Raw genomic sequence first — 57,671 nt, 5'->3', positions numbered from 1 at the left:
GGCAAACGCCGCGTACAAACGCTCAATATGGTTAATGCCGACAAAGCAGACGAGTATCAATTAGGCGACAAGGGTAAAGAAAAAACACCACCCGAGGACGGTACCGAGGAGGACGACGAGGGCAACGACGGAAACGACGGCAACCCCGCACCCGTTGCGGCACCGAAAAAGGGTGAGAATGACGGAGAGGAGAAGTAATTATGCCATATAAGCCAAACGAAAGAGAGTACAGAGCGGCAACACCATTTACTACTCTTGACGAGAACGACAGCAAAGAACTTATTTTGCGCGGTACCCCTATTGTATTTGATACGCCTACCGTTATTTGCGAGATTGACGGCGTACAGTACAAAGAGGTTATCGCTCGCGGTGCTCTTGATAACTGCGATATGTCGGATTTTATCTTTAACCGCAACCACGGGCAGAACGACGCTACCGTATACGCCCGTACTCGTAACAAATCCCTCGATTATTCCATTACGGATAGAGGGCTCGATATTGCGGCACACCTCGACAGCGAGGACGAGCGGCACCGCAATTTACACCGTGATGTTATGAAACGCCGCGTTGATAAAATGAGTTTTTCGTTTATTGTGAGGGAGTGCTCTTACGACAGAGAAACACATACAAGGACGATAACTAAAATAAAAAAGCTGTTTGATGTTTCGGCGGTGGATTTTCCCGCATACAACGAAACAAGCATTACAGCGGCAAGAAGTTTTTTCTCGGAGGAGCACGAGAAAGAGTTTAGGGCATTGGAGGAACGCGCACGCCGTCGTAAACTAATAGCTTTGACCTACTGTTAAACCCTAAAAAACTATCAAAACAAAGGAGTTATCACTATGAATTTTATTAAGCGTATGAAAGAAATTAACGACCGCAAGGCAGAGCTCCGCGATATGCTCCAGGGCAGCGGCGAGGTAGACCTCGACGCAATCGAAAAGGAACTGCGCAACCTCGATACCGAGTATAAGAACTTGGAAAAGAGAGCCGCAACTATTGAGGGTATCAATATCGGCACTATTCCCGCCGTTGAAATTCCCAACCCCGTAACCGCCCGCGCTGCGGACACTTTCGACCAGGACAAGGAGTACCGCTCCGCTTGGCTCAAGACTTTGCAGGGCAAGGCTCTTACTGAAAACGAGCAGAGAGCCTACAGCACCGCCGCAGGCTCCGCACTGCCTGCTATTCCCGAGAGCACCGCTAACGAAATTATCAAGAAAATGTACGAGGTTGCGCCTATTTTGCAGCGTTGTAAGATTTTCCACGTACCTGGCAACTTTAAGTTTGCCGTAGAGGGTGCCAACAATGACGCAGCTATCCACCAGGAGAACAAAGCTATTACCGTTGCTGCCGACAGCCTCGGCTCCGTAAGCCTCACGGGTTACGAAATTGTCAAGCTCGTTAAGGCGAGCCGCGCTACTGTCAATATGACTATTGCAGCTTTCGAGTCCTATATCGTGGAAATTATCGCCGAGGCTATCGCCCGCAAGATTGAAAACTTTATTTTCGTCGGTACGGGCAGCAATCAGCCTGGCGGCGTAGCCCAGGGCGGCAAGGGCACCAACGGCGCATATACTGCGGGTACGGATATGGTGGAAACCTCCGCCGTTACCGAGGCAAACATTACTGCCGTTTACGGTATGTTGGCAAGTGGTTACGAGCGTAACGCTGTTTGGGCTATGAGCAAGGCTACTTTCTTTGCTGATTTTTACGCCCTTATGAACAAGAGCAAAAACAACCTCATTGAATTTGCCAACGGCAGATACTACATTATGGGTTGTGAGGTTTACTTTACGGGCTCTCTCGCCGCAGGCGTTTCCTACCTCGGCGACTTCTCGTATATCGTGGGTAACTATTCCCAGGATATTGCGGTAGTTAAGTCCGAGCACAGCGGACTCGCTACCAACAGCGTAGACTACCTCGGCTCTTGTGTCTTTGACAGTAAGGCTATTGCGGGCTTGGGTGCTTTCGTTAAGCTCGTTAAGAAAGCTGCCTAATTAACGGAGGGCTAACCTATGGCGAATATCTCAAAGCAATTTGTTTATGATGTTCGCCGATACCTACGCATAAGCCATACTCATTTTGACGCTGAAATTACCGACCTAATAGGGGCGGCGCAAGCTGACCTCTTGTTAGGCGGTATTAAAGCGGCAAAGGTTGAGGACGAGAGCGACGCACTTATAAAGCGGGCTATCGTCTGTTATGTAAAAGCCGAGTTTGGACTCGATAACGCAGACGCTGAAAAGTACCGCGATAGCTACGAAATGCTCAAGCGGCATTTACAGCTATCTAACGAATATATCGAGGAGGCGTAGTTATGTATTGGCGAGAAATCGGCTTTTTGTGCGTGGAAACAGAAAAACTCGACAAGCTCCGCAAGCCGTATAAGGACTACGAGAAACGCGAGGTTTTTTGTAATTCTAAAGGCGTAAAGAGAAACGAGTTTTACCAGGCACAAGCCCAGGGCTACCGCCCAGAGCTTTGCGTAGAGATTAAAGAGCTTGACTATAACGGAGAGGGACACTTTGAGTATAACGGCAAGATGTACCGCGTTATCCGTACATATCCCGTAAAAAATGAGTGCCTCGAGCTGATATGTCAAGCTCTCGTAGTCGAAACCACTTAAAGAGAGAGGAGGTAACGCCCGTATGAAAGTAAATACCGAGGCATTTATAACAGCTCTCACGGAGCGAGTTAATACTATTCTGCCGACAACCTACGAGGAGGCACCCATAAAAAACGCGCCTCCGCTTTTTGCGGTAGTCAGCGGCATTAACATTATTGACCTCGAGAGCGGCGACCTCGCCTCTTTTTATATTGATGTTTGGGCGGACGAAAAAGCCGCCGACGCAACAATAAAACTCGAGAGGGCGTGCGACAGCCTCCGCAATGGGCTTTATAACGCCATTATAGCCGCGCCTGGTTTGTACGGGCATATCGGCTTTGACAACCAAAACACCGTAGCCGACAGCGAGTTTGATATAGCGCACCGTCGTTTGGCTCTGTCGGCAAGACTATTCTACTATTAGGAGGTAACGCAATGGTTACTAATCTCACTAAAAAGCAAATCGAGAATATCCAGATTGACGAGTCGGTAATTTTCCTCGACTATGGCGAAACTACCGAGCGTTTCCTGGCTCCTACTCGTGGCGGCGGCGAGTTTGCCGCTACCGTAACCGTACGCGACATTGAATTTGACGGCAGACACGGAAAGACGGCGGGTACCCAGGTTATCGAGGAGCAGGGAGCCTCTATTAAGGTTACTACTCTTTGTATGAGCCAGGAAAACCTCGCGCTCGCAATTCCTAACTGCACAATCTCGAGCAAGGACGACAAGGTAATTAAAAATCCGAAAACGGGCGTAATTCCGCTTGAGGCATACCTCAAGAATATTACTATGTTTGCAAAGCTTATCAGCGGCAAATATAAGAAAATTAGCATTTATAACCCTATGCACGAAACGGGCTTTACCGCAAAGGCGGTACAGAAAGCCGAGGGCGAGCTCGCCTTTGAGTTTTTGGCTCATTACGCGCATACTAACCTCGACGGCGACTTGTGGAAAGTGGAGGAAATCGAGCAGCCGCCCGTTATGCCTACTGTCGACGCAGCAGCGGCAGCAGTAAACAAAACCGCAGAGGAATAATAACCGAATTTAAGGAGGAGCCACACAATGCTTACTATTAAGACTATTCCTACATTGCTTAAAATCGTAGGCAAACTCGATATTAAGCCCGCTGTAGAAATGCTCAAAGGGCTTGATATTTTCGAGGACGCAAAAGACGCAAAGGACGCTATGAAACAGTTTTCCCGCGAAAAGGTAGGTATTTTAGCCTGCGAAATCTTATGTGAACTCACACCGCAGCTCGGCAAGATTGCCGACGACCTACCGCCCCTCGTGGCGGCTTACTACGATATTTCCCTCGAGGAGGCGTACAAGAAAGACGCGGCCGAGGTAATTAACGACCTTATCAACGACGAGGGTATCGTAAGTTTTTTCAAGCGTGCTCTACGAAAGAAAGTAGAGCAAGGAGCTTAACGCTACTGCATAAATACTACGATTGGCAGCTTATCGAGAGTCTACCTTTACGGGCTCTCGGTGAGCTGCTTTCTTTCGCTCGCAAAGAGGAGGAACGCCTGCAAAAGGCAGAAATCGAAAAGCGGCTTTTCCCTTTGTGGCTCGTAAATTATGCGGTATCAAAAATAAAACCAGGGCTCGAGGTTATGGACTACGCCGAATTTGTAGCAAGCGTGCTTTCGGACGAGCCCGCCCCGCAGCCTAAAGCAGAACAGAAAAGAACACCCGAGGACATTATGGCGGAATTTATGCCAATGGTTGAAACTGATAAAAGAAATATGAGAGGAGGCTAACCTATGGCAAATATCTTTACGCTTTTCGGCGAGGTGCTTATAGACAACAAAAAAGCGGACGAAAGTATCGACAAAACAACCGAAAAGGCGGAAAAGAGCGGCTCAAAGGTAGGCTCCACTTTCGCTGCTATCGGTAAGGGAGCGGCTGCAATGGGTACTGCTGTTGTAGCGGGTGCTACCGCTGTTGGTACTGCCGCCTACGGTATGGCAATGAAAACCGCCGAGCAAGCCGATTATATCGACAAGCTATCCGAAAGAACGGGAATTAACCGCGAGGAGCTCCAACGGTGGAAACACGCCGCCGACCAAAGCGGCGTAAGCGTTGACTCATTCAAAAACGGTATTAAAAAAATGTCTGATGTTGTGGACGACGCAAACAACGGCTCAAAGACAGCAGCGACAGCTATAGAGCGTTTAGGGCTATCCCTGGACGACCTTAACGCAATGTCAACCGAGGAGAAATTTAACACCATTACCGCAGCTCTTGCGGATATGGAGGACGGCGCAGAGCGTAACGCCCTGGGTAATGACCTTCTCGGAAAGAGCTATACCGAAATGCTGCCGCTACTGAACGCAGGCTCCGAGGGTATGGCGGCACTAAAGCAAGAGGCGGACGACCTCGGTATAGTTATGTCGGAGGACACAGTAAAAGCGGGCGTGGTCCTCGGAGATACGATAGCGAATATTAAGGACGCTTTCGGCGGGCTTATGAACAGAATAGGCGCGTCAGCTATTCCGCTTATACAGCAAGTCGCCGATATGATTATAGAGAGTTTACCGAAAATTCAAGCCTTATTTGATAGGCTGATACCCGTTATTACAAGTATTTTCGAGCAGCTTTTACCGCCTTTGTTTACGCTGATTGAAACGCTATTTCCCGTCCTTATGGATTTAGTAACGGCTTTACTGCCTCCTATTGAGTCGATTATTACGGCAATTCTGCCCGTTATAATTAGCCTATTTCAGCAGCTCCTACCGTTCCTTATCCAAATTATAGAGCAAGTGCTCCCTATTGTGGTTGACCTTATCAACGGGCTTATGCCGCTTGTAATGCAGATTATAGAAACGGTACTGCCTGTCACCATTCAGCTTTTGCAAGCGTTGCTACCTCCGATAATTCAAATTATCGAGGCTATACTCCCCGTGATAATTCAGCTATTACAGATGTTGCTACCGCCTATTTTGCAGATAGTAAATACCATTTTGCCCGTAATTATAAACCTCATAAATTTAATTATGCCGCTTGTGGTACAGATTATCGAGGCTATACTCCCCGTGATTATTCAGTTAATCGAAATGCTGTTGCCTCCGATACTGCAAATCATAGACCAGGTATTACCGATACTCTTAACTTTAATCGAAACTCTCGTACCTATAGCGGTACAGATTATCGAGGCTATTTTGCCCGTAGTTATCTCGCTGCTTGACGCGCTCTTGCCCGTTATTCAGCCGATACTCGATATTTTAATGATACTGTTAGAGCCTCTCCTGGACTTGCTCAACCTCATTTTACCGCCGTTGTGCGACTTTATTAAAATGCTGTTTGACAAGCTCTTACCGCCCTTACAAAAGGCTTTCTCGGGCGTGGCGGAAATTGTCGGCGGCGTATTCAAAAACGCCTTTGACGGTATTAAAAAGGTTTTCGAGAATGTCAAGGGAATTTTTAACGGTATTATCGACTTTGTTAAAAATGTCTTTACGGGTAATTGGCGCGGAGCCTGGGACGCGGTAGTAAAGATATTCTCGAATATTTTTGAGGGTATCAAAAACGCCTTTAAGGTACCTATAAATTGGATAATCGACGGTATCAATGTATTTATCCGAGGGCTTAACAAGCTAAAAATACCCGATTGGGTGCCAGGTGTCGGCGGTAAAGGGCTGAATATAAAAGAGCTTTCCCGCCTACGTATCGGTATGGAATATGTACCGTATGACGAGTACCCCGCATTGCTCCATAAGGGCGAGCGCGTCTTGACCGCAAGCGAGAACAAGGAATACTCTACCGCTGTTTCGGCAACGGCAGCAGGCGACGACAAAGAAGGACGGCTCGTTATTAAAATCGAGCTCGGCGAAAAGGCTATTTACATTGAAAACCTCAAAGGTGACAGCGAGCAAGATGTAGAGAGCTTTGTTGACCTCTTGTTAGAACTTATCGCCGAGAAAATCCAAAGAAAGGGAGCTGTATTTGCATAATGGAAAAACTACCTTTTTTGATGTTCAAAGACCACAGCTCCCTCGAGTTTGGGTTGCTCATTAACTCGAAAGGCTCCTACAAGGGAGCCTCTCGAGATGTAACCTATACGAGTGTACCAGGGCGCAGCGGCGACCTTATTACCGACAATGGACGGTATAAGAATATCGACATAAAATACAAGCTCACACTGCTAAACACTACGCAGCGGGCATTTACAGAGCTTACGCACCAAATTAAAGGTTGGCTCCTATCGGAGCAAGGTTATTTTCGCTTGTGGGACTCCTACGACGACAAATACTACCGCCTGGGCTCCTACTCCGACGAGGTAGACATAGAGCAAGAGCTCCGCGACCTCGGAGAGGTAGACCTCGCCTTTAACTGCAAGCCCTTTAAGTATTCTTTCGAGGGACAAAAACCCGTTGTATTTACAGCGGCGGGCTCTCTGTATAATGCAGAGTTTTACCCGTCCTCTCCGTATATCAAAATCACGGGGAGCGGTACGGTTACTTTAACCGTAAATAACGACTCCTTTACCTTTACGGATATTGACGGCTATATCGAGGTTGACTCCGATATTATGAACGCCTACAAGGGCACCGAGCCGCAAAACAACAAAATGACGGGCAGCGGCTTTCCTACGCTGCTACCTGGCAACAATGCTATATCCTGGGTGGGTGATGTTGAAAAGCTCGAAATAGTCCCGAGGTGGTGCTGCTTATGATACCTATTTTGTACGCAAAAAACGAAAGCGACTTTTCGCATAACGGTATCGGCTTTTTAAGAGATACCACCAAAGCAACCGTAACCGAGGAGCGCAACGGCGGCTATGAGCTTTCGCTGCAATATCCTATTACGGGACAATGGTACGACCAAATTACGGAGGGCTGCATAATCAAGGCAAAGGCTAACGAGATAAACGAGCCGCAGCTATTCCGTGTATATAAGTCGAGTAAACCCCTTAAAGGCGTTGTAACCTATTCGGCGGAGCATATCAGCTACGACCTTAACGGCATACCGACGCTTGGTTTTTCCGTTAAGAACACAACGCCGCAGGCGGCTATTACCCGCGCTATCCAGGACGCAGGCTTGCCTTGCTCCTTTACGGCGTTAAGCGACATATCCACACTTAACAGCACGACCATATTAACTCCTTGCTCTGTCCGTGCTCTCCTCGCAGGGCAGACGGGTTCTGTACTTGATGTTTGGGGCGGAGAGTATGAGTTTGATAATTTTGTTATTAAGCTACATAAGCACCGAGGAGTCGACAACGGCGTAACTATCGAATATGGTAAAAACCTAAAAGACCTAAAGCAAGAGGCAAATATAGCCGATTGCTATACGCACCTTATGCCCTATGCGGTTTATACCGAGCAGGGAGAGGGCGAGAACGCCGAGAGTACCGAGGTATATGTATATCTCTCCGAAAAGGTAATAGCTCTAAATAACGCCGAAAATATAGGACACAGCAAAGCCTATATTATGAATTTTACAGACCGTTTCGAGGACGGCGAGGAAATTACCGAGGACGCTTTACGGGCAAAGGCTACCGCATACGCTGCGGCGGTAGACCTCGGCGTACCAAAGGTAAATATAACCGTTTCTTTTATTCAGCTTTGGCAGACGGAGGAATATAAAAACATTGCTCCGCTTGAGCGGGTAAAGATGTGCGACACGGTAACAGTTAAGTTTTCACTCCTCGGTGTTACTGCCACGGCAAAGGTTATAAAGACCACCTACGACGCACTCGAGGAAAAGTACGAAAGTATCGAGCTTGGGGACGCTAAAAGCTCTTTTGCCGATACCGTGAACAAGCAGCAGGCGGCTATAGAGGAAATTAAAACCTCTGTAAAGAAAGGACAAGCCCAGGCAACGCAGCAGCTCAAAAAGGCTATAGCAAACGCTACGAGCCTTATTACGGGACACTCGGGCGGCTATGTAGTCCTTAACCCCGCCGAAAAGCCGCAAGAGATACTCATACTTGACGCGCCTACTATCGAGGAGGCGTTGCGAGTGTGGAGGTGGAATAGCGGCGGCTTGGGCTATTCCTCGACGGGATATAACGGCACCTACTCTCTCGCTATGACTATGAATGGGGCTATCGTGGCGGACTTTATAAGCGCAGGCGTGTTAAATGGTGCCTTATTAAAAGCAGACTCGGTACAAGCCTCGGCAATTTCGGTAGAGTATAGAAACTCCGTAGACACCGCAATAGAGAACGAGTCTAAAAGCATACGCCAGGCTTTCAAAGTTGCCGACGAGGAGGTAATAAGCTCTATAGAGAAAACTTTAGAGAGCTACTCAACCACAACCGAAACAAAAAGCCTTATAAGTCAATCGGCAAGCGAGATTAAACACAGTGTAAGCACAACGCTAAAGAGTTATGCAACCATTACGCAATTAAACACGCAAATTACGCAGACCTCCGACGAAATAATGACGGAGGTAAACAAAAAGGTTAATAACTCTGAAACCAAAACAAAAAGCCTTATAAGTCAATCGGCAAGCGAGATTAAAAGCAGCGTAAACACAACGCTAAAAAGTTATGCAACCACTACGCAATTGAACACGCAAATTACGCAGACCTCCTACGAAATAATGACGGAGGTAAATAAAAAGGTTAATAACTCTGATTTTGGTACAAAAATCACACAAAATTACTCCTCTGTCCGCATTGCCTGGAATAGCATATCAAAATATATAGAATTTTCGGGCGGTGCAATTAACATATATAAGTCAACCGCGCAAGGCTCCGACAACCTCTTAATGAAAATGGATTACTCGGGAGCCTGGTACTACTACTCGGGAACGACAATAGGCAAAATTGGTACAAATAGTTGGAACGGGGACGAGGATTTTAGAGGGCTCGTCTTTGACCTTGAGAATGACGCAGACTATATGTGCTGGGCTCGCAAGGCAAATGCCTCCGACACCGAGTATACGGTGCAGTTAATATATTATGCCAATAATTCAAAAGATAGTCAGGGCTTACATTTTTGCTGTAAAACATATTGCGGCGGCAATCTATATATTAACAACAATGTACGCACAGTATCATATACAGACGGCAGCGGCGGGCTTTATTCCACCACACACGAGGTATCTATGCGCGGCAAAGGTTGTACTTTTACTTGTGGCAGCGATTTTAAGTTTGGTAATAGTACAAATTTGTTAGTAGATTGCTATAACAATATTGACTTGCATAACTACTCTATATTAAACCAATCGGACGCAAGGTATAAAACAAATATAGAGTCAACAGAGGTAGAGGCTATACCGCTACTTTCAAAAATTGACTTAAAAAAATTCGATTGGATAGAGAGCGGCGAGCATTGCGATATAGGTATGATAGCGCAGCAGTTACAAGAGGTACTCCCTGCTCTTGTTAATGAAAACAAGGAAACAGGGCGGCTCTCTATCAAAAGCGACAAATTTATACCTTATCTAATCAAGGCAATACAAGAGCTCACCGAATATGTTACGGGAGATATTTCGGTAATGCCTGCCGACTCGGGAGCGTGGATAGATAGCTATACCGACGACGAAAAGACGGAGTTTATAGCTGCAAACGCATATAAAGATAATGCCGAAATAGCCGAAAAGCCCGAAATTTTAATACCGATAAGCAAGGAGGAAAAAGCAAATGGATAACAAAATACCGTTAAGCGTGATTATGGAAAATGCACGTGGCAAACTTATTCAAGCATATAATCAAGTGCTCGACGAAACAAAGCTACCCGCCTACTTAATGGAAGGTATGCTTTTAGAGTTGCTTTCGGAAACTCGTAACCGTAAAAATCTCGAGCTTATTTCCGATATTAACGCTATGCAAAATAAAGAAAATGCAGAGGAGGCTTAGTTATGGAAATTAGGCAAAAACTTTCTCTTGATTTTGGCAGAGATACGCACCCTATTACCGTTTTTGCAAAGCAGAACGACACAAAAACTCGTTTTCTCGAAATTACCCCGCTTAACTGCGGGCAGGCTTACGCCCTCGAGGACGGTATTACGCCTCGCTTGCAGCTTACCAAAGCTGACGGACATACGGTGCTTAACGACGTTACTATCGAGGACGGCGTTATTATCGCCGAACTTACACAGCAGGCACTCGCAGCCGCAGGCGTGGCGGTTGCCGAAATCGGACTTTACAGGGGAGAGGCTCTCTTGAGCTCCCAAATTTTCTATATTGATGTGGAGCGGGCGGCTTTTGATAAAGACGCACCCGAAAGCTCCGACGAGTTTAACGCTCTTGTGGACGCTCTCGGCAAGGTTGACAGCTCCGTAGAGGCGGCAGGCAACGCAGCAGCCGCCGCCAACACCGCCGCAAGCAACGCGGACAAGGCTACCGCAAAAGCGGGTACCGCGACCACTAACGCAAATAATGCAGCGTCAGCGGCAAACGCTGCCGCGCAAAAGGCGGGAAATGTGAATATTTCCGCCGTACAGACGGAAACGGGCGCAACCGTTACCGTAACTGATAAAGAGGGCGTAGAAACCTCCGTACATATTGACACGCTTACAGCGGTTAATACCTGGGAGGATATTAAAAACGCCGTCCGCCTCGGACTCGGAAAAAAGCTCTTTCCTGTTGGCTATGAGTTTACTACAGAGGACTCCGTTACGGGAGTGGTTATTACCTGGGTTGTGAGAGGGCATAACCACCACGCAGCAGTAAACGACAAGCTCAAATACACAATGACGCTCGAGGCTAAATATATGTACAGCTCTGCGAGCGGCACTTATAAGAGTTTTGTTTTTGACGCAATAGAGGCTCTCTACTATGCCGCCGAGGAACTCCCCGCAGGCACTTATAATTTTACCTTGCCTGCAGGCTATGACACCGCATACGGAGGCGGTAAAACGCTTTCGTTTACTATTACTCAACCCGTACCCGCAGGCGGCGTAATTATGTTCCCCTGGGGCTACAACAAACAGAGCACAGATACAAAAATTAGCACCTACGCAAGCAATACCGCTACGGCGACTATTGAGAGCGTAGCTGTTACGGAGTCGGCGGACGGTACAAGCCTCGGCACCGCTGACGGAAAGACCGAAAATGTCAACCACGCGCACCGTATGCGCTACGGCTCGAGTAACTACGCACAGAGCGCGGCTCGTCAATGGCTCAACAGCGACGCGGCAGTGGGCGCGGTTTGGGCTCCGTCGAATATTTTTGACCGCCCGCCCTCTTGGGCTACAAGCTATAGCGGTTTTATGCGAGGCTTGCCTGCCGACTTTTTGGCGGCGGTACAGCCTGCAATCGTTCCTTGCTACACGAACTCTATTGCCGAGGTAAACAGCCTTGACGGCACCGAGTTTACTATTAACCAGGTTTACGAGCTGCAAGATAAATTTTTCTTGCTCTCTCGTCCAGAGATTTACGGTAGCTGGGATAGCGCGACCTATAAGGACGGCGAGCTGTTGGAGTATTACGACGGCTTGACCTATACCGAGCGTATCAAATACGACGCGGCAGGCTCGGCGCGTAACTGTTGGCTCCGTTCCCCTAACCCTGGGTACGCGAACAACGAGCGCCTTGTGAATACCTCGGGAGCGTTGAGCAACAACGGTGCGAGCGGTGCTTACGGAGTCGCCCCCGCTTGTATAATCGCATAATCTAAAATCCGCCTCGGTAGAGGCGGTAAAAAGGAGGTTTTAATATGAGTGTTAGAAAAGGCGACAGAGGCGAGGGCAAATTGCAAGTGCTTAACAAAGCTCGAGAGCTTAAAAGGTACTCGCTCGCAGCCCTCAAAAACGAGAAACACCTTCCAAAGAGCACCCGTTGGCTTTATGCCTCGCCACCGACACGGGAGCAATTATACGCAAAATGGGTAAAAAGAAACAAGGCAAGCAACGCCGCAAGCTCAAAAAGATATACGCTAAAGAGCAAAGCGGCGACTATGCACCAGGGACGGCGCACGAGTCCCTCGTTTCTTGGCTTGCAAACGCTGCCCGTGGAGATACCTACCACGTGCGGCGCAAAATGATAAAGTTTTATAAAGAATTGGAGGGCTCTTGCCGTGAACAACAATTTTTACAAACGCCTCGCACAAGTTGAGGCAACGACAGCAGCTACCAAAGCAGAACTCGAGGAAACCTTAAAGGCGGCATACGCCAGGGCTTGCGAGGAGCAGAACGAGGAGGAGGCTGCAGCACTCGCCCGCAAAATCCGAAACAAGCTGCTTGATAATAGCGACTCGCAAATGACGCTTGACCGCCTCGGGCTCGATACCTCTACTGCTACAAAGTTTATTCACTCTCTCACAAATATCTTTACGGGAGCGTGGGCTACATACCGCCAGGCGTTGAGGGACTTACCCGAGCAAGGGGGTTTTCCTTTTAATATCGAATTTCCGACACCGCCCGACGCAGAGGAGGGCTCCGAAAATGAGTCTATTTGATGTTGTAGAGCAGTTATGTGAGGTTACGCGCCTGCAAGCCGATATTATCCGCAAGCAAGCCGAGGTTATCGAGCAGGCTAAAATAGCTAACTCCGTAGCCTCGGAGTTAGCGGCTATGCGCAATACGGTAGTGGCAGAGCTAAACCTCATTAACAAGGAGGGATATTAACAATGTGGGACATTTTTATTAAATGGCTTATCCCGTTTCTATGTGGCGGGGCTGTTTCAGCCCTGGGCGTAGTTATCGGGCGTATTAAACTCGGCAAAAAGAAACAAGACGCGCTCGCCCTGGGCTTGCAATGCTTGCTCCGAGCCGAGATTATAAGCCAATACGAAAAATGGTACGAGCGGGGCTATTGCCCGATTTACGCAAAAGAGGCGTTAAAGCGGGCTTATGATAGTTACCATACTTTAGGCGGTAATGATGTAGCGACGGGACTTTATGAGGAAACAACGGAACTCCCCGAACACCCGCCAAAGCAAAACTAAAGAAAGGAGGCGCACCCTATGAAAAAGGTACCTACAGAAACCATTATCAGAGCCGTTATGCTTTTTGTTACTTTGGTTAATACCATTTTGACAATGAGCGGTAAAAACCCTCTGCCCTTTGCAGAGGAGGAGCTGTATACCTGGCTTACTGCTGCCGCTACCGTAGCGGCTACTTTGTGGGCTTGGTGGAAAAACAACAGCTTTACCGCCGAGGCTATCCAGGCGGACGCGTATTTAGCCGAGCTCAAGGCAAATAGCACCACCAACACTGAAACAGAAACGGAGGAATAAGTATGCAGTTAAAAGAGAGTTACTTAACAAACAACCCGTGCTATAAGGCGGGTAAAACTATCACTGTAAAGGGGCTTATGCTCCACAGCGTCGGCTGTCCGCAGCCGTCCGCGTCCGTTTTCGTCAATAATTGGAATAAGAGTACATACGACAGAGCGTGTGTACACGCCTTTATCGACGGAAACACGGGCGTTATTTATCAATGCTTGCCGTGGAGCCGCAGAGGTTGGCACGGCGACGGAGCCTCAAATAATACGCATATCGGCGTAGAGATGTGCGAGCCTGCGTGTATCAATTATACGAGCGGTTCAAATTTCACTTGCTCCGACACAGCAACCGCAAAGGCGGCAGTTAAGCGCACATACGACGCAGCGGTAGAGCTTTTCGCTTTCCTCTGCAAGGAGTACAACCTTAACCCGCTTGCAGACGGTGTAATTATCAGCCACCGAGAGGGACACGCTCGTGGTATTGCCTCTGACCACGACGACCCCGAGCACTTGTGGAACGGCTTAAAAATGGGCTACACTATGGACGGCTTTAGAAAGGCTGTTGCAGCGGCTATGAACGCCACCGAGGAAAAGCCCGCCGAAACCGCAAAGACTCTTTACAGAGTGCAAACGGGAGCTTTCAGCAAGAAAGCTAACGCTACTGCCCTTGCGGACAAGCTCAAGAAAGCGGGTTTTGATACCTATATCGTACAGAGCAGCAACCTTTACAAGGTGCAAGTAGGAGCCTACAGCGTTAAGGCTAACGCCGACGCTATGGCGGCGAAACTGAAAGCGGCGGGCTATGATAACTTTATCACTACCGCAAGCGGCAACGCTGCTACAAACAACACAGCAGCACCGAAAAAGTCCGTTGACGAAATCGCCCGCGAGGTTATCGCGGGTAAATGGGGCAACGGCGCAACTCGAAAAGAGAAACTCGCAGCAGCAGGCTACGACTATTCAGCCGTACAAAAGAGAGTAAACGAGTTGCTTAAATAGTCCTCCTTAAATTCATATACAGAAAGGACGGCGGGAATTGCGGGCAACCGCGCCCGCCGCCCTTTCGCATTTAGAGAGGAGTTTTACAATGTCAAAGAGTAATGTAACCTTTATAAACACAAGTCCCGAGGTTAAAAAAACGCTTGTAGACCTATCGAAAACAGCGTTACGAGCCTCCGCTAAAGTGATAAGAAAAAAACTGCGCGACGAACTGCCGACACGCTCAAAAAGGTTAAAAAACCACATAGGCTCGTGGGCTATGATAAATTACAAAACGGGACAACCAACTTTACAAATAGGCTTTTACTCGTGGCAAAAAGTCAGAAAAAAGGGTAAGTTACCCTCCCACGCCTCGCCGCATTGGGTAGAATTTGGAACGACAAGCCACCAAATACAACCGAGAAATGCAAAAGTGCTTACTAACGGTGATGTTATATACGGACACAAAGTACAACACCCAGGCACAAAAGCGACTCATTTGTTAAGAAATACGGTAGAAAACAACATAGCAGAAATACGAGCAGCGCAAGAGGAATACCTCGCGGAAATCTCAAAAACAATAGAACAAGCAAAACAAAAGTGCTATATAGGAGAGGACACAGAGGAGGACGACTAAAAACAAAGGCAGGGGCTTTAATTAGCCTCTGCCTTTTTTGTCGTTTATGCTGCATATATTATAATATGTAAATTGCAACCGTAGTTCTTATCTCCGCCACCCGTGATATTGTTTATAGTAACACTCATAGGGTTATTTGTATATTTATTTTTCATTTCAGCGGCAAGCTCGGCGTTAAGGTGCCCGAGTTGCTGACCGCGTTTATTAAAAACGCCGATAGCGTCGGGATAGTCTGCCGTAGGTACGGGCTTAAAAATAATATCCTCTCCCGCTTTGCTGTTTTTTATGATTTCTTGACGGCTTGAGCCGTCGTCATTACTGAAGGTAACACCTACAACCTTTGTATTAAAATCTCTAATAACGGATAGCTTGGAGGAACCGACCGCGCCCGCTCCGCTTTTGTTACGGTTACAAAGCCAAACAATAAAATAGACAATGCCTACGGGATAAAAGATAACAAGTAATACTTTTTGCCAGGTTTTTAATTTTTTCATAACGATAACTCCTATAATAAAAAAAGTGCGTGCAACTCGCCGCTGCACGCACAAAAAACGCAAGCTCCGAATTGCTACCACACTAATTCTATGTTTTATGCTATGAGACGCAAAAACGAGCCCGCATTTTTACCGAAGTAAAAATGCGCACTTATACTTATTAAATTAGTGTGATGCCTACATTATAGCATATCGGCGCAGAAAAATAAATATTTTCTGCGAAAAAGTGCAAAATATTTATAAAAAGCTATTGACAAATGCGTATTAAAGGCGTATAATAGTAAATGTAAAGAGGAGGTGAGATAAACGAAACGAGCAGACTTAATAAAAATACTCGAGAGAAACGGTTGGTACTTAAAAAGGAACGGAGGCGGACACGATATATACACCAACGGAACGGAAACCGAAACAATCCCGAGGCACCGAGAAATCAAAGAGAATTTAGCAAAGGCAATAATCAAAAGGCGGGGGCTGAAATAAGCCCCGCCCCCTTGCCTCACTGCTTTTATATATAATATAGATTATTTGGAGGTTACTATATGAAAAATTCATATCCTATTATTTTGACACCCGAGAAAAAAGGCTTTACTGTATTTATTCCCGACTTTGATATTAACACCCAGGGCGACGACTTGACCGAGGCTATAGAAATGGCGCGCGACGCTATCGGCTTAATGGGTATTGATATGGAGGACGACGGAAAGATTATCCCTGCTGCAAGCTCCGCGCAAAACATTAAACACGCTGACGGCGAAATTATTTCGCTTGTAGATGTAGACTTTGCAGAATACCGCCGTAGAAACGAAATGAAAGTTGTTAAGAAAAATTGCACTCTCCCGAGTTGGCTTTGCTACGAGGCAGAAAAAGCAAATATCAACTTTTCGCAGGCGTTGCAGGCGGCGCTTAAAAGAGAGCTTAATATAGCAGACCGATAAACCTATAAACCATTGTAGCCCGCTCCAAACAAGGAACGGGCTATTTTTTTATCATATAAAACGGAGTGATTTTATTATGGCATACAAACATTTAACCTTTAACGACAGGTTAAAAATAGAGGCTTGGCAAAAGGTAGGTGTAAAGCCTGCTGTTATGGCGGCAGAGCTCGGCGTACATTTAAGCACTATTTACAGAGAACTCAAGCGCGGACAGTACGAGCACCTTAATTCCGATTATACCACCGAGCAGAGATACAGCCCCGATATTGCCGAGGAGAAAAACCAGGCTAACCTCCGCGCTAAAGGTGCGCCGCTTAAAATCGGCTCCGACCACGAGTACGCAAATTACATAGAATACAAAATAAGAGTAGAGAAATACTCGCCTCGTGCCGTCCTGGGTGAAATCAAACGCAAGGGCGTAGAGTTTAGCGTAACTATATCGGCTCCGACTCTGTACCGCTATATCGAGCAAGGCGTTTTTCTCACCATTACAAACGATAACTTACCCGTAAAAAGAAATAAGAGCGAGCGGAAATATAAGAAAGTGAGAGCGGCCCGAGCACCGAAAGGCGATAGCATAGAGAAACGCCCCGCAGAGATTGCGGAGCGTACCACTTTCGGACATTGGGAAATGGATTGCGTAGAGGGCAAAAAAGGAACGAAAAAAACTATGCTCGTATTAACCGAGCGTTATACCCGCTACGAGATTATACGCATTATGAAAGACCATACCGCCGCGAGCGTTGTAAAAGCTCTTAACGGAATTGAGCGGGCATATGGTGCTAATTTCTCTAAAGTCTTTCAAACAATCACAATAGACAACGGCTCCGAGTTTTCCGATTATAAGGGACTCGAGCAGAGCTGCCGCCGCAGCGGCAAACGCACAAAGGCTTATTACTGCCACCCGTACAGCTCATACGAGCGTGGCTCAAATGAAAATCAAAATAAAATGATACGCCGCCACTACCCGAAAGGCGTTAGCTTTGAGGGCGTAACCTCAGCCGATATGCGTAAACTTGAAAAATGGATAAACAACTACCCGAGAGGGATATTTGACTATTATACCTCTGCCGACCTTTACGAGGCTTGTATAAATAGTCTTATTTCGGCGTGATTTTGACTAAATTAAAATTTTTTGCACTTTTTCGCATTTACCTCTTGACTTTACAAAATTTTTATAAATTATGTTTTAGCGAAGTGTCGGTCGACCAAACTTTTATAATTAATTGGCAAAGCAATTTGCTAAATCATAATTTACCCCAACTTTTGATAAAGAACCGCTAAACTCAAATTTACCTAAAATTTTGCAAAAGAAAAATCCATCTAAATCAGATGGATTTTGTTATGTTGGCATCTCCCTATCTTTCCGGGCCGTCACCAGCCAAGTATTTTCGGCACCACTGAGCTTAACTTCTGTGTTCGGTATGGGAACAGGTGGACCCTCAGCGTCATCAACACCAACTGTTTAATTGTGTCCTCACAAGAGAACATATAGTATTATACAGCATTAAATTGTATTTGTCAACACTTTTTTGAATTTTTTTAAATTATTGCAAATAAAGCAAAAAAATAACAATGTGCAATACATTTTTTGTTTGTTTTTCACTTTTAAAAATTAAAACAAAGTCATATTTTTTGAGGAAATATTGACTTAAAACGAAAAAAGTCGTACAATTAAGAGGAATGGAATGATGATTATGAATAAAGCAAAAGAAATTTTATTTTCGCTTTCGTCCCTCTCAATTTTCAGAGGAATTTTAAACAGAAGCGTACCAAAGGCATATTACAAATTATTAAATTCTATGGACAAAAAGCCCGAGGAGTTTTTAAACGCATACGGCGAGTTTTTCTCTCTTATCAGTGAAAGAGGCTGCAGCAATCGCCTTGCCTATGCATTTACCGAGGCTGCATTGTTTGATGAAAACTGCTTTACAAGAGCTGCGGCTGCCGGTAAGTACAACACACTTCCCGACAATCTTTTAAAAGCCGTAAAGCGTGACTGTCAGGCTATTTTAAATGCCGCTTCACTTACTTCTCAAGAGCTTATTCAGTGCTATTGCGCATCAAATGATTTGGCAACCGTTGCCGATATGGGCTATGTTGCCGAGCATCTTCCAAAATGGGAGTGCGGCGAGTGTGCAGAGAGCTTTAAGATGTTTGACGGTTCGCTTGAAAAGGTAGCTAAGTATTATAAAGAAAACGGCTGCGGTATTTTTGCCCGTTATAAGGCGTTTATTTGGCGTGACGGCGATATTCAGCCTGTTTTGCACCCCGATAAAATCGATATGGATTCATTTACAGGCTATGAAAGACAGCGTGACATCGTTGTCGGCAATACAAAATCCTTTATTGAGGGTAAGGCTTGCAATAACTGCCTGCTTTACGGCGATATGGGTACAGGTAAAAGTTCTACCGTTAAAGCCATTGCAAATGAATTCCGCAAAGACGGCTTGAGAATTGTTGAAATTCCAAAGGAAAGACTTATCGACTTCCCGATTCTGGTTGATAAGATTGCAACTCTGCCTATGAAGTTTATCATATTTATTGATGACCTTTCTTTCCAAAAGCAGGATCAGAGTTACACAACATTGAAAGCGGTGCTTGAGGGCGGTATTGCGGCTCGTCCTGACAATGCGCTTATTTATGCGACATCTAACCGTCGTCATCTTGTTAAGGAGAGCTTTGCCGACCGTACGGATGATGATATCAACACCCGTGATAATATGCAGGAAACACTCTCGCTTTCAGACCGTTTCGGTTTGTCGGTATGTTATTCTGCTCCGTCAAAGAAAGAATTCCTTGACATTGTTTTTGCTCTTGCCAAAGAAAACGGAGTTAATCTTACAGAAGAAGAGCTTGAGGCAGGCGCAGAGCGTTTTGCACTTTCAAGAGGCGGTCGTTCACCGAGATGTGCAAAGCATTATATTGAATCTCTATTTGCTAAATAAACGGAGGTAAATAATGAAGAAAATTGTTTCAGTATTCCTTGCGTCGGCACTTGCTGTTTCAGCTTGTGCGGGACTTGCGGGCTGTAGCGGCGACAATAAAAACTATCCTGTATCTGTTGCGGATATTACTATAGAAACCGAGCCTAAAGATATTGTTGTGCTTTCGGACGAAACGGCAGACATTATTTCTTATTTAGGTTATGCCAAGAAAATGGTAGGCAGAAGTGACGAGGTTACTCAAAACTTTTTATCGGTGGCACCGAGTGTGGGTTCGGCTGCAAAGCCTGATGTTGAAAAAATCAAATCGTATGCAACCGATATTGTTTTTGCAGATGACACACTTGACGAAAATGCAAAGAAAGAGCTTACCGATGCAGGTATTATGGTGCTAAATGTTGCTTCACCCGAAACCACAACAGAGCTTGAAACCGTGTATCTTACTCTCGGAAAGATTCTTGGCGGTTCTGTTGACGGAGCGAAAACAGGTGAAGATTCTTATAAAGATTTAATTGACACCATGAAAACTTACAAAGCCGAAGTCAACAGCAATGTTTCCAAAACAATTTGCTATTTGTACCTTGAGGGAGATAAGCTCCATACTCTCCACAGCGGAACATACGGCGATATGCTTTTGGGATACACAGGTGCGGTAAATGCCGCTGTAAATGTATCCGAAAGCGAGATTGACACAAAAATTTTAAAGATTGCAAATCCGGATTATATATTGTATGACGATGACGCAACTTTGCAGTTTATTAAGAATGACTCTGACCTTAAGGGATTAAAAGCTGTTAAGAATAAACAAACTCTTATGATTTCACAGGAAGAAATCAGCAGAATGGGTACAACTTCACTTTTTACATTGAATAAGATTATGAACTTTATGTATCCCGACAGACTTAAGAAAAATACGGACGCAACCGCCGAATCGGTTGTTCCGTCAGCCGTTGAGGGTGCAACAACAGCTACAAAATCGGCATCAAATACACAGACAACCACGCAGGCTGCAACAACTGCCGCAAATGCAAACGGTTCGGTTGAAAGCCAATACAAAATAAAGGTAAGCGGTCTTTCACTTAAACTTGACGATGAAAACGATAATGTAAAGGCTATGCAGCAGCGTTTGTTTGACCTCGGTTACATTACCGATAAGGAAAATGTGACGGGTTATTACGGCGAGGTTACTCAGAAGGCTGTAAAGGAGTTCCAAAAAGCGAGCGGACTTAAACAGTCAGGCACAGCGGATAATAAAACTCTTACAGCACTCTTTAAGAGTGACGCCAAGGCAAAGGCTTAACGCTTTTTCGCTGTTTACAATGTACACAGTTAATTACAGGTCACGATTTTTCGTGACCTGTTTTGGAATTTAAGAAAAATTTTGTGGTTCTTTATCAAAAGTTGGGATAAATTATGGCTTAGCGCACGGGTTAAGCGAAATAATTTAAAAATTCAGGTCAAGCCTTTTTAGGCTGACAAACTTTTTTGCGGGGCGGATAATCCGTTGATTTCAAAGGCTATTGCCCGATTGTTAAAAAATATTTATAAAAGGAGAAATCAAAATGCAGGGAAAATGGAGAGAAAATCTTATAAAAATAAAACCGTATGTAGCAGGTGAACAGTCAAACGATAAGGATATGATTAAACTTAACGCAAACGAAAATCCCTATCCGCCGTCACCGCAGGTTAAAAAAGTTTTTGAAAAATACGCACAGAACAGTGATGGGCTAAAAAAATATCCTAATTCGGATTCGATAATTTTAAAAGATGCCATTGCTCAAAGATATAATGTAAACAGAAATAATGTATTTGTCGGCAACGGCTCGGATGATGTAATAGCATTGTCTTTTATGGCTTTCTTTAATTCTGATAAGCCGATTTTATATCCTGATATTACCTATTCTTTTTATCCTGTATGGTGTTCGCTTATAAAAATTCCGTACAAGACAATCCCTGTTGACGAAAATTTTGAAATTCACGCCGAAGATTACTATACGGAGAACGGCGGTATTATTATTCCTAACCCGAATGCGCCGACGAGCATTTGCAAACCGCTTGACTTTGTAATCGACATTGTTGAGCATAATCCCGACAGCGTTGTTATTATTGACGAGGCTTATGTTGACTTTGGCGGAGAGTCTGCCGTTGAGCTTACAAAGAAGTACGAAAATCTCCTTGTTACCCAAACTTTTTCAAAATCACGCTCACTCGCAGGTATGCGTATCGGCTTTGCAATCGGCAGTGAAGAGTTGATTGCTACGCTTGAAACCGTTAAAAATTCATACAATTCATATGTTATGGACAGCATTGCACTTGAGGTCGGTACTGCGTCTGTGAATGACGAGGAATACTTTAAGGAATGTGTTAATAAGGTTATCGCTACAAGAGAGAGGGTAAGGGATGAACTCATTGCGCTTGGCTTTGATGTAAAAAAGAGCGCAACAAACTTTCTTTTTGCCACTCATAAAGAATATTCCGCAAAAGAAATATTTGAATATCTGAAAACCAAGAAAATTTTTATCAGATATTTTAATGTTCCGAGAATTGATAACTACTTAAGAATTTCTATAGGTAGAGATGAAGAAATGGATAAGATGATTGCGGCAATGAAAGAGTTTTTTATATAAGAGAATTTATTAAGTATTTTTTGAAAAACGGGATTTAACCGATAAAATAAAAACATCTGTGTCGGCTTGATTTTTATACAAAATAATTTTTTCTTTGTAACACAAAAGTCACATTTGTTTGTTAAAATAAATAATGGTACATTGTTTTTGCTCTTGTTTAGCTAAAGCACAGTAAATATTTGAAAAATTACATATAAAAACCAATGTTTTGTATGTTTACTATATGGTAAAATTTTGGTATAATATTTTTTAAAATTCAGAACGGATAAAAATATGAGGTAATATATGAATATTTCAGACAAAAAATCAAGAATTTTTCTTGCTGTTGTCATAGTTTTAAGCCTTGCGCTAAGCACTGTTTTTATGATGAACAAACAGGGCTATCACGAGGACGAGCTTTTGACATATAATCTCGCAAATTCGGCTAATACACTCAAAACTGACGGTGAATGGAACAGCGGTGCCGATTTTATCGACTATCTTTCCGTATCGGACAGTGACCGCTTTAATTATGAACAGGTTTATGAAAATCAAATAATTGACGCTTCTCATCCGCCTTTTTACTACGGACTTGTGCATACTGTATGCTCGCTGTTTCCAAATCAATTCTCAAGATATTTTGCGTTTTCAATAAATGTTCTTGCAATGGCAGGCATTTTGATTATGCTGTTTAAAATCGTAAAGAGAATTACCAAAAATAATCTCTATGCTCTCATAGCGACAGGCGCTTTTGCGTTCAGTATTGCCTGTACTACAATGACTATTTATTTGAGAATGTACGCAACGCTTACATTTTTTGTGCTTTCAATGATTTATATGAACCTAAAAATCTATGAGAGAAAAAATACCGCAAAATTTACCGATTTCTTGATTTTAGGGCTTATAACATTGCTTGGCACGCTTACGCAGTATTACTTCATCTTGTTTGAGGGACTTACAGGTCTTATTATGCTTGTGTTCCAAATTAAGGAAAGAAACATAAAGGATTTAATAAAGTACATAATTACTGCTGTTCTCGGCAGTGCGGCGGCACTTTGTATTTATCCGTACATCATTACAAATGTGCTCGGCGGCAAACGTGGTTTCGGTTCGCTTAGCATTTCAATTGACCCGATTACCGTTGTTACTTATTTTGCGTATAAAATCGGCACATACATTCAGGTGCTTGCCAAAGATGTGTTCTTAAATCAAATATGGCTGCTTGCTCTCTGCAGTGTTGCTCTTATCGGTTTTTGGATTTACCTGCGCTTTGTCAGAAAGGAAAAACTTTCTCGTACCGCATTTATGGCTTTTGTTCCGTCACTTGTTTATTTTGTTGCAATTTCGCTTGTTTCTCCGTTTAACAGCGACCGCTACATTATGGCGTCTTTGCCGATGCTTGTAACTGTATTTGTGCTTGCACTTATTAAATTTACAAGAGTTACGGGCAAAAAATGGCTCACAACAGCCGTACCGATTTGCCTTGCGGTTACCTGTGCAATCGGATATATCACTGTAAAGCCGTACTATATGTACGGTGTAAAGACGGAACTTTACACTCCGCAGACTTCTAAATGCGTATTTGTCGGCACTGCAATGCTTGAGTGGAACAAGAGCATTGACAAGCTTGCAAATTACGATGAAACTATGATTGTTCAGACGGCTGATTTTTCTCCTGCTCTTGCAGATGAACTTGAAGATTTTGCAGAGAAGAGGGGAGTAATTACGAACGGCAAGATTACCGAGTTTATGGACGGCTATATGAACAACGGCAGTGAAAAGGAAAAAACCGACAGTATGCAGGCGCTTAAAACAGATGAAAAGCTTGCAAATGAAAAGGAAATTACCGTTTATATTTCAAGACTTGCCGACAAAGACAAGGTAATTAAGTATATTACAGAGAATACAAAATTCAAGAATTATGACTTGATTTCAAAGGATTACAGCTTTGACGAGTTTTACAATTGGTACGATTACTTTGTGGAAACCGAATCTTATTGTAATGTGTACAAATTTTATTAATAAAGATAAGGATTGCGAAAAATTATGAAAGACAGAAAAGATGCGATTGGATTTGTTTTTTCAGGCGGCGGATTGCAGGGTATTGCGCACATCGGTGCGGTAACCGCTTTATATGAACTTGGCATAAGACCCGAATATGTTTCCGGAACAAGCTCGGGTTCGATTATGGCAATGTTGGTTGCTATGGGGCTTGAACCGAAAGAAATGCACGAGGTAGCAAAAAAATATTGGAAAATTCTTGCCGAAATTGACAACGGACTTATATTCAAGGCACTTGCGCAGTTTATCGTTTATAAAAAAATTCAGAAAAACGGCATAAAAAACGGCGAAATAATTTCTGATGTTGTAAAAGAAGTGCTTGCCTCAAAGGGACTTGAAAATGATTTTAAGTCTTTGCCGATTAATCTTTCTGTCTGTACCGTTGACACAATGACAACAGACGAATGTATTTTTACAACCTATGACGAACACCTTGAGAGAGAGCATATACACTATCTTACAAATGTTCCGCTCGATGTTGCGGTAAGAGCGAGTATGTCGTTTCCTGCAATTTACACAACCTGCCCGTATAAAGAATATGACTTTGTTGACGGCGGTTCAAAGGACAACCTGCCTGTAAGAGTGTTAAAGGATATGGGCGTAGGCAAGGTGCTTGCAATCGGATTTGATATTTTGCAGTATAAACCGGACGCAGGCCTTGACGGACTTATTAAGGTTATATGGCGTGCTCTTGATGTGTATTCCATTGACAGTACAAGAGAGTCAATGAAACTTGCCGACCTCGCCGTGCAGATAAAGAATGAAAATACCGCCCTTTTTTCTATCGACAGTGTTGACGATACTATTCAAGAGGGGTATGAAGCAATTATGGCTCATAAGGACGAGATTTTAAAAGTTTTTGGATAAATTAAACGGCTGTTGCGATTTAAGCAACAGCCGTAATTTTTATCTTGTTATCAGATTTTTTATTAAAAGTTGGGGTGAATTATGGTTTAACGGAGTGTCGGTCGGGCATTGAAATTTAGCTAACGCTAAATTATCCTCCCAAAGACAAAAAAGTTTACTCAATTTTTTCAAAAATTGCGGGTTTGGGCAGCGCCCATAAAAATCTTCCGATATAACAAATTATTATGCACTGACAGCCTGCTGTCAGTGTGTGAAAAACAGAATTTGAAAAAACAGGCGGTAGCCGTTGTAAACGGAAATGCCAAAAATATAGGCAACGCATTGCGTTGCCTATGAAGATTAAGTATGTTTTCTTTTATTGCTCTCGCATTGACTTTCGCCTATTCGTTCAAGCCGCCAAACAGCAAGCTGTTCGGCTATCGTCAGATTGCGTAAGCGGAAAGTATTTGTGAGCTTTGCCCACACCCACAACCTTTGAAAAGGTTGACCAAACTTTTATAACTTTTATAATTACTTGTCAAAACACTCTGCTAAACCATAATTTTAAACTACCTTGACGGTAACATCAATTCTTTTTGTGCGGTGCATTGTGTCTTTAACGCTGTAAGTCAGCTTATATGTACCGACTTTATCGGTAAGAACATTGCCTGTTACGGATATTTTATCTGTAATATCGTTTGAACAGGTGTCAACAGCGGTTACACCCTCGAGCAGGTCGGCGGTTTCGCCTTTGGTTATAGTCAAATCGCTTGCGCCGTGAATTTCAGGTGTCTTTGCTGCATACGGGTTTTGCGGATCATCGTCGGTAGGGTCCCAGCCACAGGTATGGTCGGTAATTTTAATTGCCTCCGGTTTGCCGAGCGGACCCGGATTGTTGTCATCGTAAACGGTTACGGGTGTGTTTTCGGGACAATTATCATATATCCACTTTACATCTGCGGTTTCCATTCTTACACAGCCGAGTGAACCCTCATCTCCGAGTTTGTTGAACTCCTCGGTTTCGAGTGTGTCGGCGCTTGCGTCTTCATACGGAACGGAATGAAAAAGATAATCGCCGTAAAATCCCGATACATAATGACCGTAAACATCATTGAAAAGCGGATTCCATTCCTGCTTGTAGTAAATGTAGAAATCGTCGCCGAGAACGGTAGCTTTATTAATACCGGTTGAACAAATCATTGCACGGACAGGAACAGTATATTCGCCGTTTTTGTCATAAGTGTAAACCGTAACGCAGTTTTGCGAGCGATTGACTTTAATAAAATAAGGATTTTTCTCGTAAATATTATTAAGATTTTCATTGAGAACATCAGTGTTTGCAAGATAGCAGGTTGAATATCCGTCATAAATGCTCTGCGACTGAGCAGCAACCGTAATATTGTAGGTATGGCGGGTGTTGCCTATCTGTGCGGTAATTGTAGCCGTACCCTCGCTTAAGCCGTCAATTCTTCCGCCGTCATCAACGGTAACGATATTGTTGTCACTGCTTGACCACTTTGATTTTACAAGTTCTTCGGCGGTTGCCTCCGACGGAGTGATAATTTTTATTTCATTACATCCAATGCTTATATCGGCGGTTTCGCCCGTTACAATAACGGTCGGCTGTTTGCTGTTTGCCAACGAAGGTTGAGTTGTATTAATGTTTTTATTGTCGGCAGGTACTGAATTATCGGAAGTTCTACCTGCCACAGCGGTTACTATTACCGATACGCCAAGCACTGCCGCAAGCGTAAGAATAAAGGATTTACGATTAATGGATTTAAAATTCATCAAATTATTCCTTTCGTTTGTGTCTTTTAGTTTATTTTATTACATTATTATATATGTTTTTTTAAAAAAGTTCAAGAAATATTTAAATATTCAACAAAATCCCCGTGAAATATGTTAGAATATGTTTGGTGATTGGATATGTTACATTTTATAAAACACTTCAGAACGATTACAAGACACAGGCATAAGGTTATTGCTCACTGCGCAAAGGCAGGAATACTTTGGCAGGGGTTAAGGCACGACCTTTCAAAATATTCACCGACGGAGTTTATTCCGGGTGCAAAGTACTACCAGGGCAACAGAAGTCCTAACGAAAAAGAAAGGGAGCTTTACGGCTACTCAAAGGCATGGATGCATCATAAGGGCAGAAACCGTCATCACTACGAGTATTGGAATGACTACAATCCTAAGACAAAGCAGATAGAAAATGTGGAAATGCCGCTTAATTATGTAATCGAAATGTTTTGTGACAGGGTCGCCGCAAGTAAAATATATAACGGTTCAAATTACAAAGACAGAGATCCTTTGGATTACTTCGGCAGGGTAAAGGGCAAACACCGTATGCACGAAAACACAGAGAAACTGCTTGAAGAATTACTTACAATGCTGAGTGAAAATGGAGAAGAAGAAACTTTTGCTTATATAAGAAAATTAAGAAAAATCAAAAAATAATTTCTTTGTGATTTTAATGAATTTATTTTACTGATTTTGCGTTTTAAAGTACTGAAATGTTTTTGCCGTTTGTAAAGGACAGAACAAAAATCAACAAAATTTATATAAAAACAAATAATAAAAAACAAGTAATTGTTAAATTTTTCACATATTAAAAAATATACCGAAAATCGGCGGCGCTATAGGCAAAAAATATAGGGAAAATTCGGCTTTTTTAGGCAAAAATAAAAAGCATTGGTATTTTTTGAAAATCCTTGACTTTAGCAAAAAAATGTGGTATTTTATATATGCTGATTTTGTGACGGAAACAATAAATCAGCAACGCAAGGCTTACATTGCCGTTTCGGCAAAAAGCAATAAAATCAATTCAATGAGAGTTAATCTCGTCTATTGAAAATGCTTGAAATGCCGACGGTTCAAATCAATCACGGTTTGAGCCTTGTCGGTTTTATTTTTGAAATACAGGGGGTTATTCTATGCGTTCCGAATGGAGTAATTTTGTTGGCGGACTTTGGGAATCTGAAATCAATGTCAGAGACTTTATCCAGAAAAACTACAAGCCATATGACGGCGATGAGTCTTTCCTCGTAGGTCCTACTGAGGCTACAGAAAAGCTTTGGGGCAAACTTAAAGAACTTCAGAAAGAAGAAAGAAGCAAGGGCGGCGTACTTGATATGGAGACTGAGGTTGTTACCTCACTCACAGCTTACGGCGCAGCATACATCGACGAAGATCTTAAGGATCTTGAGCAGGTAGTCGGTCTTCAGACTGACAAGCCTTTAAAGCGTGCATTTATGCCTTACGGCGGCATTAAGATGGCTGAACAGTCATGCCAGATGTACGGTTATGAGCCAAGCCCTAAGCTTCACGAAATCTTTACAAAATATCACAAGACACATAACCAGGGTGTATTCGATATCTACACACCTGAAATGAAGGTAGCTCGTCACAACAAGATTCTTACAGGCCTTCCGGATACATACGGCAGAGGCAGAATCGTAGGCGACTACAGAAGAATCGCTCTTTACGGTATTGATTACCTTATCGAGTGCAAGAAGGAAGACTTCGCCGAAACAAACCGTCAGGGTATGAGAAGAGGCGACTTCCAGCTCAGAGAGGAAATCGCAGATCAGATCAAGGCTCTTAACGGCATGAAAGAAATGGCTGCAATCTACGGCTTTGATATTTCACAGCCTGCTAAGAACGCTAAAGAAGCTGTTCAGTGGCTCTACTTTGGTTACCTCGCAGCTATCAAGACTCAGAACGGCGCTGCAATGAGCGTAGGCAGAGTTTCTACATTCCTCGACATTTATATTGAGCGTGACCTTGAGAACGGTACACTTACAGAGGCACAGGCACAGGAGCTTGTTGACCACTTTGTTATGAAGTGCCGTATGGTTAAGTTCGCAAGAATCGAAAGCTACAACCAGCTCTTCTCAGGTGACCCTGTATGGGCTACTCTTGAAGTTGCAGGTATCGGTATGGACGGCCGTTCACAGGTTACAAAGAACGACTTCCGTTTCCTCCACACACTTGAGAATATGGGCCCTTCACCTGAGCCAAACCTCACAGTTCTTTATTCTTCAAGACTTCCTGAGGGCTTTAAGAAGTACGCTTCTAAGATCTCTGTTCAGACAAGCTCAATTCAGTATGAGAACGATGATGTTATGCGTCCGGTATGGGGCGATGATTACTCAATCTGTTGTTGCGTATCTGCAACAGAAACCGGTAAGGAAATCCAGTTCTTCGGCGCTCGTGCTAACCTTGCTAAGTGTCTTCTTTACGCTATCAACGGCGGTGTTGATGAGAAGACAAAGGTACAGGTAGGTCCTGAATACAGACCGATTACTTCTGAATACCTTGACTATGCTGAGGTTATCAAGAAGTATGACGCTATGATGGATTGGCTTGCTCACCTCTATGTAGGTACACTTAATATGATTCACTATATGCACGACAAGTATTACTATGAAGCTGCCGAGATGGCTCTTATTGATACTAACTGCCGTCGTACATTTGCTACAGGTATCGCAGGTTTCTCACATGTAGTTGACTCACTCAGCGCTATTAAGTATGCTAAGGTTAAGGTTATCCGTGATGAAGACGGTATTGCTACTGACTTCGAGATCGACGGTGAGTTCCCAAGATACGGCAACAACGATGATAGAGCAGACGAAATCGCTGTAAACCTTCTCCGTAAGTTTATGAGCAAGATCAGATACTGCCACACATACAGAGATTCAGAGCCTACAACATCTATCCTTACAATTACATCAAATGTTGTATACGGTAAGGCTACAGGTTCACTTCCTGACGGCAGAAAAGCAGGCGAGCCACTTTCACCTGGTGCTAACCCAGCTTACGGTGCAGAGCAGAGCGGTCTTCTTGCTTCACTTAACTCTGTTGCTAAACTTCCATACGAGTATGCACTCGATGGTATTTCAAATACACAGACAATCAGCCCGGATGCACTCGGTCACAATGATGACGAGCGTGTAAACAACCTTGTAAATGTACTTGACGGTTACTTCGATCAGGGTGCACACCACCTCAATGTAAACGTATTTGGTACAGAAAAGCTCATCGATGCTATGGAGCATCCTGAGAAGGAAGAGTACGCTAACTTCACAATCCGTGTATCAGGTTACGCTGTTAAGTTCATTGACCTTACAAGAGAGCAGCAGCTCGATGTAATCGCAAGAACTTGCCACAAGTCAATGTAATTTAATAATGGAAAATAAAGAGTTAGTCGGCTATGTCCACTCACTCGAGAGCTTTGGTTCTGTTGACGGACCGGGTGTAAGATATGTAGTATTTTTGAGCGGTTGCGCAATGCGCTGTCAATTCTGCCACAATCCCGACACCTGGCAAATGAGTAAGGGTACACCTTACACAGCAGAAGAATTGCTTAAAAAAGCTATCGCATATCGCCCTTACTGGAAAAGTGAGGGCGGTATTACAGTTAGTGGAGGAGAGCCGCTTTTACAGATTGATTTTCTTATTGACTTTTTTAAAAAGGCAAAAAAGCTCGGTATAAATACAACGCTTGATACAAGCGGAAACCCGTTTACTACAGAAGAACCTTACTACTCAAAGTGGAAAGAGCTTATGCAATATACGGATTTGTTGTTACTCGATATTAAGCATATTGATGATGAACAGCACAAAATTCTTACCGGGCAGACTAATGTTAATATTCTGCAAATGGCAAGAGAGCTTTCGGATATGGGTAAACCCGTATGGATTCGCCATGTACTTGTTCCGCAGAGGAGCGACTATGACGAGTATCTGTATCGTCTTGCCGATTTTATAAAAACTCTTAAAAATGTCAAGAGAGTTGAAGTGTTGCCGTACCACACACTTGGAGTGTATAAGTGGAAAGAACTTGGCATCGACTATAAACTTGAGGGCATTGATCCGCCAACACCCGAGAGAGTTCTTAACGCAAAGAAAATTCTCGGTTGCGAATAATAACCTAATATTTTTGGGACAGTCTGATGACTGTCCCTTTTTGGTTAGTTGAGATTGTAAATTTGGGGTTTAATGCACCAATTTAAGCGAAATAATTTAAAAATTCAGGTCAAGCCTTTTTAAAGGTTTGCGGGTTTGGGCAGCGCCCATAATATCTTCCGATATAACAATTTATTAAGCGCAAACAGCCACGCTGTTTGCGTGTTAAGACTAAGTTTGTTGAAACGGGCGACAGCCGTTAAGAAAAGACCTATATTTTGTTAATGAAATAACGAATTTCTTTTCTTATTGCTCTCGCAAAGGCTTTCGCCTATTTGTTCAAGCCGCCGAACTGCAAGCTGTTTGGCTATCGTCAGATTGCGTAAACGGAAAGTATTTATCGGCTCTGCCCAAACCCGCAATTTTTGAAAAAATTGAGTAAACTTTTTTATTTTTGGGCGGATAATTTAGCATTAGCTAAATTTAAATGCCAAACTGATAATGAATACCCTCTAATTTACATAAAAATAACAATAGCTATTGACGGTTGTAATATAATTTGCTATAATATTGCAGGTTCAAGATTATATAAACTCGTAATACGGACGGGTGTATCTACAAACTGCCTTAAACTGTTTAACTATAATCCCCGAGTAGGGGCATATTATAGTTGTTTTTGGTGGTTTTTTTATTTGCCTTTACGCTTTACTTTTTAACATAAAGGAGAAAAATGAAAAATGATGAAAAAATATGATGTAATTATTGTCGGTGCAGGTCCGGGCGGTATTTTTTCTGCCTATGAATTAATTACTAACAATTCAGACCTCAAGGTTGCTGTTTTTGAAGAGGGTCATTTGCTTGAAAAAAGAAAATGCCCTATTGACGGCGACAAAGTAAAAAAATGTATTTCTTGCAAAACTTGTTCAATAATGAGCGGATTTGGCGGCGCAGGTGCTTTTTCTGACGGTAAATATAACATTACCAATGATTTCGGCGGTACTTTATATGAATATATCGGCAAGAAAAAGGCTATTGAATTAATGCACTATGTTGATGATATAAATATGCAGTACGGCGGCAGCGGTACTAAATTGTATTCAACAGCAGGTTCAGGCTTTAAAAAACTTTGTTTGCAGAACAAACTTAATTTATTGGACGCATCTGTTCGCCATCTCGGTACTGATAAAAACTACATTGTGTTGAATAACATATATAATTTTCTTAAGGATAAGGTCGATTTTTACTTTGACACTCCTGTCAGCAATATTGAAATTTTGGGTGATGATAAAGGATATATCATTAACACCGAAAAAGAAAGTTACGAGTGTGAAAAATGTATTGTTTCAGTTGGTCGAAGTGGAAGTAAATGGATGGAAAAAGTTTGCAATGACCTTAAAATTCCGACAAAATCTAACCGAGTTGACATTGGTGTTCGTGTTGAGCTGCCTGCTGTAATTTTTGCAAATCTTACAGACGAACTTTATGAAAGTAAAATCGTATATCGTACAGAGCAGTTCGAGGATAATGTGCGTACATTCTGTATGAATCCTAAGGGTAGTGTAGTTACAGAAAACACAAACGGCATTATTACAGTAAACGGTCACAGTTATGAGGACAAGGAAAAACAAACGGAGAATACAAACTTTGCGCTGCTCGTAAGCAAGCATTTTTCAGAACCCTTTAAAGACAGTAACGGTTACGGCGAAAGCATTGCAAGACTTAGTAATATGCTCGGCGGAGGAGTAATTGTTCAGCGTTTTGGCGATTTAATCCGTGGCCGCAGAAGTAACCCGAAAAGAATTGAGGAAGGTCTGGTTGTTCCTACACTGTCGGCTACACCGGGTGACCTTAGTCTTGTATTGCCTAAGAGAATCCTTGACGGCATTATTGAAATGATTTATGCCCTTGATAATATTGCGCCGGGTACAGCGAATGATGATACATTGCTCTATGGCGTTGAGGTTAAATTCTACAATATGGAAGTTGAAGTTGACGAACACCTTGAGTCGCTTCATAAAGGACTTTATATTATCGGCGACGGCAGTGGTGTAACTCATTCCTTGTCACACGCAAGCGCAAGCGGTGTGTTTGTTGCAAGAGAAATTCTCAATCAGTAAAGTCAAAAGAGAATATTTTAATGGTTCTCTGTATAACTTTTATTTGACAAATACTTGTACCGTGCTATAATGTAAGTAGAAAATTTGTGTGAATTTTTCAACAAAGTTTTTTCGTCACACCCTTTGCGGGGTGTGACTTTTTTGTTTTGGAGGGAATTTTATGGAAACCTGTAACAAAATGGAATATCAACCTATAAACAGATTAATAATTAAGATGTGCTTGCCGCCTATGATTTCTATGTTCTTGCAATATTCATATAATATGATAGACAGTATGTTTGTTGCCTGCATTAATGAGCAAGCTCTTGCGGCAGTATCTTTGTCTTTTCCGATTACAAATTTAATGAACTCACTTTCGGTGTGGATTGGAGTAGGAATAAATGTTTTGATTGCCGGTTATTTGGGGCAAAAAAGGCAGGACAAGGCAAATTCTGTTGTTACAATGGGATTGATTTTGTCGTTATCGGTTGGTATAATTGTTAATATAATTGTACTTTTGACTATGACACCGTACTATTCGGCTTTTACGGAGGACAGTCAAATTTTTGAATACGGCTGTATATATATGCAGATTTGTGCATTTATGCAAGTGCCGAATATGGTACATATTGCAATTCAAAAAATGCTGCAGGCTACAGGCAATATGATTTCTCCTATGTGGTTTCAGATTGCGGGAGTGGTGTTTAATCTTGTGTTTGACCCATTGCTTATTTTTGGAATAGGCCCTTTTCCTGAAATGGGAATTAAAGGAGCTGCTTTGGCAACCGTTTTAGGCTATGTTTTGTCAATGCTGATTTCATTATATGTACTTATATTTACTAAGCAAAAGGTAAAACTGAAAATCAAGAGTTTTGTTTTTGATTTTCATATGTTTAAAAATATATTTGGATATGGATTGCCTTCGTTTGCAATGAATGTTTTAAGTTCATTAATGATAACTTTTGTCAATCTGTTTTTAGTCACATACTCCGATACGGCAGTGGCTTTTTTCGGAGCGTATTTTAAGGTACAGCAGTTAATATTTATGTCGGTAAACGGTTTAATTCAAGGTTGTTTGCCTATTATGCGTTATAATTACGGCGCAAAAAAATACGAACGGGTTAATCGGACATATCACAGCGGAACTGCGATAGCGGTGATTATAATGGCTGTAGGTACGCTTTTACTGGTATTGTTTCCGCGACAAATACTTTTGTTGTTTTCCGCATCGGAAAAAATGTGTTCTGTCGGAATACCTGCAATAAGAATAATGGCGCTTAGCTATTGCTTTGGCGGAGTATCTACCATGATTGCCACTTATGTTCAGGCAATGGGTAAAATTGTACCGAGTATGGTTATTCAGGTACTTCGTCAAGGAGTTTTATTGTTTCCTCTTATGTGGCTGTTGAACAATAACTTTAATATTATGGGAATTTGGTGGTCTTTTCCTTTGACTGAATTTATTGTATTTGCAATAGCCGTAATAATTGTAAAAATGAATAAATCACAAGTAAAAAATATTTAATCGGAGATTAAAACAGCTATGGCAAAAACAAACATACAAGAAGAATTACGGCTGCTGCACACCATACCGCCTGTGTTTAACCGAAATTCAAAAATATTAATTCTCGGCAGTTTTCCGTCCGTAAAATCACGGGAGAATGATATTGAGCCGATTTTATAGACAGATTTTATAGACAATAGATTAAAAAAATAAATACAAAACATATAAAACTATTTGCGATTAATTGACTTATTTGTATTAATGTGATAGTATTTCTATATAAGGGTTACATTTAGAAAGGACTAGTACAATGGATAAGTTAAATACAGAAATATTAGAACTATACAAGTTTATTGAAGATAATTATAAAAATGAATCTGATGAAATTTACTATTCATTAGAATTGTTATTGAATTGTTTAGTAAATACGAAAAATGCCTTAGCTAATGATATTAGTAAAAATTCTGGTAATTTATCAAAGGTAGGTTATTTATATACTTATGCCACTAAAATTGAAAATTTAGAAGAAATAATTGGCAATTATTTAAGCGCATTTGTTTCAGATAATTCTAATACAACTGAAAAATTAAAATATGATGACGGTGAGAAACAAATTGTTAAAAACTATAATGATTATGAAACTCCACATTTGTTGTCAGAATCTTTTACAAATAAAAAAATATCTGCATTCATATTTGAGGGTATTAAATATGAAGTAAATGATTGGAAATCGGCTCTTTTAAAATTGTGTGAAATATTAGTAAATAAGGATAGTGATAAATTCCTCAGTTTTGTAAATTCAGATTTATTTAGTGGTAAAAAGCGTAAATATTTTGTATTTAATTGCAGAGAAGAGCATTATCGTAAAATAGCAAGCACTAATATTTATGTTTATACTTGTTTTAATACTAATACAATTTGTGAATTTATGATAAAGTTGCTACAAGAATATAATATTCCAATGGATAATGTTTATGTATATTTACGAGAAGAAAATGCTTTTCAAAAAAATGAAAATTCTAAATATTCTGACAAAAATCATACTGAAGATGTTAAAATTGGAAAATATGTAAGAGAGTCAATGCGTAATCTTTCTAATAAACATTATAGATTTTCGCAAGATATGTTAGATAAATTGACAGATGGTGATGCAACAAAAAAATTATTTGGCATTGGAATACCGTTTTTTAAAGAAGTAAAAATGGGCGTAGATATTTATGTGTTAACAAAGGATATATACGGTTACAATCGTTATTGGAAAGAAATTTTTAGGTTTAACGATAAAGATTATCTAATCGTAAGCCAATGGACTAAAAATAATGCTGATAGGTTTATTAATTGGTTCAAAGGTTTGTCTATATAGAAAATGATAAATATTAACAAAATCAATCCGACATCAATCCGGCACACCATACCGCCTGTGTTTAACCGAAATTCCAAAATATTAATTCTCGGCAGTTTTCCGTCCGTAAAATCACGGGAGGCGGAGTTTTTCTACGGGCATAAGCAAAACCGCTTTTGGAAAGTTCTTGCCAATCTTTTAAATGAAAGCGTTCCCGAAAACGCAGAAGAGAAAAAACAACTGTTGCTAAGTAACGGCATAGCTTTGTGGGATGTTATAAAGTCCTGCACAATTACAGGTTCAAGCGACAGTTCAATAAAGAATGTTGTGCCGAATGATATTGAGCCGATTTTACAGACGGCAAATATATCGCAAATTTTTACAAACGGTTCGACCGCCGATAAACTGTATAAAAAACATATTTATCCGTTTACACAAATTGAGGCGATAAAACTTCCGTCAACAAGTCCTGCAAATGCGGCATTTACACTCGACAAACTTTTACGGGAATGGAATGTGATTTTAAAATACTTATAAAAAGTACCGCATAATAAGCGGTTTTATGCTTGTTATGCGGTGTCGGTTAAATTTTATAAATGTATCTGCTAAATATTTTAATGAGGTTATCGGTAATTCCGTGTGCAGCTTGAATAGTTGAAATCATTAAGTAGTCAGCTTCAATGTTTTCAAGCTGTTTTTCGTTGGTTATTCCAAATTTATTAATCAGACAAGTAGTGCCTTCGTAGCAATCGGCTGTAAGCGTATTTATTTCGTATGACATTTTGGAGTTACTCCTGCTTTTCGTGTAACCAAATCAATGTATTCTTCCATTGTTATTTCTTTCAAAAGTAATTGTTTGCACCATATTTTGCTCTGCTCATCAATATGGAATCCTTCCATTTCAACCGATGCAACTGCATTTGCAATGGATTTGTCAATTGTATTGCTATGCATATAATTCACCTCATTATATTAAGTATAGCATTAAACCATAATTTATTCAACACTGAAAATCGGCAGCATCACTTAAAAATGATACTGCCGATTTTTTATCTGAACATATAGTGTGCGGTGTCGAGCATGGATTCCATTGTGTGGATTGCTTTGCTGGCTTTTCTTTTAAGCTTTGGATTTTCGTCATACATTTTTCTTCCGCAGCAGCCAATAGCTATGCCTGCCATCATACCTAAGGCAACACCTTTCATAATGTCTGTTATCGGTGAATGAAACATAAGTCTTTCCTCCTGTAAAAATTGTATTTATTATTTGAGCAAGATTGTTCTTGCATTATTATTGTTTACGATTTAAAATAGAATAAAACAGAATTTTGAATTTTTGGAGTGATAAGATTTGGCAAAGCTTAATATTGTGCTGGTAGAGCCTGAAATTCCGCAGAATACAGGCAATATTGCAAGAACCTGCGCCGCAACGGGAGCAAGTCTGCACCTTGTCCGTCCTCTCGGTTTTTATATTGATGACAAAAAACTAAAGAGAGCGGGTCTTGATTATTGGCACTTGCTTGATATTACATATTACGATGATTTAAACGATTTTCTCGAAAAAACAAAGGGAGGCAGGTATTTTCTCTTTTCAACAAAGGGTACTCATATTCATTCAGATGCCGAGTATCCCGATAACTGCTATATTATTTTCGGAAAGGAAACCAAGGGACTGCCCGAAGAACTTTTGATGCAGTATCCCGAAAGCACGGTCAGAATACCTATGATTGACGAGGCAAGAAGTCTGAATCTTTCAAATTCAGTTGCCATTGCAACATATGAAGTGCTAAGACAGTGGAATTATCCGCAGCTGCAGAGTATAGGCGAACTGCATAACCACAAATGGAGCGATGTTTTGAAGTAAATCTCATAAATATTTTGTGCATAAAAAATCCGTAAATTCAATTATTATACGAAATTTTTTTGGGAATTGCTCGAAATTTTTTAGATTTATATTGATAAAACCAATGTTTTGATATATAATATAATTGACTGTAAAAATGCTATATTTTTACATTATTCTTCTATTAGAAAGGATTGTTCAATAATGAATCTTAATAAGGTTACAGTTGATGACATCAATGTAAAAGGTAAAAGAGTTCTCGTTCGAGTTGACTTTAATGTTCCGCTCAAAGACGGCGTTATTACAAATGATAACAGAATTACAGCAGCTCTTCCTACAATTAAAAAGCTTATCGCAGACGGCGGTAAGGTTATTCTTTGTTCACACCTCGGCAAGCCGAAGAACGGCCCAGAGGCTAAATTCTCACTTGCTCCTGTTGCAGTAAGACTTTCCGAGCTCCTCGGCAAGGAAGTTATCTTTGCTGACGACGACGAGGTTGTAGGCGAGAACGCTAAAAAGGCAGTTGCAGAAATGAAGGACGGCGATGTTGTTCTTCTTCAGAATACAAGATTCAGAAAAGAAGAAACCAAGAACCTTGAGCCATTCTCATCAGAGCTTGCATCTCTTGCAGATGTATTTGTAATGGATGCTTTCGGTTCAGCTCACCGTGCACACTGCTCAACAGCAGGTGTTACAAACCACATCAAGGATACAGCTGTAGGTTACCTTATGCAGAAGGAAATAAACTACCTCGGTAATGCAGTTGAAACTCCTGTTCGTCCTTTCGTTGCTATCCTCGGCGGTGCAAAGGTTGCTGACAAGCTTAATGTTATTTCTAACCTCCTTGAGAAATGCGATACACTTATCATCGGCGGCGGTATGGCTTACACATTCTTAAAGGCTCAGGGTAAGGAAGTTGGTCTTTCACTCGTTGACGATACAAAGATTGACTACTGTAAGGAAATGATGGCTAAGGCTGAAAAGCTCGGCAAAAAGCTCCTTCTCCCTGTAGATACAACAGTTTCTAAGACATTCCCTGATCCAATCGATGCTCCAATCGAGGTTGAGGTTGTAGATTCTTCTGCTATCCCTGCTGATATGGAAGGTCTTGATATCGGTACAAAGACACAGGCTCTCTTTGCAGATGCAGTTAAGACAGCTAAGACAGTTGTTTGGAACGGACCTATGGGCGTATTTGAGAACCCAACACTTGCAAAGGGCACAATTGCTGTTGCTAAGGCTCTTGCAGAAACAGACGCTACAACAATCATCGGCGGCGGCGACTCTGCTGCAGCTGTTATTCAGCTTGGTTTTGCTGACAAGATGAGCCACATCTCAACAGGCGGCGGCGCATCACTTGAGTACCTCGAGGGCAAGGTTCTTCCGGGTATCGCAGTTATCGCTGACAAAAATTAATCTATAAAATCAATAGGGGCGGAGTTTTTCCGCCCTTAATGGTTTACCCAATATTTAGGATATAATAAATATGTCGAGAACAATAATTAAATTTACTTCTCCTTTTAACTCTAATGCGGTTTTTGACGCATTTGGCAAGTTTATGTACAGAGAGAATTTTGAGTTTGTTCAGAAAAACGGGGAACAGTATTGGAAAAAAGGTGTAGGCCTTCTTACCGCTCCGCAGTTTTTAAAACTTTCTGTTAATAACGATGGCAGCTATGTGCTTGAGGCTTGGATAAAATTTGCCATTCTTCCGGGTGTATATGTCGGCGAAATGGGTACAAAGGGCTTTGTTGGGGCACTTCCTAAACAATTGCTTAAGGAGAGAGTTGATAAAACACTTATGGCCATGCAGGCTAATGTTATTTATCAACAATAACAGACAACAATTTTTAATTTCTTATAAATTATTTATCGGAAAGGAATATTACAATGGACAAGACAAAGAGAAAGGCAATTATTGCCGGTAACTGGAAAATGAATAAGACACCTTCAGAGGCTAAGACACTTCTTGAGGCTGTTGTTCCTGCTGTAAAGGATGCTGACTGCGAAGTAATCGCTTGCGTTCCTTTCGTAGATTTAAGCGTAGCTCTTGAAACAACAAAGGGCTCAAATGTAAAAATCGGTGCCGAAAACTGCCACTGGGCAGAGAGCGGCGCTTTCACAGGCGAAATTTCTGCTCTTATGCTCAAGGAAATGGGTGTTGAGTATGTAGTTCTCGGTCACAGCGAGAGAAGACAGTATTTCGGCGAAACAGACGAAACTGTAAACAAGAGAACAAAGGCTGCTCTTGCTGCAGGCTTAAAGCCAATCGTATGTGTCGGCGAACTTCTTTGGGAGCGTGAGTGCGACATTACAGAGGAAGTTATCGCAAGACAGATTAAACTTGACCTCTTCAATGTTACAGCTGACGAGCTTAAGAACATCGTTATCGCTTACGAGCCTGTATGGGCTATCGGTACAGGCAAGACTGCTACAGCTGACCAGGCTGAAGAAGTTTGCGCATTTATTCGTGCTACAATCGCTAAGCTTTACACACAGGCTGACGCTGACGCTGTTACAATTCAGTACGGCGGTTCAATGAACGACGGCAATGCTGACGAACTCCTCTCAAAGACAAATGTTGACGGCGGTCTTATCGGCGGTGCTTCACTCGTTGCTGAGAAATTTGCAGCTATTGTAAAGGCAGCAAGCAAGTAATTAAATTTTAGGGTACGGACGGCAAAAGGAAATAACTGTAATAAATTTGCAGTCAGTGTTCCCTGTGTCGTCCGTAATGTTTAGAAAGGATTTATGTTATGAAAAAACCATTAATTCTTATGATTCTCGACGGTTTTGGTATTGCACCGGAGAAAGGTAATGCTATTAAAGCAGCAAATAAGCCAAATATTGATAAACTTTTTGCAGAAAACCCGGTAACACAGATTGGTGCGTCGGGTATGGATGTAGGTCTTCCTGACGGTCAGATGGGTAACTCAGAGGTTGGCCATACAAATATGGGCGCAGGCAGAATCGTATATCAGGAGCTTACAAGAATTACAAAAACTATTAATGAAGATAAGCTCAAAGAGAACGAGGCTATTGTAAATGCAATGGATAAGGCTATTGAGAACGGTACAGCACTTCACCTTATGGGTCTTCTTTCAAGCGGCGGCGTTCACAGCCACAATACACACCTTTACGGTATTCTTGAGCTTGCTAAGAAGAAAGGCCTTGAGAATGTATATGTTCACGCATTCCTCGACGGCAGAGATGTTCCGCCATCAAGTGCCGCTGAATTTATGAACGAGCTCCTCGACAAGATGAAAGAAATCGGTGTAGGTAAGGTAGCTACTGTTTCAGGCAGATACTATGCTATGGACCGTGATAATAACTGGGACAGAGTTGAAAAGACATATGCCGCTATGGTTTACGGCGAGGGTGAAAAAGCCGATTGCCCATGCTGTGCTATTGAAAAGTCATATGAAAACGGCGTTACAGACGAGTTTGTAGTTCCTGTTGTAGTTGACGGCGGCGCACAGGTTAAGCCAAACGACAGCGTTATCTTCTTTAACTTCCGTCCTGACAGAGCAAGAGAGATTACAAGAACTTTTGTTGATCCTGAATTTAAGGGATTTGAGAGAAAGAACGGATTTTTCCCTGTAAACTTTGTATGTATGACACAGTATGACGCTACAATGCCAAATGTTGATGTTGCATTTAAGCCGCAGACACTTAAGAATACACTTGGCGAGTATGTTTCAAACAAGGGTATGACACAGCTTAGAATTGCCGAAACAGAGAAGTACGCTCATGTAACATTCTTCTTCAACGGCGGTGTTGAAAAGCAGTATGAGGGCGAGGACAGAATCCTTGTTAAGTCGCCTGCTGTTGCAACATATGACTTACAGCCGGAGATGAGCGCTTATGAAGTTACAGATAAGCTTGTTCCTGCTATTGAGAGCGGTAAGTATGATATGATTATCTTAAACTACGCTAACTGTGATATGGTTGGTCATACAGGTGTATTCGAGGCAGCTGTAAAGGCTGTTGAGGCTGTTGACACTTGCGTAGGCAGAGTTGTTGAGGCTATCAAGAAAATGGGCGGTGTTGCTCTTATCACAGCCGACCACGGTAATGCAGATAAGATGGTAGACGCTGACGGTTCACCGTTTACAGCTCATACAACAAATCCTGTTCCTTTCTGTGTAGTAGGCTATGATTGCCAGCTTCGTGAGGGTGGTAGACTTGCTGATATTGCTCCTACTATGCTCCAGATTATGGGCTTAGAGCAGCCTGCAGAAATGGACGGCGTTAGCCTTATTAAGTAATTTTACTTAATAAATTTTGCATAAAATTAAGCTGTACTTGAGTATTCAGGTACAGCTTTCTTGTTTTTATTAGATTTTGGTTAAATGTTGGGATAATGCTTAAATTACAGTTTAGCAAAAATACTTCGCAAAGCAATTATAATTATTCAGGCGAAAGTATGCTAAATCATAATTATTATTTTATAATTCCCGACAAGTTATTAACATTGCTATTACAAATTGTTGAAAAATTCGTCAACTGCCTGTTTTGCAACTGTATTTAAATGCGGGGCAGGTTCGTTGCAAATTTTAAATTCATTATTTACACATTCACTTGCAAGTATTGTAATCTTTTCTTTATCCTTAGGTTTGTATTTTATAATGAATTTTGCGGTTGAAACAACTACAAGAATTTCTGCTATGTTTTCGCTGTTAAAGGCCGCAAAGTATTTATCTTTAATTTCTTCCCACATCTCAAGATAATCAACAATTAAAAGATTAGCTATAATTCTCCATGTGTTCCAAGCTGTAAAATTATCATATCTGTCAAGCGCCTGTATTATGTATTGAAAATACGGATACACCAAGAGAGGTGTTTGTTCGCTAAGGTCGATAAGTATATTTTGCGCACGACAATTATTTTCGTCAAGCATTGCATTTATTAAAATCGGAATTACCATAACTTCCTTTTTCGCAAGCTTTACAACATCGCTGTCATTTTCAGTTTCAATTATTCTTAGATAAACTTCATTAATATTCATTGCAATTACCATTCCAATTCTGATAATTATATATTACTATACTTTGCAATTGTTTTCAAGTAAAAATGTCATTTTATGCTGAAAAAGCGTACACCGTTTTGGTGTACGCTTTATTTTTAGGCATCAAATATTTTTTCGGATAATTCTTTGGCAGGAGTCTGTACATCTTTGAGTTTTCGCTGGATTTGTCTTGTACGCACACCTACGAGTTTGTCAAGTTCCTTATTTGCTTGATCAAGTCTTTGTTGAGTTGCCTCAAGCACATCTCCGAATTTGTCAAATTCCTGTTTTACTGCGCCTAAAATTTCCCATACTTCGGCACTTCTTTTTTGCACGGCAAGAGTTTTAAAGCCCATTTGCAATGAATTGAGTAATGCCGCCATAGTGCTCGGGCCTGCGATGTTTACCTTGTAATCACGCTGTAAAATTTCAACAAGACCTCGGTTTACTGCTTCACTGTACAATCCCTCGAAAGGCAAAAACATAATTGCAAATTCGGTGGTGTAGGGGGGATCTATGTATTTATCGTGAATATCCTTTGCTTCACTTTTTATTCTTGTGATAAGCGCTTTTGCGGCAAGGTCAATTTTTATTTTGTCGCCCTCGTCAATGGCGTCACGCAAAGCCGCATAGGTATCCCCCGGGAATTTAGAGTCAATAGGCAGATAAATAAATTTATCATCGTCGGAGGGAAGTTTGACTGCAAATTCAACTACATTTTTTGAACCTTTTTTTGTGGCGACATTTTCTTCGTACTGCTCGGGCGAGAGAATTTCGCTTAAAATTGCGGATAATTGAATTTCTCCGAGAATACCTCGTGTTTTCACATTTGAAAGGACTTTTTTGAGGTCGCCCACACCGACGGCAAGGCTTTGCATTTCTCCAAGACCTTTATAAACCTGCTCAAGTCGCTCATTGACAAGTGAAAATGAGCGGTTCATTTTTTCTTCTATGGATTGCTGTAAACGCTCATCAACGGTTTTTCGCATTTCTTCAAGTTTTTTATTGTTATCTTCTTGAATATAATTAAGTCGGTTTTCAACAGAGTGCCTTATATTATCAAGCTGTTGTTCGTTGGTCAGCGAAAATGTTTTTAATCTTTCCTCAAGTTGAGCAAGGCTCTTACTCTGGCTGATTGCGTATGCATTCTGACTTGCGGCAATCATATCACCGAGATTTTTTACTGACATTTGAGTTGATGAAGAAAGCTCCTGTCGCAATGCCGATTGTTCGTTACGGATAGTTTGCTCAAGTCTTTTAAATTCTTCACTGTTGCTGTTGTCAGATGCTTTTTTTAGCTGATTAAGGATAACAATGCCGAGCATAACAACTGCAATAACAAGCAAAACAATTATAATAATATCAAGTGCCGTTTGCATTTTTACACTTCCTTATTCAATTTATACTAATATATTAGCATTTCAAGGCTAAAAAGTCAAACGAATGTTTTATAAATTATGCAAAAACAGACTGCCAAACTGACAGTCTGCTGTGATATGGTTATAAATTCAATTAAATACCGTTTCCACAAGTTTACTGCAACCCTCGGGGGAATATAAGAATCTGTCGATATGATTGCCGTTGCAGTAATACTTAGGTTTTTGCGGATTGTATTTGTAATCAAAAGTGTCAATGATGATGATTTTAATTTTCATTTTTTCGGGAATGATGCTTTTTATGTAAACGCTTGCCTGCTGACCTGCTTTTACGCCGTCCTTACTTTCTGCAAGTCCTGCAAGGTTAGGGGCAAGTTCTACAAACGCACCGTAGTTTTCTACACTGCGTACAATTCCCGCAACGGTTTCGCCTGCACAAAAGCTGTTTGCGTTTTCTTTCCAAGTGCCGAGAAGTTCCTTATGGCTTAGGCTTATTCTGCCGTTTTCGATGGATTTTATTACAGCTCTGATGTCCATTCCGACCGTGAATCTTTCCCGTGGATGTTCTATTCGTGATACGGAAATTGTATCAATCGGCATAAGAGCCACAATTCCGCACCCAATATCCGCAAATGCACCGAAGTTTTCGAGGTGGGTGATACGAGCATCAATTACATCGCCGCAGACAAGGTGAGAAATGTAATTTTTCATACAGCGTTGTTGTGCCTTTTCTCTTGAAAGAACTGCAAAGCGTTCTCCGTTTTCATCAACGGCAAAGTCGGTGATGATAAAACATACAGGGCGGTTTACTCTTGAAATTACCGCAATATCACGCACCGTACCTTCACGAATACCGATTGCACCTTCTTCACGGGGGATAATTCCTTTCATTATGCCGAGGTCAACAATAAGATTATGTTCTGCATCACAAACGCAGGCCCTTGCCTCAAGAATTTTTCCTTCCTTTTTTGCGTCACTTAATAAAGAAAAGCTGTGGAGCGTGTTGATATTATCCTGTGTTAAAATGAGTTTTCCTTCGGGTAAATATTCTGACATTTTACAGCCTCCGTTAATTTTATTGCGCTACTGATTTCTGTTTGTCGCAATGTCAGCGTATGGCTGACTTTTCAGTAAGCATATTTGGTTACAAATATTAGTATGATTTTGCAATAAAAAATATAACCGAAAGAAAATTTTACAGAATATTAATCGGGCAATAAAATTTGAGCAAGATTAAATTATCAGTCACGATTATAAAAGTTTGGTCAACCTTTTCAAAGGTTGTGTTTGTGGGCAAAGCCCACAAACACTTTCCGTTTACGCAATCTAACGATAGCCAAACAGCTTGCAGTTCGGCGGCTTGAACGAATGGACGAAAGCCCTTAAATGCGATAGCAACAAGAAAGCCATTCGATATATAATGAAAAGTTAATCATTTCTTTTATAAAAGGCTGTCGCCTGTTTTAACAAACTTAGTTTTAGCACGCAAACAGCGTGGCTGTTTGCGCCTGATAAATTGTTATATCGGAAGATATTATGGGCGCTGCCCATACCCGCAATTTTTGAAAAAATTGAGTAAACTTTTTTGTTTTTGGGGAGGATAATTTAGCGTTAGCTAAATTTCAATGCCCGACCGACACTATGCTAAACCATAATTTACCCCAATGTTTGATAAAGAAAAAAATCCCTCTCCGATTTTTCAGAGAGGGAAAAGGTTTAAATTTAAAAATTATGCCCAATTAAGAGTATCGTTATATACATTGATGTAGTCGTTAGCCGAACGATCCCAGCTGTTGTCGCTCATCATTGCACGCCACATAAGCTGATGCCAGCCTGCGTCATCATGAATACCCCACAAAGCTCTTCTTACGGCATTTACCATATCTGCCGTATCGTAGTTCTTGAATGTAAAGCCGTTACCGTAGTTGTCTGCACTGTCAAATACAGAGTCTTTAAGTCCGCCAACTTCACGAACAACAGGAATTGTACCGTAACGGAGAGCAATCATCTGTGCAAGGCCGCATGGCTCCTGAGCAGACGGCATAAGGAATATATCAGCACCTGAATAAATCTTTCTTGCAAGTTCAGGTACAAAACCGTGACAGAAGCAAAGTCTGCCCGGATATTTTGCCTGCATATAGTTAAAGTAGTCCTCGTATTCCTTATCACCCGAGCCGAGAATTACAAACTGCATATTCTCGGTATTCATAAGCTCTTCAAGTCCCATTCTTACAAGGTCAAGTCCCTTATGACCTACAAGTCTTGTTACCATACCAACCATTGGTACATCCCAGCGCTGTTCAAGGCAAAGACGCTCCTGAAGTGCTCTCTTACACTCACCCTTGCCGCTCATATCGTCCTTAGAGTAGTTACGATAGATCTGATAGTCTGTTTCAGGATTATAGCTTTCGGTATCAATACCATTTTTAATACCGCAAAGTTTATAGTGACGGAGGTTAAGTTCGTCGTGAAGTCCCCAGCTGAACCATGGGTCTTTAATTTCAGCCGCATAGCTTGGAGATACTGTTGAAACTCTTGTTGCTGTTTCAATAGCGCCCTTCATCATATTGAGTTTGCCGTTCATCTCAAGAATTTTTGTTTCATTGGCAGGAATACCTACACATTCTGTATTAACTTCCCAGCCGTATTCACCCTGATACTGAATATTGTGAATTGTAAACAGGCTCTTGATATTGTGATACCATGGTCTGTGTGAATAGAACAGATAGTAGTAAACAGGTACAAGTGCTGTCTGCCAGTCATTACAGTGAATCATATCAGGATGGAAGTCAATGTATGGGAGCATTTCGAGAATTGCTCTTGAGAAAAATGCAAATCTCTCGGCATCGTCATAGTGACCGTAAAGTGTACCACGCTTGAAATAGTATTCATTGTCAATGAAATAATATGTACAGTCGTGCCATCTTGCCCAGAAAAGTCCGCAATACTGATGACGCCATGCAACAGGTACGGTAAAGTTTGTAATGAAATTTAGTGAATTTCTAAGTTCCTGCGGAATTGTGCCGTAAAGCGGAACTACAATTCTGCAGTCCTGACCCTTTCTGCAAAGTGTGTGTGGCAGACTTCCTGCAACATCTGCAAGTCCGCCGCTACCGCAAAACGGATTTGCTTCAGATGCGCAATATAAAATTCTCATTTGATTTTACCTCCATTAAACTACAGATTTTTTTGCTATATATACAGGATAGGAGTCATATCCCATAAGTGAACGACCATCCTGAATTTTAACATCCTTATCTATGATAACATAATTCAGGTTGGTATTGCAACCGATTTTTGTATCTTGCATAATTATTGAGTTGCTTACTTTAGCACCCTCGCCGATATATACACCCTTAGAAATAACACAGTTCTCAACCTCACCGTTGATTACACAGCCTTGAGCAATAATTGAATTTTTGACACTGCTTGTAAGACCGTAGCGTGACGGAGCGTCATCTCTGACCTTTGTGTAAATCGGACGCTGTGGATTAAAGAGAGCATCTCTTACTTCTTTTTTGATTAAATCCATATTGAAATTGAAGTAATCCTGATTAGAAGTAATTGCCGCTGTATAACCTTTATCTTCAAAGCCGTAAACATTGTATTTGCCGACGGCAGCCTGAATAATATTTTTAATGTCTTTCTGATTTACGGCGAGAGCCTGATTTATTTCCTGCATAAGGAGATCTTTTTTCAGGAGTATTGCGCCGAATACTACATTTTCAACAGTATCTGTCTTTTGCGGATTGAGGAAAAGTCTGTTTACTCTGCCGTTATCGTCAACGCTGATTGTCATAGGACGGTCGTAGCCTGACGGTACAACCATTTTGTTGTAAATTACTGTAATGTCTGCATTCTTTTTGGTGTGAAAACTAAAAAGGTCTGTGCAGTCAAAATTAGAAATAATATTGCCCGGTGAGAGCAATACATATTCCTCACGGCTGTTTTCAATGTATCCGTGCATATTATAAATGGTTTCGGGATAGCTTGAGAAAGAACTGCCGTTATAAGGTGTTAGCAATGTAAGCTGACTTCTTCTCTTTGAAAGGTCATAAGCAGAACCCGAGCCGAGGTGGTCGGCAAGAGAAAGATAGTTCTTTGTGGCAACTACGCCTACATTGTTGATACCTGAATTTGACATATTAGAAAGAACAAAGTCAATTATTCTGTATTTGCCCCCGATAGGAACGCTTGCCATTGTGCGTGATGAGGTGAGGTCAGGCATTTTTTCGTCAAGAGTGCCTGCAAAAATAAGTCCCAAAACATTATTACATCTCATTTGCTTTTACCTCCGTGCATCTGTCAATCATTTCCTTTGGCTTCACAACTGCGCCCTCGTCAATTATAGAGTTTTCGCCGACTACGGCAATGCCCCAGTCATCTCTGTTAGCACAGTCCTCAGGTTTTGCGCCTACAACCGCATTCTTGCGAACAACTGTATTTTCTGCAATAATTGCAAACTGAACTGTAGCGCCCTCTTCAATTACCGCACCCGGCATAATGATAGAAGAGTTGATTGTAGCGCCTTTTCCGATAGTAACGCCCGAGAAAAGAATAGAAAACTCAAGATTACCGTAAACATTACAGCCGTCTGCAACAAGTGAATTCTGAATAACTGCGTCATTAGATACAAAGTGTGGCGGCATCATTGGATTTCTTGAATAAATATCCTTTAAGTCAAGTGTAACATTAGGGTCGAGAAGATCCATATTAGCTTCCCAAAGACTGTCGATTGTTCCGACATCTTTCCAATAACCCTCAAACGGATATGCAAACATACGCTCGCCTGCGTTGAGCATTGCGGGAAGAACATCTTTACCAAAGTCATGGCTTGAGTTTTTGTTTTCGTCATCTTCAATGAGGTATTTTCTTAACTCTTTGTAGCTGAAAATGTAGATACCCATTGATGCGTGTGTGCTTTTTGGCTTTTCGGGCTTTTCATCAAATTCGTAAATTTCGCCGTCCTCGTGTGTGTTGAGAATACCGAATCTTGACGCCTCTTCAAGAGGTACATCTATAACAGCTATAGTACAAGCCGCATTCTTTTCTTTGTGGTATTCAAGCATTTTGTTGTAGTCCATTTTGTAGATATGGTCACCTGACAAAACAACAACATATTCGGGGTCATAGCGGTCAATGTAGTTAATATTCTGGAAAATTGCGTTTGCAGTACCTGAGTACCAATCTGCACCGTCAACAGCCTGATACGGACTTAGGCAGTTTACACCCGAGTGCATACCGTCAAGGTCCCATGGCTGACCGTTGCCTATGTATTCGTTAAGAACAAGCGGCTGATACTGTGTGAGAATACCAACAGCTTCGATGCCTGAATTTACGCAGTTTGATAGTGGAAAGTCAATAATTCGATATTTTCCGCCGAATGGAACGGCAGGTTTTGCAATTTTTCTTGTTAAAACGCCAAGACGGGAACCTTGTCCGCCGGCAAGAAGCATTGCAACTACTTCCTTCTTAGGGAACATTTTACTACCTCCAGAGATTATTTAAGAGTAGGGCAGAGTGTGAGCATACTGTCCTACAATTATAAGTATATTTATTTTAATTCCTCTGCCTTTACGGTTTCGGAATTGAGAACAACGGTTTTTCTCGGCTTTTCGGTGTTGCCTTCGGGATTTTCAAGTTCCTTTGTACATTTAAGATAAATTACACCGAGCGGCGGCAGGGTAAGTGAAAGTCCCTGCTTGTAACCGTGAATTTTCATCGGCACCGTGGTAAGAGTGCCTGTATTTGATACACCTGTTCCGCCAAATTCGGTTAAGTCGGAATTAAATATTTCCTCATATTCGCCAAAGCGGGGAACACCTATCATATAGTTTTCATGAACGGTCGGCTGAAAATTGCAGACTGCAATGATTTCGTTGCCGTCCGAGTCGGTTCTTCTGAAAGCAATAACGCTTTGAGTGTAGTCGTTACGGTGTATCCATTCAAAGCCTTTCGGAGTATTGTCAAGCTCATAAAGCGGCTTATGTTCAATATAAAATTTATTTATTGCTTTAAAAAATGTATATAGAGCATTATGTTTTTCAAACTTAAGAAGATCCCACTGAATACCGGAGTCGGAATCCCATTCATCAAACTGTCCTATTTCGCAGCCCATAAATACAAGCTTTTTACCGGGATGAGCGTACATATATGTAATAAATGTTCTTACGCCTGCAAACTTGCTGTCATAGTCACCCGGCATTTTGCTGATAAGCGAGCCTTTGCCGTGAGCGACTTCATCGTGAGAAATAGGAAGAATGAATCTCTCTGAAAAAGCATAGAAAAAGCTGAATGTAAGGTTATCGTGGTTAAACGGTCGCCACAACGGGTCAAGCGACATATAGTGGAGAGTATCGTTCATCCAACCCATATTCCATTTGTAGTCAAATCCGAGTCCGCCCTCCTCAATAGGCAGGGTAAGTTTTGGCCATGAAGTGTTTTCCTCGGCAAATGTAAGAGCCGACGGGTGATACATATGTACTGCCTTGTTCAAACGCTTGATAAAGTCGATTGCCTCAAGGTTTTCGTTACCGCCAAAGCGGTTAGGTACCCATTCGCCGTCCTTTTTGCCGTAGTCAAGGTAAAGCATAGAAGAAACCGCACCGATTCGCATACCGTCAATGTGGTATTTGTCGAACCAGAACATTACAGCCGAAATCAAAAAGCTGATTACCTCATAGCGCTGGAAATTAAAGAGGCAAGTGCCCCAACTGTCACGCTGACCTTTTTTAGGATTGTTGTCCTCATAAAGGCAGGTGCCGTCAAATTTATAAAGTCCGTAATCGTCCTTAGGAAAGTTTGACGGTACAATTTCCATAATAACGCCGATTCCCTCCATATGACAGCGGTCAATGAGAGCCATAAGGTCACAAGGCGTACCGTAACGAGAGGTTGCGGCAAAGTATCCTGTTGTCTGATAGCCCCAGCTTGGGTCATACGGATATTCCATAAGCGGCATAAGCTGAACATGCGTGTAGTTCATTTCCTTTAAATAAGGAATAAGCTCATCTGCCATTTTTTGATAGTTAAAGTAATTGCCGTCAGGATATTTTTTCCACGAGCCTGCGTGAATTTCATATATATTCATCGGCTTGTCGGGTGAAGATGTATTCTGACGATTTTCCATCCAATAGCTGTCATGCCATACATATTGATTTGTATTAAATACCATAGAGGCATTTTCGGGTCTTGTCTGACAATGAAAAGCAAACGGATCCGATTTTAAAATGTTTGTGTGGTCAACGGTTTCTATACAGAATTTATATACGGCAAATTCATTGAGATTTTCAATGAACAGTTCCCATACACCGCCGCCGATTTTATACATATAATTAGCTTTTTGATTCCAATTGTTAAAATCACCGACAAGAGAAACGGTAATTGCGTTTGGCGCCCATACTCTGAAAATTACACCGTTTCTGCCGTCTAAATTTATAAAATGAGCGCCGAGAAAGTCGTAAGCACGAACAGCGTCACCGTCAGAAAACAGTCGCAGCGGAGAACGCTCATCATTAAAGACATACTTCATATATTCAACTCCTTATTATGACTGCCGAATCACCCAATCGACAGTCAACCATTCCGAATAATGCGGATTGTTTGATAATCACTGTTAATTATAAAAACTTCTTGTATAAGAATACCAATTAAAACTACTTCTATATTCCTATAATATATAATACCAAATAAATATGTTGTTTTCAAGCAAATTTGAAAATTTTTACACAATATTTTCGTGTAAATTTTATAAATAACCTTTCAAAATTCCCATAAGGAACATAATTTTACATAAAAATAGTTTTTTTATAAGTAAATCAAGTTAATTTTATTAAAATGTAAAAATCAAATTTATTTTATATGTTTTATGGGCTGTACATAACTATAAAAATGTGCATAGATTTTCGGAAGTAAATATATTGAAAAAAGGTATTTACAAATATTATTTTTTATAGTATATTAATACAACAATAGACAATAAAACAGCAACAATAAACAATTCTGTTTATTGCTAATTGAATAAATAGCGGTGAGGTGATACGAATTTGTTTTAGTACAATTGCACACACAATAAAACTAGGATGAGGATATGAAGAATGATAAATAAAAAAAATAAAAAAAATAAAAAAATATAAAAATTATAGGTACAATTGTCGGTATAATTGCAATTATTATAATCGGCGTATATATATATAATCAGATAAAAATTTCAAATTATCTTAGTAAACTAACTTATGATATAGTACAGGAATCTTATGATACGTACGGTGATTACTCGAAAAGTAAATATCAGGATATAGTATCGGAAAACATTTATAGCAGTATGAATTATCTTTGCAGTGGTTCCTATGATAATCGAGACGAATTTATCATATATGTATCAAATCAATCTAAAGTAAATACCTTAATTTTTTTCTTAGATACAGCTGAGTCGAAATATACTTATGAGATTAAATTTTCTATAAAAGGTGAGGAGGGCTATAGCTATGGCAAATCTACCTGTACGGTGCAATGGAAATTAGATGATGATAATGTCTGGCGAGTATCAGATTTTGATGATCCTCCGTGATAAAATTATTATTTAGACAAAACCACCTCTGATTGTTATGTCAGGGGTGGTAATTAACAGAAAAACAAAGAGTGTAAAGTGTTCAGTTTTTTAATTACGGTACAGATAACAATTCAATACTACTTGCAAAGTTTCTAATAAACATCGTGCTTTTTTTGATGATTTTATAACTGATAATAATTTGAAATGGTGTGTATAGTTATGCGAAAAATAATAAATAAAAATATTTGCTTTATGGGGATATTAATTACTCTGCTTGAATTAGTTGTATTCTTATCGACACCTTATTCAAAATCGATTTTACCGGTTTATCCTTTAAATAATTTAATATGGTCAATTGTTTTATTTACTGTATTCTTTTTTTCATTCAGTGCATTTGTTATATTGGGCTTTGCTAAGAAAACTTTTTTACTGTATAAAAAGCAAATAGTAATATCTTTTTTTGCTCTTTTATTCATAAGAGTTATACTTGATATTGGCTGTTATATTTTCAAAAGTACAGAGATTAAATCTATATATAGCTTATTAACGGATTGCGTATTTTTTGTAATTATATTCCAAATTATTACATTTGCTTATACCGGCAGAAATTTATTAAAAGATATATATGGTAAAATTAAGGGCAAAGATAAATCTATAGTAGTTATATTGTTATTGTATGTTTTAGTTGTGGCTATAGTTGTTTCTTATTTAATCTATATATTTATAAATTTGCAAATGTATGCAGAAAAATATACAATTGATTCGTCATTTTATCTTTTTAAAAGTATGAATTATAACTTTAATTCACAGTTGTTAAGAATGTTTACAGCAATCATTTTACAAATACTTCTTGTAATAATACTTAATAATCTATATGCAAATAATTTTAACGCAGATTTATATTGGTCAAAAATATTTTTAAATATTATTGCACGAACAATAGTAGCTTTTATAGCAATATTTGTATTATTGTTTATTAAAATTTGTATCTCAAATGTGGGTACTATTGCAAAAATACCGGAAAGATCATCTGATTGCTACATTGGATTACCGAATTTAATTTCTAATAGCTTTGTTTATAAACAAATATATAGGGTAAATGGTAATTCATCGCAGATATTATCATACGAAAATACAGATGTTAAAATAAAATATCATGACGAAGAATTACTCGATTTTAAGCTAAATAATTTTTTCGATTATGAATACATAAATAAAGAGCAGAATAACATAAATAATTCAAATTCAGGCGCATCAATTAAAATACAAGATCAAGAAGTGTTATTCTTTTCAAATCAATATATAGCTTATGCAAAAAACGATACCCCTTATGTCATAGCCTTTGATGATATTAAAAATCAAAATGAGAATGAGGTTATAACAAATTTTTTAGAGTATATGATTACTTGTGGATATTGGGATTACTTTGAGTACGGTTGTGATTATCTTAAAAAGTATGATTCGGATTTTATAAATCCATACATACAAAGATATGCGAACGGTGATTTTACAGAAAATGAAAATAAAGTAAATCAAGAAATCAATACAGATTATATGATAAATTTTGCTCAAAAAATGCTTGAAATTAAATAAAAAAAGAGATGGATATGTTGGAAGATAAAGGAAAACTAAAAACCAATAATAAAAAGAAAAAAATAATAGTAACAACAGTAACAACGGCAGTTGTTTTTATCACTGTTGGAACAGGAGTTTACATTAATCACTTGATAAAAGTAAAAAATTATCTTAGTAACCTAACTTATGATATAGTACAGGAATCTTATGATACTTACGGTGATTACTCGAAAAGCAAATATCAGGATATAGTACCGGAGCAAATTTATAAAAATATGAATTATCTTCGCAGTGGTTCCTATGATAATCGAGACGAATTTATCATATATGTATCAAATCAATCTAAAGTAAATACCTTAATTTTTTTCTTAGATACAGCTGAGTCGAAATATACTTATGAGATTAAATTTTCTATAAAAGGTGAGGAGGGCTATAGCTATGGCAAATCTACCTGTACGGTGCAATGGAAATTAGATGATGATAATGTTTGGCGAGTATCAGATTTTGATGATCCTCCGTGATAAAATGAGAGTTTATGAAAAGAAAATGATATGCTAAAAAATGATGGAAATATGCTTTACTTGAATATTTATTATTGAGAATAATGCTTTTCGGAGAGGAAGATAAAATGAAAAAATATTATTCAAAAATCAGCGGCTGTATACTGTTAGTTGCATTGGAAATATTGATGTTTCTATGGACTCCGTATTACAAGGGCTTTATTTGTACAACATATATTGTAGAGCATATAAATGCCGGAGATATAATTTTTAGATTAGTTTATTATGCAATTTATTTTTTATCTGTGTATACAATGTTTTCGTATTACTGTTTTGGAAAGTTTTACTCGTTTTTTATGCGTAGTCCCGTAGGATTAATATTAAGTTTTGCAAGTGTAAGACTTATGGCAGATGTGGCAAACTATATTATTTATTACTTTTTTAATGATTATGTTTTTACTTTTGCGGCTTGCATTATCGAGGTAGTTTTTCTGTTTTTTACATTGTGGCTTATATCGGACTTTATTTCAGACGGTAAATTTAGATTTTGCCCGATTAAAGGGACAATACCGTTTTTTATAGCAACTTTTGTGATTGTAGCTTTGCTTGCAATATATTGTACGTTTCAGTATAACGGTTTTGCTTATATAGTTGAAAAATATACAGTCGTTGCAAATGTGAGGGTTGCATACACTGAAAATATCGGCTTTATACTTGAGGTTTCAAGGCTGATTTTTATTTGCGCATTGAATATTATTTGCTTTTTGTATTTTTATTTTTCAGTCGAAAAATGCGGACTTATAAAAAGTAAAAGCAATGTCGGTTTTGCTAAAATAATAACCCGTTTATGGGCGGTTTTGTTTTTAACGGGAATATTGTATGTTGTAAAATACATAGCTTATCCGATAGATTTGTATGAGATTATTCCAAGCAGTATCATTTCAAGTTCAGATACCACCTATTCAAATACAAATGAAACAGTAAAGGATTTCAGAACGGATACGTGTGTAACTCCGTTAAGCAGATTTTCTTCTTATGAACACGATGAAAAGCGTGTGCTGAATTTAGGTTCTGTTACTGTAAAAAACGGAAAAGACCGTATAAAGACATTTACATACTTTATGCCGTTTGACGAGGACTCGAATTATTATTGTGAGCTTGTTCCCGTTGAAACGGAATATACGGAGTCAACGGAGTATTTGGAGTGTAATGTGCAAAGGCTCGAAAATTTTGGCTTGTTTTTCTTTGACGGTGACCAAAGATATGCGATTAAGACCGAGAATATAAAGAGCCAAAGCGAAAACAAGGTGCTTACAGCAATGCTCGAAACTTTAATTTCTGACGGCGAATGGAATTACTTTGAGTACGGCTGTGATTATCTTAAAAAGTATGATTCGGATTTTATAAAGCCGTATATAGAAAGATATGCAAATGGCAATTTTACGGAAGATGAGATTAATGAAAATCGTGAAATCAATACTGAATATATGACGAATTTTGCTCAAAAAATGCTTGAAATTAAATGAAAAAAGAGATGGATATGTTGGAAGATAAAATTATAGATTTATTATCTAAAAAAACTAAATGTCCTGTTTGCGGAGAAGAATGTATCAGTTGGTATAAAAAAGGTTTTTATACCAATTTTTGGAAAGAAAAAGAATGCCCCAATTGCAAAGCAACTTTAAAACTTAAAGGCAAAATAATATGGGTAAATAGGTTGATTAATCTGTTCTTTTTGATATGGTATATTATCTTGTTTATTAATATACCGCAATTGTGTAGCTTATTATTGCTGTTTTATATTTGCTTCAAATTATTTTGGGAAGTTTTAGTGGTTGGTCCTTTTTCAGAAATAGTTCCATATAACAGTACCCCTCTTGATGATTTATTAAACAGTTTCAGAAAATTAAAAGCACTGGATAAAAAGGGAAAAATAAAGGTTGCAGCGGTAATAACAGCATTTGTTCTTGTCTTTGTAGGAATTGGGGTTTGTATTAATCATCGGAAAAATATAGAAAATAATCTTACCGACCTAACTTATGACATAGTACAGGAGTCTTGCGATAATTACGGAGATTACTCAAAAAGCAAATATCAGGATATAGTATCGGAGCAAATTTATAAAAATATGAATTATCTGTATGTGGAGAATTGTACAGACAAAAACAATTTAGAAATTTTTGAGTCAAAGTTTACTAGTATTGAACCGCAGATATTGTCTTTAAAATCTGCAGAAGTAAACTATAGCTGTTATGTTAGATATCAACTGAATAATGAGAATGACAGTTATATTGCTAAGGATCTTTCTTATACGGTGCAATGGAAATCGGATGATAATAATGTTTGGCAAGTGTCTGATTTTGACGGGGATTTGTGATAAAAGGAAAACTTAATTTTTAGGTGAATTACAATGAAAATAAAAAAATCTAAAACAAAAATAATCGTATTATCTGTTTGTTCTGTTTTGGCAATTATAGGATTTTTGTCATATAGTGTTGAGCTTTATCACAGAACAAATGATCCTAATAAAGAAAGAATATTTGAAATAAAGGATTGCGCTCGTAACAGGAAATTAAAATTATACGATTATGAAAAAGAACTTCCTTATAATGCTGAATCAGTGCGTGTTTTTATGATACAAGATTGCCCAAATAATGAAGAAGATACTAAAAATTTAATTTATGAATTTTTAGACGCCTATGACTATAAAAATGAAATGAAAAAGTATAATA

General features: G+C 40.4%; 59 protein-coding genes, 1 rRNA gene and 1 riboswitch (2 of these 61 running past the window's edge). Of the genes, 47 read left to right on the top strand and 13 right to left on the bottom strand.

Going from position 1 to position 57,671, the window contains the following annotated elements:
- The 21 genes from H8R91_RS06415 to H8R91_RS06315 form a co-directional block, all read left to right on the top strand.
- A protein-coding gene (locus H8R91_RS06415; RefSeq protein ID WP_186935319.1) for a phage portal protein crosses the window boundary here: on the top strand, positions 1 to 198 show its 3' end. 1,131 nt of this gene lie to the left of the window's left edge; the window shows 198 of its 1,329 coding nt (coding positions 1,132–1,329); the start codon falls outside the window, past its left edge; its stop codon occupies positions 196 to 198.
- Positions 199 to 200: 2 nt separating this feature from the next.
- On the top strand, positions 201 to 806 hold the full coding sequence (locus H8R91_RS06410; protein ID WP_186935318.1) for an HK97 family phage prohead protease: 606 nt from the start codon (positions 201 to 203) through the stop codon (positions 804 to 806).
- A gap of 36 nt (positions 807 to 842) precedes the next feature.
- A complete protein-coding gene (locus tag H8R91_RS06405) occupies positions 843 to 2,000 on the top strand; it encodes a phage major capsid protein (protein ID WP_186935317.1) in 1,158 nt (385 codons plus the stop codon).
- An 18-nt stretch (positions 2,001 to 2,018) separates the two neighbouring features.
- A complete protein-coding gene (locus H8R91_RS06400; protein WP_186935316.1) occupies positions 2,019 to 2,318 on the top strand; it encodes a head-tail connector protein in 300 nt (99 codons plus the stop codon).
- Between the two features lie 2 nt (positions 2,319 to 2,320).
- Positions 2,321 to 2,629 carry a phage head closure protein gene (locus tag H8R91_RS06395; protein ID WP_186935315.1) on the top strand — a complete coding sequence of 103 codons (309 nt, stop codon included), beginning with the start codon at positions 2,321 to 2,323 and terminating at the stop codon, positions 2,627 to 2,629.
- Positions 2,630 to 2,651: 22 nt separating this feature from the next.
- Positions 2,652 to 3,032, top strand: a complete 381-nt coding sequence (locus tag H8R91_RS06390; RefSeq protein WP_186935314.1) for a hypothetical protein — start codon at positions 2,652 to 2,654, stop codon at positions 3,030 to 3,032.
- 11 nt (positions 3,033 to 3,043) lie between these two features.
- Positions 3,044 to 3,646: a hypothetical protein gene (locus tag H8R91_RS06385; RefSeq protein ID WP_186935313.1), complete on the top strand. Its 603-nt coding sequence runs from the start codon at positions 3,044 to 3,046 to the stop codon at positions 3,644 to 3,646.
- Between the two features lie 27 nt (positions 3,647 to 3,673).
- On the top strand, positions 3,674 to 4,039 hold the full coding sequence (locus tag H8R91_RS06380; RefSeq protein WP_186935312.1) for a hypothetical protein: 366 nt from the start codon (positions 3,674 to 3,676) through the stop codon (positions 4,037 to 4,039).
- A gap of 185 nt (positions 4,040 to 4,224) precedes the next feature.
- Positions 4,225 to 4,371 carry a hypothetical protein gene (locus H8R91_RS06375; RefSeq protein ID WP_186935311.1) on the top strand — a complete coding sequence of 49 codons (147 nt, stop codon included), beginning with the start codon at positions 4,225 to 4,227 and terminating at the stop codon, positions 4,369 to 4,371.
- A 3-nt stretch (positions 4,372 to 4,374) separates the two neighbouring features.
- Positions 4,375 to 6,564 (top strand): phage tail protein, encoded by a 2,190-nt coding sequence (locus H8R91_RS06370; RefSeq protein ID WP_186935310.1) that lies wholly within the window; start codon positions 4,375 to 4,377, stop codon positions 6,562 to 6,564.
- Positions 6,564 to 7,286 (top strand): distal tail protein Dit, encoded by a 723-nt coding sequence (locus H8R91_RS06365; RefSeq protein ID WP_186935309.1) that lies wholly within the window; start codon positions 6,564 to 6,566, stop codon positions 7,284 to 7,286. The genes H8R91_RS06370 and H8R91_RS06365 overlap by 1 nt, the downstream gene beginning before the upstream one ends.
- On the top strand, positions 7,283 to 10,213 hold the full coding sequence (locus H8R91_RS06360) for a phage tail spike protein (RefSeq protein WP_186935308.1): 2,931 nt from the start codon (positions 7,283 to 7,285) through the stop codon (positions 10,211 to 10,213). The genes H8R91_RS06365 and H8R91_RS06360 overlap by 4 nt, the downstream gene beginning before the upstream one ends.
- Complete coding sequence (locus tag H8R91_RS06355; protein WP_186935307.1) at positions 10,206 to 10,421, top strand: hypothetical protein; 216 nt, start codon at positions 10,206 to 10,208, stop codon at positions 10,419 to 10,421. Before H8R91_RS06360 ends, H8R91_RS06355 begins: the two co-directional genes overlap by 8 nt.
- Before the next feature lie 2 nt (positions 10,422 to 10,423).
- Positions 10,424 to 12,178 carry a DUF6273 domain-containing protein gene (locus H8R91_RS06350; RefSeq protein ID WP_186935306.1) on the top strand — a complete coding sequence of 585 codons (1,755 nt, stop codon included), beginning with the start codon at positions 10,424 to 10,426 and terminating at the stop codon, positions 12,176 to 12,178.
- A gap of 44 nt (positions 12,179 to 12,222) precedes the next feature.
- Positions 12,223 to 12,549 (top strand): hypothetical protein, encoded by a 327-nt coding sequence (locus H8R91_RS06345; protein WP_186935305.1) that lies wholly within the window; start codon positions 12,223 to 12,225, stop codon positions 12,547 to 12,549.
- A 33-nt stretch (positions 12,550 to 12,582) separates the two neighbouring features.
- Entirely contained in the window at positions 12,583 to 12,963 is a 381-nt protein-coding gene (locus H8R91_RS12415; protein ID WP_186935304.1) for a phage tail assembly chaperone, read from the top strand.
- Positions 12,950 to 13,132: a hypothetical protein gene (locus H8R91_RS06335; RefSeq protein ID WP_186935303.1), complete on the top strand. Its 183-nt coding sequence runs from the start codon at positions 12,950 to 12,952 to the stop codon at positions 13,130 to 13,132. The genes H8R91_RS12415 and H8R91_RS06335 overlap by 14 nt, the downstream gene beginning before the upstream one ends.
- 2 nt (positions 13,133 to 13,134) lie before the next feature.
- Positions 13,135 to 13,452 carry a hypothetical protein gene (locus H8R91_RS06330; RefSeq protein WP_186935302.1) on the top strand — a complete coding sequence of 106 codons (318 nt, stop codon included), beginning with the start codon at positions 13,135 to 13,137 and terminating at the stop codon, positions 13,450 to 13,452.
- A gap of 18 nt (positions 13,453 to 13,470) precedes the next feature.
- On the top strand, positions 13,471 to 13,743 hold the full coding sequence (locus tag H8R91_RS06325) for a phage holin (RefSeq protein WP_186935301.1): 273 nt from the start codon (positions 13,471 to 13,473) through the stop codon (positions 13,741 to 13,743).
- 2 nt (positions 13,744 to 13,745) lie between these two features.
- Positions 13,746 to 14,729: an SPOR domain-containing protein gene (locus tag H8R91_RS06320; protein WP_186935300.1), complete on the top strand. Its 984-nt coding sequence runs from the start codon at positions 13,746 to 13,748 to the stop codon at positions 14,727 to 14,729.
- An 88-nt stretch (positions 14,730 to 14,817) separates the two neighbouring features.
- Positions 14,818 to 15,345, top strand: a complete 528-nt coding sequence (locus H8R91_RS06315) for an HK97 gp10 family phage protein (RefSeq protein WP_186935299.1) — start codon at positions 14,818 to 14,820, stop codon at positions 15,343 to 15,345.
- Positions 15,346 to 15,389: 44 nt separating this feature from the next.
- Here H8R91_RS06315 and H8R91_RS06310 read toward each other — a convergent pair whose 3' ends face one another.
- A complete protein-coding gene (locus H8R91_RS06310) occupies positions 15,390 to 15,839 on the bottom strand; it encodes an HIRAN domain-containing protein (protein WP_186935298.1) in 450 nt (149 codons plus the stop codon).
- Positions 15,840 to 16,163: 324 nt separating this feature from the next.
- Here H8R91_RS06310 and H8R91_RS06305 point away from each other — a divergent pair, with 324 nt between their 5' ends.
- From H8R91_RS06305 to H8R91_RS06295, 3 genes are all read left to right on the top strand, one after another.
- Complete coding sequence (locus H8R91_RS06305; protein ID WP_186935389.1) at positions 16,164 to 16,319, top strand: type II toxin-antitoxin system HicA family toxin; 156 nt, start codon at positions 16,164 to 16,166, stop codon at positions 16,317 to 16,319.
- 59 nt (positions 16,320 to 16,378) lie between these two features.
- The gene (locus H8R91_RS06300; protein ID WP_186935297.1) at positions 16,379 to 16,774 is read left to right on the top strand and encodes a type II toxin-antitoxin system HicB family antitoxin; all 396 of its coding nucleotides are present in this window, start codon (positions 16,379 to 16,381) and stop codon (positions 16,772 to 16,774) included.
- 76 nt (positions 16,775 to 16,850) lie between these two features.
- A complete protein-coding gene (locus H8R91_RS06295) occupies positions 16,851 to 17,888 on the top strand; it encodes an IS30 family transposase (protein ID WP_186935296.1) in 1,038 nt (345 codons plus the stop codon).
- 231 nt (positions 17,889 to 18,119) lie between these two features.
- Here the strand turns inward: H8R91_RS06295 and rrf are convergent.
- Positions 18,120 to 18,236: ribosomal RNA gene (gene rrf / locus H8R91_RS06290) — 5S ribosomal RNA — on the bottom strand.
- A gap of 226 nt (positions 18,237 to 18,462) precedes the next feature.
- Here rrf and H8R91_RS06285 point away from each other — a divergent pair.
- The 5 genes from H8R91_RS06285 to H8R91_RS06265 all read left to right on the top strand — a co-directional run bounded on the left by H8R91_RS06285 (position 18,463) and on the right by H8R91_RS06265 (position 25,253).
- A complete protein-coding gene (locus tag H8R91_RS06285) occupies positions 18,463 to 19,722 on the top strand; it encodes an ATP-binding protein (RefSeq protein WP_022234321.1) in 1,260 nt (419 codons plus the stop codon).
- Between the two features lie 13 nt (positions 19,723 to 19,735).
- Entirely contained in the window at positions 19,736 to 21,019 is a 1,284-nt protein-coding gene (locus tag H8R91_RS06280; protein ID WP_186935295.1) for a peptidoglycan-binding protein, read from the top strand.
- Positions 21,020 to 21,281: 262 nt separating this feature from the next.
- Complete coding sequence (hisC, locus tag H8R91_RS06275; protein ID WP_186935294.1) at positions 21,282 to 22,346, top strand: histidinol-phosphate transaminase; 1,065 nt, start codon at positions 21,282 to 21,284, stop codon at positions 22,344 to 22,346.
- Between the two features lie 285 nt (positions 22,347 to 22,631).
- A complete protein-coding gene (locus H8R91_RS06270) occupies positions 22,632 to 24,347 on the top strand; it encodes a glycosyltransferase family protein (protein ID WP_186935293.1) in 1,716 nt (571 codons plus the stop codon).
- Positions 24,348 to 24,371: 24 nt separating this feature from the next.
- Positions 24,372 to 25,253 (top strand): patatin-like phospholipase family protein, encoded by an 882-nt coding sequence (locus H8R91_RS06265; protein WP_186935292.1) that lies wholly within the window; start codon positions 24,372 to 24,374, stop codon positions 25,251 to 25,253.
- A gap of 543 nt (positions 25,254 to 25,796) precedes the next feature.
- Here the strand turns inward: H8R91_RS06265 and H8R91_RS06260 are convergent.
- Positions 25,797 to 27,023, bottom strand: coding sequence for a L,D-transpeptidase family protein (locus tag H8R91_RS06260; RefSeq protein WP_186935291.1), 1,227 nt, complete (start codon positions 27,021 to 27,023; stop codon positions 25,797 to 25,799).
- Between the two features lie 138 nt (positions 27,024 to 27,161).
- Here H8R91_RS06260 and H8R91_RS06255 point away from each other — a divergent pair, with 138 nt between their 5' ends.
- From H8R91_RS06255 to H8R91_RS06220, 8 genes are all read left to right on the top strand, one after another.
- Positions 27,162 to 27,695 (top strand): DUF5662 family protein, encoded by a 534-nt coding sequence (locus tag H8R91_RS06255; RefSeq protein ID WP_186935290.1) that lies wholly within the window; start codon positions 27,162 to 27,164, stop codon positions 27,693 to 27,695.
- Positions 27,696 to 28,171: 476 nt separating this feature from the next.
- Entirely contained in the window at positions 28,172 to 30,418 is a 2,247-nt protein-coding gene (pflB, locus tag H8R91_RS06250) for a formate C-acetyltransferase (protein ID WP_186935289.1), read from the top strand.
- 7 nt (positions 30,419 to 30,425) lie between these two features.
- Positions 30,426 to 31,166, top strand: a complete 741-nt coding sequence (gene pflA, locus H8R91_RS06245) for a pyruvate formate-lyase-activating protein (protein WP_186935288.1) — start codon at positions 30,426 to 30,428, stop codon at positions 31,164 to 31,166.
- Between the two features lie 543 nt (positions 31,167 to 31,709).
- A riboswitch (purine riboswitch) is annotated at positions 31,710 to 31,808 on the top strand.
- 77 nt (positions 31,809 to 31,885) lie between these two features.
- Entirely contained in the window at positions 31,886 to 33,262 is a 1,377-nt protein-coding gene (locus H8R91_RS06240) for an NAD(P)/FAD-dependent oxidoreductase (protein ID WP_117705567.1), read from the top strand.
- Positions 33,263 to 33,422: 160 nt separating this feature from the next.
- Entirely contained in the window at positions 33,423 to 34,766 is a 1,344-nt protein-coding gene (locus tag H8R91_RS06235) for an MATE family efflux transporter (RefSeq protein ID WP_186935287.1), read from the top strand.
- A gap of 18 nt (positions 34,767 to 34,784) precedes the next feature.
- Positions 34,785 to 34,925 (top strand): hypothetical protein, encoded by a 141-nt coding sequence (locus tag H8R91_RS06230; protein WP_186935392.1) that lies wholly within the window; start codon positions 34,785 to 34,787, stop codon positions 34,923 to 34,925.
- Between the two features lie 130 nt (positions 34,926 to 35,055).
- On the top strand, positions 35,056 to 36,108 hold the full coding sequence (locus tag H8R91_RS06225) for a hypothetical protein (protein WP_186935286.1): 1,053 nt from the start codon (positions 35,056 to 35,058) through the stop codon (positions 36,106 to 36,108).
- A 3-nt stretch (positions 36,109 to 36,111) separates the two neighbouring features.
- Positions 36,112 to 36,624 carry a DNA-deoxyinosine glycosylase gene (locus H8R91_RS06220; protein ID WP_186935285.1) on the top strand — a complete coding sequence of 171 codons (513 nt, stop codon included), beginning with the start codon at positions 36,112 to 36,114 and terminating at the stop codon, positions 36,622 to 36,624.
- A 46-nt stretch (positions 36,625 to 36,670) separates the two neighbouring features.
- Here H8R91_RS06220 and H8R91_RS06215 read toward each other — a convergent pair whose 3' ends face one another.
- The 3 genes from H8R91_RS06215 to H8R91_RS06205 form a co-directional block, all read right to left on the bottom strand.
- Positions 36,671 to 36,868, bottom strand: a complete 198-nt coding sequence (locus H8R91_RS06215) for a hypothetical protein (protein WP_186935284.1) — start codon at positions 36,866 to 36,868, stop codon at positions 36,671 to 36,673.
- Positions 36,853 to 37,041: a hypothetical protein gene (locus tag H8R91_RS06210; RefSeq protein WP_186935283.1), complete on the bottom strand. Its 189-nt coding sequence runs from the start codon at positions 37,039 to 37,041 to the stop codon at positions 36,853 to 36,855. The genes H8R91_RS06215 and H8R91_RS06210 overlap by 16 nt, the downstream gene beginning before the upstream one ends.
- A 95-nt stretch (positions 37,042 to 37,136) precedes the next feature.
- Positions 37,137 to 37,319, bottom strand: coding sequence for a hypothetical protein (locus H8R91_RS06205; protein ID WP_186935282.1), 183 nt, complete (start codon positions 37,317 to 37,319; stop codon positions 37,137 to 37,139).
- Between the two features lie 118 nt (positions 37,320 to 37,437).
- Here H8R91_RS06205 and trmL point away from each other — a divergent pair, with 118 nt between their 5' ends.
- The 5 genes from trmL (at position 37,438) to gpmI (ending at position 42,197) form a co-directional block, all read left to right on the top strand.
- Entirely contained in the window at positions 37,438 to 37,950 is a 513-nt protein-coding gene (trmL, locus tag H8R91_RS06200; protein ID WP_022235308.1) for a tRNA (uridine(34)/cytosine(34)/5-carboxymethylaminomethyluridine(34)-2'-O)-methyltransferase TrmL, read from the top strand.
- Positions 37,951 to 38,133: 183 nt separating this feature from the next.
- Complete coding sequence (locus H8R91_RS06195) at positions 38,134 to 39,345, top strand: phosphoglycerate kinase (protein ID WP_022235307.1); 1,212 nt, start codon at positions 38,134 to 38,136, stop codon at positions 39,343 to 39,345.
- Between the two features lie 70 nt (positions 39,346 to 39,415).
- Entirely contained in the window at positions 39,416 to 39,766 is a 351-nt protein-coding gene (locus tag H8R91_RS06190; RefSeq protein WP_022235306.1) for a hypothetical protein, read from the top strand.
- 53 nt (positions 39,767 to 39,819) lie between these two features.
- Positions 39,820 to 40,587 carry a triose-phosphate isomerase gene (tpiA, locus tag H8R91_RS06185; RefSeq protein WP_186935281.1) on the top strand — a complete coding sequence of 256 codons (768 nt, stop codon included), beginning with the start codon at positions 39,820 to 39,822 and terminating at the stop codon, positions 40,585 to 40,587.
- Between the two features lie 98 nt (positions 40,588 to 40,685).
- Positions 40,686 to 42,197: a 2,3-bisphosphoglycerate-independent phosphoglycerate mutase gene (gpmI, locus tag H8R91_RS06180; RefSeq protein WP_022235304.1), complete on the top strand. Its 1,512-nt coding sequence runs from the start codon at positions 40,686 to 40,688 to the stop codon at positions 42,195 to 42,197.
- Between the two features lie 212 nt (positions 42,198 to 42,409).
- On the opposite strand, the gene H8R91_RS06175 is transcribed toward gpmI, so the two are convergent.
- From H8R91_RS06175 to glgB, 7 genes are all read right to left on the bottom strand, one after another.
- The gene (locus H8R91_RS06175) at positions 42,410 to 42,937 is read right to left on the bottom strand and encodes a hypothetical protein (RefSeq protein WP_022235303.1); all 528 of its coding nucleotides are present in this window, start codon (positions 42,935 to 42,937) and stop codon (positions 42,410 to 42,412) included.
- A 116-nt stretch (positions 42,938 to 43,053) separates the two neighbouring features.
- Positions 43,054 to 44,316 (bottom strand): DNA recombination protein RmuC, encoded by a 1,263-nt coding sequence (locus tag H8R91_RS06170; RefSeq protein ID WP_186935280.1) that lies wholly within the window; start codon positions 44,314 to 44,316, stop codon positions 43,054 to 43,056.
- A 129-nt stretch (positions 44,317 to 44,445) separates the two neighbouring features.
- Positions 44,446 to 45,369 carry a S1 RNA-binding domain-containing protein gene (locus H8R91_RS06165; protein ID WP_186935279.1) on the bottom strand — a complete coding sequence of 308 codons (924 nt, stop codon included), beginning with the start codon at positions 45,367 to 45,369 and terminating at the stop codon, positions 44,446 to 44,448.
- Between the two features lie 673 nt (positions 45,370 to 46,042).
- Positions 46,043 to 47,470 (bottom strand): glycogen synthase GlgA, encoded by a 1,428-nt coding sequence (glgA, locus tag H8R91_RS06160; RefSeq protein WP_117705502.1) that lies wholly within the window; start codon positions 47,468 to 47,470, stop codon positions 46,043 to 46,045.
- A 15-nt stretch (positions 47,471 to 47,485) separates the two neighbouring features.
- Complete coding sequence (gene glgD, locus H8R91_RS06155) at positions 47,486 to 48,595, bottom strand: glucose-1-phosphate adenylyltransferase subunit GlgD (RefSeq protein ID WP_186935278.1); 1,110 nt, start codon at positions 48,593 to 48,595, stop codon at positions 47,486 to 47,488.
- On the bottom strand, positions 48,585 to 49,796 hold the full coding sequence (locus H8R91_RS06150) for a glucose-1-phosphate adenylyltransferase (protein ID WP_178586305.1): 1,212 nt from the start codon (positions 49,794 to 49,796) through the stop codon (positions 48,585 to 48,587). The genes glgD and H8R91_RS06150 overlap by 11 nt, the downstream gene beginning before the upstream one ends.
- A 71-nt stretch (positions 49,797 to 49,867) precedes the next feature.
- The gene (gene glgB / locus H8R91_RS06145) at positions 49,868 to 51,844 is read right to left on the bottom strand and encodes a 1,4-alpha-glucan branching protein GlgB (RefSeq protein ID WP_186935277.1); all 1,977 of its coding nucleotides are present in this window, start codon (positions 51,842 to 51,844) and stop codon (positions 49,868 to 49,870) included.
- A 1,239-nt stretch (positions 51,845 to 53,083) separates the two neighbouring features.
- Between glgB and H8R91_RS06140 the strand changes: the two genes are divergently transcribed.
- The 5 genes from H8R91_RS06140 to H8R91_RS06120 form a co-directional block, all read left to right on the top strand.
- Positions 53,084 to 54,457 carry a hypothetical protein gene (locus tag H8R91_RS06140; protein ID WP_186935276.1) on the top strand — a complete coding sequence of 458 codons (1,374 nt, stop codon included), beginning with the start codon at positions 53,084 to 53,086 and terminating at the stop codon, positions 54,455 to 54,457.
- Positions 54,458 to 54,471: 14 nt separating this feature from the next.
- Positions 54,472 to 54,960 carry a hypothetical protein gene (locus tag H8R91_RS06135; RefSeq protein ID WP_186935275.1) on the top strand — a complete coding sequence of 163 codons (489 nt, stop codon included), beginning with the start codon at positions 54,472 to 54,474 and terminating at the stop codon, positions 54,958 to 54,960.
- A gap of 107 nt (positions 54,961 to 55,067) precedes the next feature.
- Complete coding sequence (locus H8R91_RS06130) at positions 55,068 to 56,465, top strand: hypothetical protein (protein WP_186935274.1); 1,398 nt, start codon at positions 55,068 to 55,070, stop codon at positions 56,463 to 56,465.
- On the top strand, positions 56,462 to 57,316 hold the full coding sequence (locus H8R91_RS06125; RefSeq protein ID WP_186935273.1) for a hypothetical protein: 855 nt from the start codon (positions 56,462 to 56,464) through the stop codon (positions 57,314 to 57,316). Before H8R91_RS06130 ends, H8R91_RS06125 begins: the two co-directional genes overlap by 4 nt.
- A 33-nt stretch (positions 57,317 to 57,349) precedes the next feature.
- Positions 57,350 to 57,671, top strand: partial view of a hypothetical protein gene (locus H8R91_RS06120; RefSeq protein WP_186935272.1) — the 5' portion only. It continues 185 nt past the right edge of the window; the window shows 322 of its 507 coding nt (coding positions 1–322); it begins with the start codon at positions 57,350 to 57,352; its stop codon lies off the right edge, out of view.

The organism is Ruminococcus intestinalis, assembly GCF_014288065.1.
GTDB classification, from domain to species: domain Bacteria; phylum Bacillota; class Clostridia; order Oscillospirales; family Acutalibacteraceae; genus Ruminococcoides; species Ruminococcoides intestinale_A.
This window is presented reverse-complemented; position numbering and strand designations above follow the sequence as displayed.

What these genes read in the sequence shown, in the direction of transcription:
- H8R91_RS06395 (WP_186935315.1), top strand. Translation starts at nt 2,321, where the DNA reads ATGTATTGGCGAGAAATCGGCTTTTTGTGCGTGGAAACAGAAAAACTC.
- H8R91_RS06170 (WP_186935280.1), bottom strand. Translation starts at nt 44,316, where the DNA reads ATGCAAACGGCACTTGATATTATTATAATTGTTTTGCTTGTTATTGCA.
- H8R91_RS06325 (WP_186935301.1), top strand. Translation starts at nt 13,471, where the DNA reads ATGAAAAAGGTACCTACAGAAACCATTATCAGAGCCGTTATGCTTTTT.
- H8R91_RS06310 (WP_186935298.1), bottom strand. Translation starts at nt 15,839, where the DNA reads ATGAAAAAATTAAAAACCTGGCAAAAAGTATTACTTGTTATCTTTTAT.
- H8R91_RS06140 (WP_186935276.1), top strand. Translation starts at nt 53,084, where the DNA reads ATGCGAAAAATAATAAATAAAAATATTTGCTTTATGGGGATATTAATT.
- H8R91_RS06230 (WP_186935392.1), top strand. Translation starts at nt 34,785, where the DNA reads ATGGCAAAAACAAACATACAAGAAGAATTACGGCTGCTGCACACCATA.
- H8R91_RS06355 (WP_186935307.1), top strand. Translation starts at nt 10,206, where the DNA reads ATGGATAACAAAATACCGTTAAGCGTGATTATGGAAAATGCACGTGGC.
- H8R91_RS06280 (WP_186935295.1), top strand. Translation starts at nt 19,736, where the DNA reads ATGAAGAAAATTGTTTCAGTATTCCTTGCGTCGGCACTTGCTGTTTCA.
- H8R91_RS06285 (WP_022234321.1), top strand. Translation starts at nt 18,463, where the DNA reads ATGATGATTATGAATAAAGCAAAAGAAATTTTATTTTCGCTTTCGTCC.
- H8R91_RS06220 (WP_186935285.1), top strand. Translation starts at nt 36,112, where the DNA reads ATGATAAATATTAACAAAATCAATCCGACATCAATCCGGCACACCATA.
- H8R91_RS06375 (WP_186935311.1), top strand. Translation starts at nt 4,225, where the DNA reads ATGGACTACGCCGAATTTGTAGCAAGCGTGCTTTCGGACGAGCCCGCC.
- H8R91_RS06380 (WP_186935312.1), top strand. Translation starts at nt 3,674, where the DNA reads ATGCTTACTATTAAGACTATTCCTACATTGCTTAAAATCGTAGGCAAA.
- H8R91_RS06365 (WP_186935309.1), top strand. Translation starts at nt 6,564, where the DNA reads ATGGAAAAACTACCTTTTTTGATGTTCAAAGACCACAGCTCCCTCGAG.
- H8R91_RS06295 (WP_186935296.1), top strand. Translation starts at nt 16,851, where the DNA reads ATGGCATACAAACATTTAACCTTTAACGACAGGTTAAAAATAGAGGCT.
- H8R91_RS06350 (WP_186935306.1), top strand. Translation starts at nt 10,424, where the DNA reads ATGGAAATTAGGCAAAAACTTTCTCTTGATTTTGGCAGAGATACGCAC.
- H8R91_RS06225 (WP_186935286.1), top strand. Translation starts at nt 35,056, where the DNA reads ATGGATAAGTTAAATACAGAAATATTAGAACTATACAAGTTTATTGAA.
- glgA (WP_117705502.1), bottom strand. Translation starts at nt 47,470, where the DNA reads ATGAGAATTTTATATTGCGCATCTGAAGCAAATCCGTTTTGCGGTAGC.
- H8R91_RS06410 (WP_186935318.1), top strand. Translation starts at nt 201, where the DNA reads ATGCCATATAAGCCAAACGAAAGAGAGTACAGAGCGGCAACACCATTT.
- H8R91_RS06405 (WP_186935317.1), top strand. Translation starts at nt 843, where the DNA reads ATGAATTTTATTAAGCGTATGAAAGAAATTAACGACCGCAAGGCAGAG.
- H8R91_RS06390 (WP_186935314.1), top strand. Translation starts at nt 2,652, where the DNA reads ATGAAAGTAAATACCGAGGCATTTATAACAGCTCTCACGGAGCGAGTT.
- H8R91_RS06300 (WP_186935297.1), top strand. Translation starts at nt 16,379, where the DNA reads ATGAAAAATTCATATCCTATTATTTTGACACCCGAGAAAAAAGGCTTT.
- H8R91_RS06385 (WP_186935313.1), top strand. Translation starts at nt 3,044, where the DNA reads ATGGTTACTAATCTCACTAAAAAGCAAATCGAGAATATCCAGATTGAC.
- H8R91_RS06215 (WP_186935284.1), bottom strand. Translation starts at nt 36,868, where the DNA reads ATGTCATACGAAATAAATACGCTTACAGCCGATTGCTACGAAGGCACT.
- H8R91_RS06235 (WP_186935287.1), top strand. Translation starts at nt 33,423, where the DNA reads ATGGAAACCTGTAACAAAATGGAATATCAACCTATAAACAGATTAATA.
- H8R91_RS06335 (WP_186935303.1), top strand. Translation starts at nt 12,950, where the DNA reads ATGAGTCTATTTGATGTTGTAGAGCAGTTATGTGAGGTTACGCGCCTG.
- H8R91_RS06125 (WP_186935273.1), top strand. Translation starts at nt 56,462, where the DNA reads ATGAAAAAAGAGATGGATATGTTGGAAGATAAAATTATAGATTTATTA.
- H8R91_RS06270 (WP_186935293.1), top strand. Translation starts at nt 22,632, where the DNA reads ATGAATATTTCAGACAAAAAATCAAGAATTTTTCTTGCTGTTGTCATA.
- H8R91_RS06150 (WP_178586305.1), bottom strand. Translation starts at nt 49,796, where the DNA reads ATGTTCCCTAAGAAGGAAGTAGTTGCAATGCTTCTTGCCGGCGGACAA.
- gpmI (WP_022235304.1), top strand. Translation starts at nt 40,686, where the DNA reads ATGAAAAAACCATTAATTCTTATGATTCTCGACGGTTTTGGTATTGCA.
- H8R91_RS06210 (WP_186935283.1), bottom strand. Translation starts at nt 37,041, where the DNA reads ATGCATAGCAATACAATTGACAAATCCATTGCAAATGCAGTTGCATCG.
- H8R91_RS06360 (WP_186935308.1), top strand. Translation starts at nt 7,283, where the DNA reads ATGATACCTATTTTGTACGCAAAAAACGAAAGCGACTTTTCGCATAAC.
- H8R91_RS06175 (WP_022235303.1), bottom strand. Translation starts at nt 42,937, where the DNA reads ATGAATATTAATGAAGTTTATCTAAGAATAATTGAAACTGAAAATGAC.
- H8R91_RS06130 (WP_186935274.1), top strand. Translation starts at nt 55,068, where the DNA reads ATGAAAAAATATTATTCAAAAATCAGCGGCTGTATACTGTTAGTTGCA.
- glgD (WP_186935278.1), bottom strand. Translation starts at nt 48,595, where the DNA reads ATGAGATGTAATAATGTTTTGGGACTTATTTTTGCAGGCACTCTTGAC.
- pflA (WP_186935288.1), top strand. Translation starts at nt 30,426, where the DNA reads ATGGAAAATAAAGAGTTAGTCGGCTATGTCCACTCACTCGAGAGCTTT.
- H8R91_RS06240 (WP_117705567.1), top strand. Translation starts at nt 31,886, where the DNA reads ATGAAAAAATATGATGTAATTATTGTCGGTGCAGGTCCGGGCGGTATT.
- pflB (WP_186935289.1), top strand. Translation starts at nt 28,172, where the DNA reads ATGCGTTCCGAATGGAGTAATTTTGTTGGCGGACTTTGGGAATCTGAA.
- H8R91_RS06400 (WP_186935316.1), top strand. Translation starts at nt 2,019, where the DNA reads ATGGCGAATATCTCAAAGCAATTTGTTTATGATGTTCGCCGATACCTA.
- H8R91_RS06320 (WP_186935300.1), top strand. Translation starts at nt 13,746, where the DNA reads ATGCAGTTAAAAGAGAGTTACTTAACAAACAACCCGTGCTATAAGGCG.
- H8R91_RS06345 (WP_186935305.1), top strand. Translation starts at nt 12,223, where the DNA reads ATGAGTGTTAGAAAAGGCGACAGAGGCGAGGGCAAATTGCAAGTGCTT.
- H8R91_RS06370 (WP_186935310.1), top strand. Translation starts at nt 4,375, where the DNA reads ATGGCAAATATCTTTACGCTTTTCGGCGAGGTGCTTATAGACAACAAA.
- H8R91_RS06330 (WP_186935302.1), top strand. Translation starts at nt 13,135, where the DNA reads ATGTGGGACATTTTTATTAAATGGCTTATCCCGTTTCTATGTGGCGGG.
- glgB (WP_186935277.1), bottom strand. Translation starts at nt 51,844, where the DNA reads ATGAAGTATGTCTTTAATGATGAGCGTTCTCCGCTGCGACTGTTTTCT.
- H8R91_RS06255 (WP_186935290.1), top strand. Translation starts at nt 27,162, where the DNA reads ATGTTACATTTTATAAAACACTTCAGAACGATTACAAGACACAGGCAT.
- H8R91_RS06265 (WP_186935292.1), top strand. Translation starts at nt 24,372, where the DNA reads ATGAAAGACAGAAAAGATGCGATTGGATTTGTTTTTTCAGGCGGCGGA.
- H8R91_RS06315 (WP_186935299.1), top strand. Translation starts at nt 14,818, where the DNA reads ATGTCAAAGAGTAATGTAACCTTTATAAACACAAGTCCCGAGGTTAAA.
- H8R91_RS06135 (WP_186935275.1), top strand. Translation starts at nt 54,472, where the DNA reads ATGTTGGAAGATAAAGGAAAACTAAAAACCAATAATAAAAAGAAAAAA.
- H8R91_RS06205 (WP_186935282.1), bottom strand. Translation starts at nt 37,319, where the DNA reads ATGTTTCATTCACCGATAACAGACATTATGAAAGGTGTTGCCTTAGGT.
- H8R91_RS06195 (WP_022235307.1), top strand. Translation starts at nt 38,134, where the DNA reads ATGAATCTTAATAAGGTTACAGTTGATGACATCAATGTAAAAGGTAAA.
- hisC (WP_186935294.1), top strand. Translation starts at nt 21,282, where the DNA reads ATGCAGGGAAAATGGAGAGAAAATCTTATAAAAATAAAACCGTATGTA.
- H8R91_RS06260 (WP_186935291.1), bottom strand. Translation starts at nt 27,023, where the DNA reads ATGAATTTTAAATCCATTAATCGTAAATCCTTTATTCTTACGCTTGCG.
- H8R91_RS06190 (WP_022235306.1), top strand. Translation starts at nt 39,416, where the DNA reads ATGTCGAGAACAATAATTAAATTTACTTCTCCTTTTAACTCTAATGCG.
- H8R91_RS06165 (WP_186935279.1), bottom strand. Translation starts at nt 45,369, where the DNA reads ATGTCAGAATATTTACCCGAAGGAAAACTCATTTTAACACAGGATAAT.
- tpiA (WP_186935281.1), top strand. Translation starts at nt 39,820, where the DNA reads ATGGACAAGACAAAGAGAAAGGCAATTATTGCCGGTAACTGGAAAATG.